This window comes from Streptomyces sp. NPDC046977 (assembly GCF_040644455.1).
In the GTDB taxonomy this organism is placed as follows: Bacteria; Actinomycetota; Actinomycetes; order Streptomycetales; family Streptomycetaceae; genus Actinacidiphila.
On the sequence record NZ_JBEYWO010000008.1, the window covers coordinates 57,672 to 115,342 of the forward strand.

The 57,671-nt window shown below is 72.6% G+C and carries 48 protein-coding genes and 1 pseudogene (2 of these 49 cut by a window edge); 22 read left to right on the forward strand and 27 right to left on the reverse strand.

The genetic code is table 11. From position 1 onward, the window contains the following. Together ABZ883_RS14215 and ABZ883_RS14220 are read left to right on the forward strand one after the other, a co-directional pair. Window positions 1-360: the final stretch of a SpoIIE family protein phosphatase gene (locus ABZ883_RS14215; protein WP_360905898.1), read on the forward strand. 2,076 nt of this gene lie to the left of the window's left edge; 360 of the gene's 2,436 nt are visible here — the last part of the coding sequence; the start codon falls outside the window, past its left edge; it ends in the stop codon at window positions 358-360. A 102-nt stretch (window positions 361-462) separates the two neighbouring features. Then, window positions 463-1,170, forward strand: a complete 708-nt coding sequence (locus tag ABZ883_RS14220; RefSeq protein WP_360905899.1) for a hypothetical protein — start codon at window positions 463-465, stop codon at window positions 1,168-1,170. Window positions 1,171-1,174: 4 nt separating this feature from the next. On the opposite strand, the gene ABZ883_RS14225 is transcribed toward ABZ883_RS14220, so the two are convergent. The 14 genes from ABZ883_RS14225 to ABZ883_RS14290 all read right to left on the reverse strand — a co-directional run bounded on the left by ABZ883_RS14225 (window position 1,175) and on the right by ABZ883_RS14290 (window position 19,062). Next, complete coding sequence (locus ABZ883_RS14225; RefSeq protein WP_360905900.1) at window positions 1,175-1,744, reverse strand: flavoprotein; 570 nt, start codon at window positions 1,742-1,744, stop codon at window positions 1,175-1,177. Window positions 1,745-1,753: 9 nt separating this feature from the next. After that, window positions 1,754-2,503, reverse strand: coding sequence for a phosphate ABC transporter ATP-binding protein (locus ABZ883_RS14230; RefSeq protein WP_360906154.1), 750 nt, complete (start codon window positions 2,501-2,503; stop codon window positions 1,754-1,756). A 94-nt stretch (window positions 2,504-2,597) separates the two neighbouring features. Then, complete coding sequence (locus tag ABZ883_RS14235) at window positions 2,598-3,590, reverse strand: class E sortase (protein WP_360905901.1); 993 nt, start codon at window positions 3,588-3,590, stop codon at window positions 2,598-2,600. Further along, window positions 3,587-4,885, reverse strand: a complete 1,299-nt coding sequence (locus ABZ883_RS14240) for an Ig-like domain-containing protein (RefSeq protein WP_360905902.1) — start codon at window positions 4,883-4,885, stop codon at window positions 3,587-3,589. Before ABZ883_RS14240 ends, ABZ883_RS14235 begins: the two co-directional genes overlap by 4 nt. A 15-nt stretch (window positions 4,886-4,900) precedes the next feature. After that, window positions 4,901-5,842 carry a hypothetical protein gene (locus tag ABZ883_RS14245; protein ID WP_360905903.1) on the reverse strand — a complete coding sequence of 314 codons (942 nt, stop codon included), beginning with the start codon at window positions 5,840-5,842 and terminating at the stop codon, window positions 4,901-4,903. 46 nt (window positions 5,843-5,888) lie between these two features. Continuing rightward, window positions 5,889-7,787, reverse strand: coding sequence for a hypothetical protein (locus ABZ883_RS14250; protein ID WP_360905904.1), 1,899 nt, complete (start codon window positions 7,785-7,787; stop codon window positions 5,889-5,891). Window positions 7,788-7,914: 127 nt separating this feature from the next. Then, window positions 7,915-9,489 (reverse strand): Ig-like domain-containing protein, encoded by a 1,575-nt coding sequence (locus tag ABZ883_RS14255; RefSeq protein ID WP_360905905.1) that lies wholly within the window; start codon window positions 9,487-9,489, stop codon window positions 7,915-7,917. Between the two features lie 86 nt (window positions 9,490-9,575). Then, window positions 9,576-10,574, reverse strand: coding sequence for a hypothetical protein (locus ABZ883_RS14260; RefSeq protein ID WP_360905906.1), 999 nt, complete (start codon window positions 10,572-10,574; stop codon window positions 9,576-9,578). A gap of 99 nt (window positions 10,575-10,673) precedes the next feature. Beyond that, window positions 10,674-13,241: a hypothetical protein gene (locus ABZ883_RS14265; RefSeq protein ID WP_360905907.1), complete on the reverse strand. Its 2,568-nt coding sequence runs from the start codon at window positions 13,239-13,241 to the stop codon at window positions 10,674-10,676. After that, the gene (locus tag ABZ883_RS14270; RefSeq protein ID WP_360905908.1) at window positions 13,238-14,959 is read right to left on the reverse strand and encodes a phosphate ABC transporter substrate-binding protein PstS; all 1,722 of its coding nucleotides are present in this window, start codon (window positions 14,957-14,959) and stop codon (window positions 13,238-13,240) included. The genes ABZ883_RS14265 and ABZ883_RS14270 overlap by 4 nt, the downstream gene beginning before the upstream one ends. Before the next feature lie 98 nt (window positions 14,960-15,057). After that, window positions 15,058-16,275, reverse strand: a complete 1,218-nt coding sequence (gene pstA, locus ABZ883_RS14275; protein WP_360905909.1) for a phosphate ABC transporter permease PstA — start codon at window positions 16,273-16,275, stop codon at window positions 15,058-15,060. A gap of 1 nt (window position 16,276) precedes the next feature. Continuing rightward, window positions 16,277-17,311 carry a phosphate ABC transporter permease subunit PstC gene (gene pstC, locus ABZ883_RS14280; protein ID WP_360905910.1) on the reverse strand — a complete coding sequence of 345 codons (1,035 nt, stop codon included), beginning with the start codon at window positions 17,309-17,311 and terminating at the stop codon, window positions 16,277-16,279. After that, the gene (locus tag ABZ883_RS14285; RefSeq protein WP_360905911.1) at window positions 17,308-17,673 is read right to left on the reverse strand and encodes a hypothetical protein; all 366 of its coding nucleotides are present in this window, start codon (window positions 17,671-17,673) and stop codon (window positions 17,308-17,310) included. Before ABZ883_RS14285 ends, pstC begins: the two co-directional genes overlap by 4 nt. A 981-nt stretch (window positions 17,674-18,654) precedes the next feature. Next, window positions 18,655-19,062, reverse strand: coding sequence for an FxLYD domain-containing protein (locus tag ABZ883_RS14290; RefSeq protein ID WP_360905912.1), 408 nt, complete (start codon window positions 19,060-19,062; stop codon window positions 18,655-18,657). A gap of 310 nt (window positions 19,063-19,372) precedes the next feature. On the opposite strand from ABZ883_RS14290, the gene ABZ883_RS14295 reads away from it, so the two are divergent. Beyond that, window positions 19,373-19,801, forward strand: coding sequence for a hypothetical protein (locus tag ABZ883_RS14295; protein ID WP_360905913.1), 429 nt, complete (start codon window positions 19,373-19,375; stop codon window positions 19,799-19,801). 15 nt (window positions 19,802-19,816) lie between these two features. Here ABZ883_RS14295 and ABZ883_RS14300 read toward each other — a convergent pair whose 3' ends face one another. Continuing rightward, window positions 19,817-20,911: a cation diffusion facilitator family transporter gene (locus ABZ883_RS14300; RefSeq protein WP_360905914.1), complete on the reverse strand. Its 1,095-nt coding sequence runs from the start codon at window positions 20,909-20,911 to the stop codon at window positions 19,817-19,819. Between the two features lie 18 nt (window positions 20,912-20,929). On the opposite strand from ABZ883_RS14300, the gene ABZ883_RS14305 reads away from it, so the two are divergent. Further along, a complete protein-coding gene (locus tag ABZ883_RS14305) occupies window positions 20,930-21,289 on the forward strand; it encodes a metalloregulator ArsR/SmtB family transcription factor (protein WP_360905915.1) in 360 nt (119 codons plus the stop codon). Between the two features lie 54 nt (window positions 21,290-21,343). Here the strand turns inward: ABZ883_RS14305 and ABZ883_RS14310 are convergent, their stop codons facing one another. After that, window positions 21,344-23,365, reverse strand: coding sequence for a M3 family metallopeptidase (locus tag ABZ883_RS14310; RefSeq protein ID WP_360905916.1), 2,022 nt, complete (start codon window positions 23,363-23,365; stop codon window positions 21,344-21,346). A gap of 59 nt (window positions 23,366-23,424) precedes the next feature. Here ABZ883_RS14310 and ABZ883_RS14315 point away from each other — a divergent pair, with 59 nt between their 5' ends. Continuing rightward, window positions 23,425-24,078, forward strand: a complete 654-nt coding sequence (locus ABZ883_RS14315) for a TetR/AcrR family transcriptional regulator (RefSeq protein WP_360905917.1) — start codon at window positions 23,425-23,427, stop codon at window positions 24,076-24,078. Between the two features lie 190 nt (window positions 24,079-24,268). Then, on the forward strand, window positions 24,269-24,472 hold the full coding sequence (locus tag ABZ883_RS14320) for a MarR family transcriptional regulator (RefSeq protein ID WP_319661490.1): 204 nt from the start codon (window positions 24,269-24,271) through the stop codon (window positions 24,470-24,472). A gap of 3 nt (window positions 24,473-24,475) precedes the next feature. On the opposite strand, the gene ABZ883_RS14325 is transcribed toward ABZ883_RS14320, so the two are convergent. After that, window positions 24,476-26,740, reverse strand: coding sequence for an MMPL family transporter (locus tag ABZ883_RS14325; RefSeq protein ID WP_360905918.1), 2,265 nt, complete (start codon window positions 26,738-26,740; stop codon window positions 24,476-24,478). A gap of 119 nt (window positions 26,741-26,859) precedes the next feature. On the opposite strand from ABZ883_RS14325, the gene ABZ883_RS14330 reads away from it, so the two are divergent. Further along, the gene (locus tag ABZ883_RS14330; RefSeq protein ID WP_360905919.1) at window positions 26,860-27,558 is read left to right on the forward strand and encodes a TetR/AcrR family transcriptional regulator; all 699 of its coding nucleotides are present in this window, start codon (window positions 26,860-26,862) and stop codon (window positions 27,556-27,558) included. A 69-nt stretch (window positions 27,559-27,627) separates the two neighbouring features. On the opposite strand, the gene ABZ883_RS14335 is transcribed toward ABZ883_RS14330, so the two are convergent. From ABZ883_RS14335 to ABZ883_RS14350, 4 genes are all read right to left on the reverse strand, one after another. Beyond that, window positions 27,628-28,389, reverse strand: a complete 762-nt coding sequence (locus ABZ883_RS14335; RefSeq protein WP_360905920.1) for a VTT domain-containing protein — start codon at window positions 28,387-28,389, stop codon at window positions 27,628-27,630. Window positions 28,390-28,594: 205 nt separating this feature from the next. Next, complete coding sequence (locus ABZ883_RS14340) at window positions 28,595-29,341, reverse strand: SDR family oxidoreductase (protein ID WP_360905921.1); 747 nt, start codon at window positions 29,339-29,341, stop codon at window positions 28,595-28,597. A 456-nt stretch (window positions 29,342-29,797) separates the two neighbouring features. Then, on the reverse strand, window positions 29,798-31,087 hold the full coding sequence (locus ABZ883_RS14345; RefSeq protein WP_360905922.1) for a citrate synthase: 1,290 nt from the start codon (window positions 31,085-31,087) through the stop codon (window positions 29,798-29,800). Between the two features lie 132 nt (window positions 31,088-31,219). Then, the gene (locus ABZ883_RS14350) at window positions 31,220-33,451 is read right to left on the reverse strand and encodes an ATP-dependent RecD-like DNA helicase (protein WP_360905923.1); all 2,232 of its coding nucleotides are present in this window, start codon (window positions 33,449-33,451) and stop codon (window positions 31,220-31,222) included. Window positions 33,452-33,750: 299 nt separating this feature from the next. Between ABZ883_RS14350 and ABZ883_RS14355 the strand changes: the two genes are divergently transcribed. From ABZ883_RS14355 to ABZ883_RS14380, 6 genes and pseudogenes are all read left to right on the forward strand, one after another. Continuing rightward, window positions 33,751-34,764 (forward strand): LacI family DNA-binding transcriptional regulator, encoded by a 1,014-nt coding sequence (locus ABZ883_RS14355; RefSeq protein ID WP_360905924.1) that lies wholly within the window; start codon window positions 33,751-33,753, stop codon window positions 34,762-34,764. A gap of 26 nt (window positions 34,765-34,790) precedes the next feature. Further along, window positions 34,791-36,329 (forward strand): sugar ABC transporter ATP-binding protein, encoded by a 1,539-nt coding sequence (locus ABZ883_RS14360; protein ID WP_360906155.1) that lies wholly within the window; start codon window positions 34,791-34,793, stop codon window positions 36,327-36,329. Next, window positions 36,319-38,281: pseudogene (locus tag ABZ883_RS14365) on the forward strand (substrate-binding domain-containing protein). The gene ABZ883_RS14360 and the pseudogene ABZ883_RS14365 overlap by 11 nt, the downstream one beginning before the upstream one ends. Window positions 38,282-38,324: 43 nt before the next feature. Next, window positions 38,325-39,227, forward strand: a complete 903-nt coding sequence (gene rbsK, locus ABZ883_RS14370; protein ID WP_360905925.1) for a ribokinase — start codon at window positions 38,325-38,327, stop codon at window positions 39,225-39,227. Next, entirely contained in the window at window positions 39,224-39,613 is a 390-nt protein-coding gene (gene rbsD, locus ABZ883_RS14375) for a D-ribose pyranase (RefSeq protein WP_360905926.1), read from the forward strand. Before rbsK ends, rbsD begins: the two co-directional genes overlap by 4 nt. A gap of 66 nt (window positions 39,614-39,679) precedes the next feature. Continuing rightward, a complete protein-coding gene (locus ABZ883_RS14380; protein WP_360905927.1) occupies window positions 39,680-40,123 on the forward strand; it encodes a DUF937 domain-containing protein in 444 nt (147 codons plus the stop codon). Between the two features lie 257 nt (window positions 40,124-40,380). Here ABZ883_RS14380 and ABZ883_RS14385 read toward each other — a convergent pair whose 3' ends face one another. Genes ABZ883_RS14385 through ABZ883_RS14395 form a run of 3 tightly spaced genes read right to left on the reverse strand, consistent with a single transcriptional unit; the run spans window position 40,381 to window position 43,045 of the window. Further along, window positions 40,381-41,232: a sugar phosphate isomerase/epimerase family protein gene (locus ABZ883_RS14385; protein WP_360905928.1), complete on the reverse strand. Its 852-nt coding sequence runs from the start codon at window positions 41,230-41,232 to the stop codon at window positions 40,381-40,383. A gap of 2 nt (window positions 41,233-41,234) precedes the next feature. Then, a complete protein-coding gene (locus ABZ883_RS14390; protein WP_360905929.1) occupies window positions 41,235-42,410 on the reverse strand; it encodes a dihydrodipicolinate synthase family protein in 1,176 nt (391 codons plus the stop codon). Then, a complete protein-coding gene (locus ABZ883_RS14395) occupies window positions 42,407-43,045 on the reverse strand; it encodes a hypothetical protein (protein WP_360905930.1) in 639 nt (212 codons plus the stop codon). Before ABZ883_RS14395 ends, ABZ883_RS14390 begins: the two co-directional genes overlap by 4 nt. 235 nt (window positions 43,046-43,280) lie before the next feature. On the opposite strand from ABZ883_RS14395, the gene ABZ883_RS14400 reads away from it, so the two are divergent. The 7 genes from ABZ883_RS14400 to ABZ883_RS14430 all read left to right on the forward strand — a co-directional run bounded on the left by ABZ883_RS14400 (window position 43,281) and on the right by ABZ883_RS14430 (window position 50,967). Beyond that, window positions 43,281-44,387, forward strand: coding sequence for a LacI family DNA-binding transcriptional regulator (locus ABZ883_RS14400; RefSeq protein WP_360905931.1), 1,107 nt, complete (start codon window positions 43,281-43,283; stop codon window positions 44,385-44,387). A 110-nt stretch (window positions 44,388-44,497) separates the two neighbouring features. Next, window positions 44,498-45,418 (forward strand): helix-turn-helix domain-containing GNAT family N-acetyltransferase, encoded by a 921-nt coding sequence (locus ABZ883_RS14405; protein ID WP_360905932.1) that lies wholly within the window; start codon window positions 44,498-44,500, stop codon window positions 45,416-45,418. Between the two features lie 10 nt (window positions 45,419-45,428). Further along, on the forward strand, window positions 45,429-46,229 hold the full coding sequence (locus ABZ883_RS14410; protein WP_360905933.1) for a sugar phosphate isomerase/epimerase: 801 nt from the start codon (window positions 45,429-45,431) through the stop codon (window positions 46,227-46,229). A gap of 157 nt (window positions 46,230-46,386) precedes the next feature. Continuing rightward, window positions 46,387-47,298: a LysR family transcriptional regulator gene (locus ABZ883_RS14415; RefSeq protein WP_360905934.1), complete on the forward strand. Its 912-nt coding sequence runs from the start codon at window positions 46,387-46,389 to the stop codon at window positions 47,296-47,298. Between the two features lie 4 nt (window positions 47,299-47,302). Next, entirely contained in the window at window positions 47,303-48,352 is a 1,050-nt protein-coding gene (locus ABZ883_RS14420; protein WP_360905935.1) for a hypothetical protein, read from the forward strand. Between the two features lie 92 nt (window positions 48,353-48,444). Continuing rightward, window positions 48,445-50,241 (forward strand): glycoside hydrolase family 3 protein, encoded by a 1,797-nt coding sequence (locus ABZ883_RS14425; RefSeq protein WP_360905936.1) that lies wholly within the window; start codon window positions 48,445-48,447, stop codon window positions 50,239-50,241. 99 nt (window positions 50,242-50,340) lie between these two features. Beyond that, a complete protein-coding gene (locus ABZ883_RS14430) occupies window positions 50,341-50,967 on the forward strand; it encodes a hypothetical protein (protein ID WP_360905937.1) in 627 nt (208 codons plus the stop codon). Window positions 50,968-51,030: 63 nt separating this feature from the next. Here ABZ883_RS14430 and ABZ883_RS14435 read toward each other — a convergent pair whose 3' ends face one another. Next, entirely contained in the window at window positions 51,031-54,876 is a 3,846-nt protein-coding gene (locus tag ABZ883_RS14435; protein WP_360906156.1) for an ABC transporter ATP-binding protein, read from the reverse strand. Between the two features lie 78 nt (window positions 54,877-54,954). Next, window positions 54,955-55,590, reverse strand: coding sequence for a TetR/AcrR family transcriptional regulator (locus tag ABZ883_RS14440; RefSeq protein WP_360905938.1), 636 nt, complete (start codon window positions 55,588-55,590; stop codon window positions 54,955-54,957). Between the two features lie 54 nt (window positions 55,591-55,644). On the opposite strand from ABZ883_RS14440, the gene ABZ883_RS14445 reads away from it, so the two are divergent. Further along, a complete protein-coding gene (locus tag ABZ883_RS14445) occupies window positions 55,645-56,211 on the forward strand; it encodes a GNAT family protein (RefSeq protein ID WP_360905939.1) in 567 nt (188 codons plus the stop codon). 16 nt (window positions 56,212-56,227) lie between these two features. On the opposite strand, the gene speB is transcribed toward ABZ883_RS14445, so the two are convergent. Next, the gene (gene speB, locus ABZ883_RS14450; RefSeq protein WP_360905940.1) at window positions 56,228-57,190 is read right to left on the reverse strand and encodes an agmatinase; all 963 of its coding nucleotides are present in this window, start codon (window positions 57,188-57,190) and stop codon (window positions 56,228-56,230) included. A gap of 186 nt (window positions 57,191-57,376) precedes the next feature. Here speB and ABZ883_RS14455 point away from each other — a divergent pair, with 186 nt between their 5' ends. Next, window positions 57,377-57,671, forward strand: the 5' portion of a protein-coding gene (locus ABZ883_RS14455; protein ID WP_360905941.1) for a PucR family transcriptional regulator ligand-binding domain-containing protein. Its footprint extends 1,211 nt past the window's final position; 295 of the gene's 1,506 nt are visible here — the first part of the coding sequence; its start codon is at window positions 57,377-57,379; the stop codon falls past the right edge of the window.

Consider the following 57,671-nt stretch of genomic DNA (forward strand, 5'->3'; position numbering starts at 1 on the left):
ACGCTGCCCAGCGACGACACGGCCGCGCACCGCGCCCGGCACCTGGCCACCTTCCAGCTGGACGAATGGGGCCTGGAGGGTCTCGAGGAGTCCACGAAACTGATCGTCAGCGAGCTGGTCACCAACGCCGTCCGCCACAGCACCGGCCCGATCGGCCTGCGCCTGATCCACCACCACGTGCTGACCTGCGAGGTCTTCGACACCGACGTGTGCTCGCCGCATCTGCGCCGCGCCCGCACCGTCGACGAGAACGGCCGCGGCCTGTTCCTGGTCGCGCAGATGTCCCGCCGGTGGGGTTCCCGCTCGGTGACGGGCGGGAAGGTCGTGTGGGCCGAGGCGGAACTGGCGTCCGCGTCCTGAACGCGTCGGACGCCGCGACCGGGCACTCCGCGCAGCCGGACGGCCATCGGGCCGTGACCCGCACGTATCCCGGAGTACGGCAGTGATCACTACGGTCCCGCCATGCAGAAGAACCACTCGGAACCGGTCTGGCCGCGCAATGCCGCACTGGCCGTGATCGCGGCGCTGGCCGCCTTCCTCGTGCTCCGGCAGCCGGCCGAGGCGCCCCGGGACACGGACACGGCGGTACCCGCGGCCTCCGCGCCGGCGGTGCCCGCCACCCCGGGGACCACCGCGGCGGAGCGGCCGATGGCCCCGCCGGCGGAGGTGTTCCCGGCGCGGATGGCGAACGGGACCGACGGCGTGTTCACCCTGATCGGGGCGACCGTGACGGAGTCGTGCACGGCGCGCGACTCGGTCGGGCCCTCGCTGGCGGGGCGCATCAGGGCGGGCAGGGGCTGCGTGGGCGAGGAGATCGCGCTCTACAAGGACGCGCACGGCGACCAGTTCAACCTGGCCCTGTTCACGATGAAGGATCCGCGGGACACGCTGCGGCTGGTGACCTGGCTGACGACGAACTTCGGCGACTACGAGGTGGCGGCCCAGACCCCGCCGCGCGGGTCCGGACTGAAGGTCCTGCCGGCGGACAGCGGAATGGTGCAGTCCTTCGCCGGTGTGGGACGCGTGATGATCGTCGGGCTGGCCCAGTGGTCGGACGGACGGGTCGGCGACTACCAGGACCTGACGGACCGTCTGCAGCCGCTTCTGCAGGGCGCCGCGAGGAACGTCGCCCGCTACGAGACCGCGGCGCCGGTGACCCCGCACGTGTGACGCCTCAGCCGCCCGACACGCGGTCCAGCGTGTCGAGCACGGCGCCCCAGGGAAGTTCGGGAGCGGCGAGCGACGTGCGGGGCTCGGGGAGCGGGTGGGCCGCGGGGTCGTCGACGAGGTGGACGCCGGCCTCGCGGAGCGTCGCGAGATGGCGGCCCCAGGCGGGATGCCGGGCGTGGGCGGCGTTGACCGCGGGCAGCACGACAACCGGGACACCGAGGGTGCCCAGCGCCTCGCAGGTCTGCGTGAGGGCCTGGTTGTCGCCGATGCCGAGGGCGAGTTTGGCCACCGTGTTGGCGCTCGCGGGCGCCACCACGTGGCAGTCGGCGGCCGGGTGCGGCCGGGGCTCGGCGGGCAGCCGCGGCTCGTCGCGCACCGGCAGGCCCGTGGCGCGCTCCAGGCGGTCGATCTCGCCGAGGGGGCGCAGCCAGCGGGCGGCGGTGGGCGTGAGCGTGACGGCCACCCGCCAGCCGCGGGCGAGGGCGGGCAGCACGAGGCCGCTGTGCAGGGACTCGACGCCGCCGGCGGCCGAGCCGACGACGGCGAGGACTCCACGGACCGGTTGAGGAGGCATGGCCTTCCCCTACCCGAAGCGACCCTCCACGTAGTCCGCGGTGCGCGGGTCGGCGGGCGTGGAGAACATGGTCGTGGTGAGGCCGTGCTCCACGATGCCGCCGGGCGTGCCCTGTTCGGCCAGGAAGAACGCGCACTGGTCGGAGACGCGGGCGGCCTGCTGCATGTTGTGGGTGACGATCACGATAGTGACCTCGTCGGCCAGTTCGCGGATCGTCTCCTCGATGCGCCGGGTGGAGGTCGGGTCCAGCGCCGAGCACGGCTCGTCCATCAGCAGGACCTTGGGGCGCACGGCGAGCGAGCGGGCGATGCACAGACGCTGCTGCTGACCGCCGGACAGGGCGCCGCCGGGCTGCCGGAGCCGGGACCGGACCTCCTTCCACAGGCCGGCCTTGGTCAGGCACTCCTCGACGAGGTCGTCCTTGGCGTCGCTGCGCACCCGCAGCCCGGTGAGCTTCAGGCCCGCGGTGACGTTGTCGTAGATGGACATCGCCGGGAACGGGTTGGGCTTCTGGAAGACCATCCCGATCCGGCGGCGGGCCTCGGTGAGCCGGCGGCCGGGCGCGTAGATGTCCTCGCCGTCCAGCAGGACCTCGCCGGCGAGCGACGCGGACGGGATGAGCTCGTGCATGCGGTTCAGGGTCCGCAGGAAGGTCGACTTGCCGCAGCCGGACGGGCCGATGAGGGCGGTCACCTGCCCGGCGGGCATGGTCAGGGAGACCTTTTCGAGGACCTTGTGGTCGCCGAACCAGCAGGAGATGCGGTTGGCTTCGAGGGTGGCTCCGGAACGGGCGTCCTCGGGGTCCCCGGGGATCGGCGGGAGCGGGATGGTGGTCTCGGTCACGGACGGGTCCTCACATCAGGTTGGGCAGGAGCAGCGCGGCGTTGTCCGCGACGAGGAGGCCGAGCACGCCGAGCACGGGGACACCCACGACCCAGGCGTGCCGCCGTCCCCAGCGGGCGTGCGCCCACGCGAGCAGGGCCGCCGCGGCCACGAGGGCCTGGCCCCACAGCACCAGGGGCAGCCAGGCGGACTTCTGGACGGCCATGGGCTTCTCGTCGTCCGGCAGGGCGGCTGCGGCGACGGCGGGCGCCGACGCGGGCTGGGCCGGCGAGATGAGGTCGGCGTCGACGCGCAGGATGCCCCACGGCATGAAGGGCGTGCCGTCGGCCGTGATCAGGGTGAGGCGGCCGCCTCCCTGGGCGACGGCCTGCGGCTGGGGGTCGCCGGCGCGGCGCACGCCGATCACCCGGTAGGTGTGGGTGCCCTGGCCGGTGGTGACCTTGATGGTCCAGCCCTCGTGCAGTCCGTCCAGGTTGCGGAAGGGCCCGCCGTACATGCCCTGGCGGCCCATGATGACGCTGACGCCGGCCTGGCCGGGCAGGGGCGTGTCGCGGCGGTGGCCGAGCCCGCGGGACAGGGTGCGGGCGGTGGTTCCCTCGTCGACGACCTCGCGCAGGTGCAGCCGCGGGATCTCCAGCACGGCGAAGGGCACGCCGGGGGTGAGCGGCTCGACGCCCTCCATGGGCGCCGCGCCCACGGGGGCGACGCCGTTGGCGAGTTCGCCGCGCAGGTCGGCGTAGTCGACCTGCCGGTCGCGGACGTGCCGGACGTGGCCGAGCAGGCCGACGTCGGCGACGAATCCGAGGAGCAGTGCCGCGAGGATGCTGAGCGCGGCGCCTGCCACGCGCAGCCCGGGGCCGGCCGGGCGCGTCACGCGCGCCCGGCCGGCCTCGGACTCAGCCTCCGGCACAGGGGGACGGCCCCACGGCCCGCCGGCCCCCGAGGGGGCGGCGGGCCGGTCGCCGAGTTCGACGACCGGGGCCGGGGTGCCGGGTGGGGTCATCCCACTCTCACCGCCTTGGAGACTGCAGTGCCGTTCGAGTAGCCGGTCCGCCGCGCGGTGACCACGACGGTCACCAGGTGCTTGCGGTCGGACGTGGTGAGGACGTACGTGGAGTGCGTGGCGCCCTTGATGTTGTGGCCGTCACGCCGCCACACGTAGCTGTAGGACGTGCCCGAGGGCTTCCAGGTGCCGACCTTGGCGGTGACGCGCTTGCCCACCTTGGCCGTGCCCGAGATCGCCGGCTTGGTGGCGTTCTGCAGGGCGGGGCCGACGGCCACGGTCACCGCGGGGCTGGTGACGGTGAGCTTGCCCGTGGTGTTGCCCGCGGTGGGACGGCAGGCGATCTTGTGCTTGTAGTCCGCGGCGGCCAGGCCCAGGGTCCTGGCGGTCTTCCCGGTGTACGTCTTGCCGTCGCGCAGCCAGGCGTAGGTCACCGTGCTGGCGCCGCGGAAGCTCACGGAGCAGGTCACGGTCGAGGCGACCCTGGCGGTGCCGGTCACCTTGGCGGCCGTCACGAGCGCCGGGGGCTTGATCTTGACGACGAAGGACTTGACCGCCGAGGTGGACGCCCCGTACGCGGCCGAGTTGGCCGGGGTGAAGGCGGCCTTCAGGGAGTGGGTGCCCACCTTGAGGGCGCTGGTGCTCAGGGACGCCGTGCCGGAGGACACGGTGACCGGGGAGCCGACCTGCGTCGTGCCGTCGAGGAAGCGCACGGTGCCCGCGGCCCCGGCCGGGGCGACGGTGGCGGTGAACTTGACGGCGGAGCCCTCGACGACCGGGCCCGCCGGGGAGGCGGCCAGGGTGGTCGTGGTGGCGACCTGCGGCAGGGTGTCCTGGTAGCGGGTGTTGGAGGTGAACCAGATCGACGTGGTGAACTCGCCGAAGGTGGCGTCGCCGAAGGCCTTGCGGCACGTCAGGGTGAAGTCGTAGCGGCCCTGGAGCGTGCTGAAACCCGCCTCACTGGCGTAGTCGCGCATCGTCTCGGTCAGAGGCACCTCGAAGCCGCCGTCGGGCGTCGGGTTGTAGATGCCGATCTCCGAGTTGCCGACGACGTTCTGGCCCTCGGCGGGGAAGCCGGAGCCCTTCACCGAGACGATGAGGTTGGTCGCGGGCTCCGGGCAGAGCGCCGAGGTGCTCAGGGACATGCCCTGGGTGTCGGTGCCGGTCGACGGGGTCACCTTCATCGTCCCGAGCACCTCGGCACGGGCACCCGAGGTGCCGAGCGCGAGCGCGCCGGCGGCGAGCAGCGAGGCGACGCCGGCCGACAGGCAGCGGCGTGCGGTGGTGGACATCATGGTCGTCTCCGGACCTCAGTCGTTCGGGGTGTCGTGGAAGGTGAGCAGCCCGCGGCGGCGCGCGACACGCACCGCGGCGAATCCGGCCGCGACCAGGGCGGCAGCGGTGCCGCCGAGAACGGCCGCGTTGGCGCCGGTGGCCGCGAGCGAACCGTTGCCCGAACCGCCGCCGTTCACGTCGGTGGAGATGCCCTCGGTGCCGCCGTCCGTCGAACCGCCGTCGGTGGTGCCGCCGTCGGTCGTGCCACCGTCGGTGGTGCCGCCGTCCACGGCGCCGTCGGTGGGCTCACCGGTGTCGGTGGGCTCGCCCGTGTCGGTCGGCTCACCGGTGTCGGTCGGCTCACCGGTGTCGGTGGGCTCCGGGGTGTCCGTGGGATCCGGGGTGTCGGTCGGCGTCGTGGTCGGCGTCGTGGTGGGGGTGGTGGTCGGCGTCGTGGTCGGCGTCGTGGTGGGCGTCGTGGTCGGCGTGTTCGTCGGCCCGGCCGGGTCGGTGTCCTGGTACGTGGTGTTGCTCGTGAACCAGATCGACGCGGTGAAGTCGCCGAAGGTGGCGTCGCCGAAGGCCTTGCGGCAGGTCAGGGTGAAGTCGTAACGGCCCTGGAGCGTGCTGAAACCCGCCTCGTTGGCGTAGTCGCGCATCGTCTCGGTCAGGGGCACCGACATGCCCACGGGCGCCGCGTAGATCTCCAGCGGCGAGTTGCTCACGACGTTCTGGCCCTCGGCGGGGAAGCCGGAGCCCTTCACCGAGACGATGAGGTTGGTCGCGGGCTCCGGGCAGACGGCCGTCGACTGCAGGGATATGCCCTGGGTGTCGGCACCCTTGCCCGGGTTCACGGTCATGGTCCCGATGACCTCGGCGTGAGCGGCGGAGGCACCGAGCAGGCCCACCGCACCCCACGTGAGCACCAGGGCTCCGAGGCCGGCCGCTGCCGGCCGGGACAGGCTTTTGATGGACATGATCTTCTCTCCTCTTGCGTAGGGCATCTGATGTGGTGACGGACGCTCAGTCGTCCGATTCGGCCTGGACGGCGCGGCCCTTGCGGCCGCGCGCCCACTGGGTCGCGCCGAAGGCGACCACCAGGAAGGCGACCACGAAGCCGGCGAGCGACCAGGCGACGAGCGCGGTGTGGGAGCCGGATGAGGCGGCCGTGGCGACCAGGGGATCGCCGGAGGTACCACCCTGGGCGTTCGGCACGGCGGAGCCGGCCGGCGCACCGCTCGGCACGCCCGTGCCGGAGCCCGTGCCGGAGCCCGTGCCCGTGCCCGAGCCCGGGCCGACGGGGGCGGACGGATCGGCCTGACCCGTGCCGCCCTGCATGCCCTGCACCTCCTGGCCGGTGCCGGGCGTGCCCGCGGCGGGGTTCTCGGGCTTGGCCTGGGTGCCGTCGCGGTAGGAGTCCTTGGAGACGAAGCGCACCGAACCGCTGAAGTCCCGCAGGCCCTTGTCGTCGAAGGGCGCCTTGAGGCACGTCGCCGTGAAGGTGTACGTGCCGTGCAGGTCGCGGAAACCGGCCGTGGCGGCGTAGTCCTGCATGGTGAAGGTGAGCGGGATCGCCAGGCCGCCGCCGACGCCCGGCGGGTAGGTGCCGATCGGCGCGTTGCCGACGACGTTCTGGCCGCCCTTGGGGAAGCCGGCTCCGTGCACCCGGACGATGACGTACGTGGTGGCCGGCGGGCAGGGGGCCGCGGCGGTGAGCGTGATCGGCTGCGTGGCGGAGCCCTGCGGCGGCGAGACCGAGAGGGCGCCGGGGGCGGCCGCGGCGGCGCTCGGCGCGCCCATCCAGCTCACCAGCGCGGCCAGCACCATGGCGACCGGCGCGGCCGCCTTCGCCTTGGGGGCCCGCTTGGACCCGGCGGGAGCGGGGCGGCCGGCCGGGGCGGCCGAACCCGGACGGCGGCGGCGCCCGCGGAGCCAGAAGTACAGTCCGGCGCCGACGGCCAGCAGCACGACGGCCACCCAGAACCACGGCACGGCCCAGAAGCCCAGCGTGCGGGTCACCCGCGGCAGGACGGGGTGCTTGATGTCACCGCGCACGGAGACCGGGTCGACCTGCACGGTCGCGGTGTCGCGCACCGTGGGCAGCACGCCGGTGGCCTTGGCGGTGAACGTGAGCTTGGTGCCGGGCAGCAGCTCGGCCATGTCCTCGACACCGGTGATCTTGGCGGTGCCGCCGAACAGATCGCGGACCTTCACGATCTGACGGGCACCCAGCCGGACGTTGCCGATGTTGCGGACGGTGTACGTGATGGTGGCGGAGCCGCTGCCGAAGGGGTTCGCCGTGCCGTGGTAACTGGCGTGCACGTCCTCCACGGTCAGCCGCGGCTTGAGCTCGCCGGCCACCCGGACGTAGACACGGGCGCCGACGCGCTGGTCGACCTTGACCCGGTCGCCCTTCTTGTCGGTGCGGACTCCCGCCAGCGACGCGACGATGCCGGCGACGTGGTCGCCCGGGGTCACGGCGGCGGGGACGGTCAGGGTGAAGGGCACGATGACCTTCGAGCGCCGCGGAATGGTCACGCGGTTCTTGCCGACCTTCACCCACGCACCGGCGTCCTTGGACTTGGCGCCGCCCGCGAGCAGGTCGAAGCCGCCCTCGGCGGTGTTGATCGCGTCGGCGGCGTACACGTTCAGGGTGAGCGGTTCGTTGCCGTAGTTCCAGACGGCGAGGTAGTCGCGCACCGCGGCGCCCGGGGTGACGCCGTACGAGAAGTTCGGCCGGGCGTCGGGCTTCTTCGCGGACGACGGCTGGACGCCGAAGGTGGTGCGCCCGTGGGGGTCCGCGGCCGGCCGTGCGGACGACGGCTGTGCGGGTGCGGCCGTAGCGGCTTCGGCCGCGGGGAGAACGGCGAGGAGGCAGGCGGCCAGGACGGCGGCCAGCCGGCGGGCGGAACGAGTGATCATGTCAGGTCGTCCGTTCGGGCGCGGGCAGTACGGGAGGGTGAATGCGGCCGGAGGCCGGGACGGGCATCGCTGCCCGTCCCGGCCCGGGGCGGCCTCGGCCGGCACCGCCCCATGACCTGCTACCGGCTCAGATGGCCGTCAGCGTGAGGGTCGCGGTGTAGGTACCGGCGACGGTCGAGGTCGGGGCGTTCAGGGCGAGGTCCGCCCCGAAGTGCGCCGTGCCGAGACCGGTGCCGATGGCCAGCGAGCGCGAGGACTTCAGACCGGCCGTGCCGGCGTCCGTGGCCTCGGCACCGTTCGCCGGGTCGACCTTGGTGCCGGCGGTGACGGTCTGCGCCGGGGAGTGGTCGATGACGTTCGGGGTCCAGCCGAGGTTCTGGCCGTTGATGGCGTGGGTGCCACCGTCGGAGAAGTCGGTCACCTGGCCGCTGGCGGACCAGCCCGGGTTACCGGCGCGGGTGTCCGTCAGGGTGACCGGGTTGATCTCGCCCGCGGTGGTGAGCAGGTCGCCATTGGCGTTGAGCACCGGCGAGGGCAGGGTCACGTGCGGGTTGTCCACGCTGATGGCCAGCGCGCCGGCCTCGACGGTGGTGGTGATGTCCTCGGAGGCGGAGACACCGCTGAAGGCACCGATCACGTACGGGATCGCGCCGGAGTCCGAACCGAGGTAGTCCGCCGTGTTGGCCGGGACGAAGGTCGCCGAGAAGGCGTGGTCGCCCTTGGCGAGGCTGCTGGTGGTGAAGGAGGCCTCACCGCCGTTGACCGCCACCGTGGCCAGGGTGGAGGTGTTGCCACCCACCGTGTCCTGGAACTTGATCGAGCCGGCCGCGGCGGCGGGCGCCACCGTGGCGCTCAGCTTGACCGGGCTGAACTGCGGCGCCGTGCCGGACGGGGAGACCGCCAGCGCGGTGGTGGTGGCGGTCGCCGGGGCGACGTTCACCTGGTAGTCGACCGCGGTGGACTTCGAGCCGGCGTAGGCCGGGTCCGACGGGGTGAACTCGGCCGTCAGCGAGTGGCTGCCCGAGGACAGGTTGCTCGTGGTGAGGGCCGCGGTGCCGCCGGTCACGGACTTCGGGGTGCCGAGGGCGGCGCCGTTGTCCTTGAACTGCACCTCGCCCGCGACGCCGGCGGGGCCGACGGTCGCGGTCAGGGTGACCGGGGTGCCGGCGGTGACCGGGCTGTTCGGGGACACCGCGAGGGCGGTGGAGGTGGCCGTCTTCACGTCCGGGTCCGTGCTCTGGTACGTCGTGTTGGACGTGAACCAGATCGAGGACTTGAACTCACCGTAGATGGTGTCGCCGAACGCCTTGCGGCAGGTGACGGTGAACGTGTACTTGCCCTGAAGCGTGCTGAAGCCCGCCTCGTTGGCGTAGTCACGCATCGTCTCCGTCAGCGGGATGATGAGCCCGCCGTTCTCCGTCGAGTTGTAGGTCTCGAACGGGGAGTTGCCGACGACGTTCTGGCCCTCGTCCGGGAAACCGGCGCCCTGGACGTAGACGAGGATGTTGGTCGAGGGGTCCGGGCAGGGACCGCTCGTCGTGAAGTCCATGCTCTGGGTGTCGGCGCCGCGCGCGGGGTTGGCCACGGCGGTACCGATCTCGTCGGCGTGCGCCGCGGGGGCTACCAGCAGCCCGGCCGTCAGGACGGCCACCGTACCCGCGAGGCCGCCCGCCAGGGCTCGCGAGAACTTGTTCTTCAACACAGTCGTGCTCTCCCTCTGGGAAGGATGAGAAAGTGGCGAAAGCGAAGGTTCAGACATCCATGGGGGGATGAAGTGAAGCGACCGCGTCAGGGGGTCTGCTTGCTGGTGTCACCGCAGTTCGGGTTGGCCGCGAAGCCGTAGGTGTTGATCACGCCGGTCTGCTGGCAGACGAGCGCGTTCGACCCGACGAAGACGGTGCTCCAGGGAGCCGTGCCGATCTTGCTGGTCGGGATGACGTTGTAGACGTCGCGCTTCACACCGAAGTTGGTGTTGAGAACGTTGGGCGCGAGGCCGTCGATGGTGCCCAGGATCGCCCGGCCGCGCAGGTCGGCGACGGTCTGCGACGACTGCGAGTTGTACTGGGCGATGGAGAACGGAACGATCGACTTGTCGTCGAGCACACGACCGTCGTGCTCCTGGACCGCGGAACCGTTCTTGGTGTCCTTGATGCAGGGGTAGACGTTGGCGACCACGTCGGCCTCGGTGATGCCGACCGTGGACTCCCAGAAGGAGCGGGTGCCCGAACCGGCCTGCGGCAGGAGCGCCGTCAGCTTGAAGTTCGGGGCGGTGCCCACGTAGGCCGGGTCGCAGTGGTAGATCGCCTTGAGGTCGGCCAGGCCGAGCTTGCGGGGCACGGTGCTGCTGGGCGTGATCGCGTAGCTGACACCGTCCACGGCGAACGGGACGTAGGTCAGACCCGGGGTCGCGGCGGTCAGGGTCAGGCTGGAGGAACGCGCGAAGTCCAGGCAGCCGTTGCCGGCCTGCAGGGAGTTCAGCAGCGCGGTGCGGCCGGCGCCGGAACCGTTCGGACGGGGAATGTTGCAGCCCGGCGTCGTGGCGGGGTCCTTGGTGGTCACGTTCGCGGTGCCGGTGGCGTTGTACGAACCGATGACCTTGACACCGTTGATGGTGACGGCGTTGGCGATGCCGTTCATCACGTCCTGGGTGGTGTCGGAGCCCACACCGGACAGCTGGCGGTAGGTCGGCGAGCCGGACGGGTCGGCGACGGCCACGCTGCCGCAGACGGTGCCGGTGAGAAGGCCGGCGGCACCGATGGCCGCGACGACGAGCTTGCGGATGTTCACGTGAAATTACCTCTCGGCTAGGCTTTTGCCGGGTGGTGCCCGGCGCGATGGTTCAGACAGTTCGTTGGCGCGGACCTGTCGATGGTTCGAGTGCGGGCATCACCCCTTTCCTTGCGGTGTGTTGAGGCCCCTCGTGCGCAGGGCCCGCAGACCGGTCGCGACCCGCGGCGCCACTCTCGGCAGCAGGGGGCCGCAGACGGCCGCGACAAGGCCGGCCACGAGGGCGATCAGGAGGGCGAAGCGCGTGGCGCCGAGTGCCCAGTCGGGTGTGGGCGGCAGCGGACTGCCGGCGGCCACCGGAGTGGCCGAGGGAGCGCCCGAGGACGTGCCCGAGGGCACGCCGGCCGGCGCCGAGGGCGCCTGCGACGCGGGCGGGGTGGAGCCGTCGGCCGGCGGACCCGGAACACCGGCGCCGCCGTCACCGGCACCGCCGCCGCCCGAGCTCCCGCCGTCGCCGCCGCCCGAGCTCCCGCCGTGGCCGCCCGTGTTCCCGCCGCTCGAGTGGCTGGGATCGGGGTCGGGGTCGGGGGTCGTGACGCCGGACCGGGACACGATGGCGGAGGCGGCCTGCAGGGTCTGCGAGCGCAGGGCCTGCGGCAGCGGGACATAGCCGTCGGGCAGGGTGCCGGCGGAGACACCGGGGCGCTGGCCGGGACCGACCGCGTACCGCAGCAGGTCGGCGTACTCCTGGCCTTCCTTCTTCCCGAGGTTCTCGGGCACCGTGGCCGCGTAGCTGAGCAGCGGGATCGGATAGGCCGCCGCGTCCTTGGCGACGGGGTCGTTCCCCAGCACCCCGGCGACACCGCTGGGCTTCATGGCCTTCTGCGCCGCCAGGAGGGAGGCGTCGGTGGGTGCCACGAAACGGCCCGCGGCATTCTGCAGGGCGGCGGTGACCAGCCCGTAGCGGTGCGCGGTGGCGGTGTCGGTCACCGCGAGGACGGCCCGCTGGCCGGCCGGCTGCGGGTTGTCCTTCTTGTACGCGGGCGGGAGGGTCGTGTTGTCCCAGAGCGTGCGGGACAGCGTCTCACCGCGCGCGACCGCGCGGGCGCCGGCGTGCATGTCGGAGGCGTAGGGGTGCTTGTCCTGGATGCACAGCGGATTGTCCGGGTGGTCCGGGAACTCCTGGCAGAACGGATCGTTCTTGGGGTAGGAGTTGACGGGCAGTCCCGCGTCCTTGTAGTGCGGGTTGACCGTCATGCCGGAGAACTTGGCGTCGCCGTGGGCACCGGTGTTGTCAGGAGTGCCGTCCAGGAACTCCCGGGCGGCCGGATCCTGCACCACCCAGTTCCACAACTCCCACGCGGTGTCGGAGAGCGGTTCGGGCACCAGGGCGTCACCGAGGGAGCCGCCGAAGTCGAGGTCGGCGTAGTCCGGGTTGTACTTCTGGAACTCCGGGTCGCGGGCCAGGTTGAAGGGGTTGTTCTTCGTACTGTCCGCGAAGCGGGAGTTGCCGTCCTGGTAGGACTCGGTGAGGAGCTTGGCGACCAGTCGCGCGGTCAGGTTGAGCGAGGACAGCCGGGTGCCGTTGCGGGCCTTGACCGAGTCCGGGGCACTGAAGCCCGCCCGGCTCTCGATGAAGTAGCCGAAGGTGAGTCCGGACAGCGCGACCGGCGCGTACACCGGCCGCTGGCCCTGGGGGACCTGGTCTGCGGTCGCCGGGCGGCTGACGAAGACCATGCCCGGCTTGTCCGAGACCAGCTTGACGCGGGCGGTGTCGTCGGTCGCCTGCAGGTACCCGTAGATGGTCTTGGCACCGGTCTGGCACAGGGCCGGCTGCCAGCGCAGGACCGCCTCGGCGACCGCCTCGGTCCCGAGCGTGCCGACCTCGTCGGCGCCGATGGGGCAGAAGTTGCCGATCGACTCGAACTGCAGCGGCACGACGATGCGCTGCTTCCAGTTGGTCGCGCTGAGCGGGGAGGACTGCAGCAGGCCGCTCGACTGCGAGCCGTACGGGCTGCCGTCCACCTCGGTCTCCCCGCGCGGCACGACGACCAGCCAGCAACTGCGGCCCGTGGCGGAGACGTGCCCGGCGGGGACCTCGCCACAGCCGAGGCCGGGGGCCTCCAAGGAGGTCTGGACCTCGAAGTAGACCTCACCCGTCCCGTTGGTGCCGCTCCGGGCGTAGGGGACCTCGTTGGAGGTGCTGACGTCGTAGAACTCGTTCCAGTTGCCCTTCTTGATCACATCGCCGGTGACCGAGTGGAAGGGGACGGAGGAGATTCCCGTGTCCGAGGACGGCGGCAGGGTCTGAGCGGGGTCGTGGAGTCCGCCGTAGTTGAGCTGGCGGGTGTTGGTGTACGCGCCGGCGCCCTGGCTGCCCGCGCCCGCACCGAGCGCGGAGGAGGCGCCGAACTGGCACTGATCCGGCTTCGGCCCGGTGGAGGCGTCGCCCCAGCACTGCATGATCTGCAGGTAGTCGGCCGCGTAGTTGCTGTCCGAGATCGTCGGCGTGGCGCCCTTCCAGGAGATCTTGACCACCTGGTTGACGAGGTTCTTGGTCTGGCTGACCGTCAGCTTCAGGTCGGCGAACTCGTCATGGCCGGAGACCGTCACCTGCGACCCGGTCCCGGCGGCTGCCTTCTGGACGGAGGCCGGGGCCGCGGCACCGGTGAGCGCCAGGGCGAGGACGGCCAGCAGGCCGGCCAGCGGTCGGCGGAGTGATCTCATGACCGGTCCTTCCGGCCGAGGCGCGAGTTGAGCAGCGGCGGCACGATGGTGAGGGCCACCAGCAGCACCGCGGCCAGGACCATCAGCGTCGTCTGGGTGCCGCCGCCGATGTTGCTGGCGGTCGTCACGGGCAGCGGGTAGGCGCCGTTGCCGCCGCCGTCGGCCGCGGCCGCGCCGTTGTCGACGACCTGACCGGTGTCCGGGTCGATCGAGGGGGAGGCGCTGCCGCCGCCGGTGGTGCCGGCGCCGCCGGTGTCACCGCCGCCGGCAGTGGAGGTGTCCCCGCCGCTGCCGCCGGAGCCGCTGCCGCCCGTACCGCCGGTACCTCCTGTACCGCCGGTGCCACCCGTGCCGCCCGTGCCGCCGCTGCCACCGGAGCCGTTTCCGCCACCGGTGCCGCCCGAACCGCCACTGCCGCCCGAACCGCCGCTGCCCCCGCCGACGTGGGTCGGAGTCTTCGCGCCACCGGTACCGGTGTCGCACTGCGTCCCGCCCTGCTTGTCACAGGCGGGCGGGTAAGGGGCGGTCTTCGCCAGGGTGTTGGTGCCGTTGGCGGAGAAGGTGGGGTTGCGGCAGGTCTTGATGTCGATCGATTCGACATCGACACCGGGGATCTTGCGGACCTGCTCGAGTCCGGCCTTGACGAGGTTCACCGGTAGCGGCGAATACCCGAGGTCGTCCACGTGCTGCTGCCCCTGGCACAGGAAGTAGTACGCGAACGCCCCGAGCGTCTTGCCCTTCTGCTCGTTGAAGTTGTACTCCAACTTGGTCGGAATGATCATGTAGCTGTAGCTCGACAGCGGATACGTGCGCGGGTCGCGGTCCGTGTAGACCGCGTCGAGCTTCTGCGTGAGGTCCTTCTTGTTGATCTGCGCCTGGAGCAGCGCCACCGCGACGTTGGTGGCCTTCGGCTCGACGTAGTAGCCCGCCTGGTTGAGCACCTTCACCACCGGGAAGCCGGTGGTGGAGGTCGCGTACGAGTACTCGACATAGGTGATCGTGCCGACGCCGTTCTTGCCCGCGACGTAGCCGGAGACACCGTTGGAGCCCGCCTGCGCGACGAAGCCGTTGCCGGAGACGATGGGGTAGTTGGACGTCTGCCCGCAGGGCGTGCTGCGGCCGGCCTTGCTGCAGTAGTCGTCCCACAGCGAGCCGTACCGCTTGGCCATCCAGGTCGTGAACTGCGCGGTGGTGCCCGAGCCGTCGGAGCGGACCACCGGGACCACCCTGCGGGCCGGGAGGGAGGCCGCGAGAGCGGGGTTGTCCGCCTTGATCGCCGGGTCGTTCCACGTCTTGATGACGCCGGTGAACATCTTGGTGAGGACCTCGCCGGACAGCCGCAGGTTGGTGACCCGCTTGCCGGCGATCGTCAGGTTGTACATGAAGGAGGTACCGCCCGCCACGATGGGCATGTAGGCGTAGTTCCGGGAGGGCGGCGGGTCGACGACACCGGAGTCCTTGACGCCGTACGGGATCTCGGAGACGCCGAAGTCGTAGGTGCCGTTGCGGAACTGGTTGCGGCCGTCGGAAGAGCCGGTGGCGGCGTAACTGACCGTCATTCCGTACTTCTTGACGTTGGCCCGCCACTGCTCGATCGCGTTCGCGCTCCAGGTCGAACCGACGCCGGAGATGGGGACGTACGTCACGGCGGCGGCGGTGTCGGCCGCCGGCAGCACACCCGTGAACAACAGGGCGGCCAGCAACGCGAGAAGTCTCACGGCTTGGGAACGGAAACGTGCGGGCGGTGCCGGACGGGCTCCGGGCATGACGGGGGGCTCCTGATCAGTACGGGTGGTGCGGTCGGGACGGCGGGGGGTCACGAGTCGTCCGTGCCGGGGGCGGCCGGTGCGGCAGGCTGCGGGGCCGACGGCCGGCGGGCGCCCATGCGCTGCACGTCCCGCTGGGAGGCCAGCACCCGCCGGTGTTGCTGACCACGGCTCAGCTCTCCCGGGCCGCGGCCGCCGATGGCACGGGCCAGGAGGAACAGCAGGAGGACCAGCGCCATCAGCAGCGCCGCGGCACCGAACCCCCGGGAGATCAGATTCGGCTGCGGCGACCCGACGAGCGAGAAGGTCGCCAGCGGCAGCGAGATCTGCGGGCCGCTCAGCGGGTCGGCGTTGAGACCCGCCGTGAACCCCGCGGTCAGCAGCACCGGCGAGGTCTCGCCGATACCGCGGGCGGTGCCGAGGATGACCGCGGTGGTGAGACCCGACCGCGCGGTCGGCAGCACCACGGTCCACACCGTGCGCCACTGGCCGGCCCCCAGCGCGTACGACGCCTCGCGCAGCGAGCTCGGCACCAGGCGGATGACCACGTCGGCGGCGCGGATGATGATCGGGAGCATCATCACGCTCAGCGCGAGCGCGGCGGCGAAGCCGGACTTCTCCAGGCCGATGATGAGGATGACGGTGGCGTAGATGAACAGACCCGCCACGATCGAGGGCAGGGCCGTCATGGCCTCCACGATGGTCCGCACGAAGCGCGCGTATCCGCCGGGCACTTCATTGAGGAACACCGCACAGGCGAGGCCGAGCGGCACCGTGATGGCCAGTGCGATCCCGATCTGCTCCAGCGTGCCGACGATGGCGTGCAGCACACCACCTTGCGTGAGCGGCTGGAGCGGGCCGGTCTCCGACAGGTCCTGGGTGAAGAAGTTCAGGTGCACCAGCGCCTGATGGCCCCGCCACAGGGTGTAGAAGACCACGAAGACCAGTGCGACCAGGAGCAGCAGGGCCAGGCTCTGCCACACCAACGCCGCCACCCGGTCCCGTACCGCCGCGGCATTCTGGTCCAGGGAGACCAGCACGGCGTACAGGCCGAGGAAGCACACGTACGCGACGACGACGAAGCCCAGGAGGGAGTCGAACGGCGCGACCCAGAAGAACAGCAGCGAGGTCAGCGCGACCGCGCCGACGAGGGCTCCGGCCATCGCCAGCAGGTCGTTCAGGTGCACACCGGAGGTGTTGCGCCGGATCTCGGGTCCGTCGGGGCGGGCGGCCGGGGCCGTCCGCTCCTTGGTGAGGAGGTCACTCATCTCAGGCCTCCACCCCCGCGCCGGAGCGACTGCGCGCAACGATCGAGGAGGCGATGAAGTTGACGACCAGCGTCATGAGGAACAGTGCGAGGCCGGCGGCCATCAGGGCCGACATGCCGAAGGTGCTCGCCGAGCCGTAGCGCAGGGCGATCAGCGCCGAGACGGAGTTGGCGCCGTTCTGCAGGATGTGCGGCTGGATGGCGAAGACCGGCGAGATGATCATGTAGACCGCGATCGTCTCGCCCAGCGCCCGGCCGAGGCCGAGCATCGTGCCGCCGATGATGCCGCCGAGCCCGAAGGGCAGGACGACGGTGCGCACCATGCCCCACTTGGTCGCGCCGAGCGCGTACGCGCCCTCGCGCTCGCCCACGGGCGCCTGGGAGAAGGCCTCCCGCATGACGGAGCAGGCAATCGGGGTCACCATCAGCGCCACCACCATCCCCGCGATGAACGTGGAGGACGTGAAGACGGTGGAGGTCGCCAGCGGGTCGTCGAGGTCGGTCCCCGTGACCTTGAAGATCGGGATCCAGCCGAAGTACGTGGCCAGCCAGCGGGACAGCCCGACCACATGGCTCTGGAGGAAGAACGCGCCCCAGAGTCCGTAGACCACACTCGGCACCGCCGCCATGAGGTCCACGAGGCTGACGAGCGTGCGCCGCAGACGGCGCGGCGCGTACTCCGAGATGTACAGAGCCGTGCCCAGCGCCAGCGGCACCGCGAAGGCGATCGCCGTCAGACCGATCAGCACCGTGCCGGTGAGCACGGCCGCGATGCCGAAGTGGTGGGAATCGGGTTCCCAGGCCGCCGTGGTGAGGAACGAGAAGCCGGCGACACTGAGCGCCTGCCACGCGCGGTAGGTCAGGAAGACGCCGACCAGCAGCATGATGACGAGCACCGTGGCGCCGCTCCCCCGCGCCGCGAGGCGGAAGGCGAGGTCGGCGCGCTCGGCGCTGCCGCGGATGGTGCGGGGGACGTCGTCCACGGGATCGGGACCGGGCTCGGAGGAGCGTCCGAAACCGGGAAGTGCGACGGTCATCGGACCCCCGCCCCGGCCCGCAGCCCGGTGGGCGGCGTGGTGTCCCGGGAACCCCCGGTGTCCTGGGCGTCGCGTGCGTCGCGGCCCTCTTCGGACTCTTCTCGCGTAGACCGCGGCTGAGCTGCGGCCCGCAGGCCGCGCAACCGCGGCCGGTGGGCGGTTCCTTCGGTCATCTCCGCGACGGTGACAGCGGCCAGGAACAGCCCCAGGTTCTGCTGGCACTCGCGCTGGCGCTGGTAGGTGCGGCCGGACACCGCGACGTCCTTTCCACCGAGCGCGACCCGCCAGGTCCAGGTGCTGCCGGCATCCGCCATGGCCAGCTGCGCGCGGACCTGCCCGACGTTCTCGCGGAGCAGGAGCACGGCCGCCTGGCACTCGGCCAGGGACGCGTACGCGCGGGCGCTGCGGCCCAGTTCACGGTTGTTGGCACCGACCAGCCGCCAGCCGACCGCGGCGGGGCGGCCCTCGCCGCGCTCCTGCCGGTCGGTCCGGTCGTGACGGTCCTGTCTGTCGGGTCTGCCCGGTCTTTCGGGTCTTTCGGGTCTTTCAGGTCTCTCGGGTCTCGCAGTGCGCGACAAACCCTCCGGGGAGAGGTCCGGGTCCCCCGGATTCCCCGAACGCACATGCTGCGCCCCTGGCAGGTACCTGCCATCCCCCTGGGCCAGCATGTACAGAACGCGCGGCCGGACCATAAGGCCGACCTCCCTCCCCATTGTGTTTTTCGCGCAACAGGCCGAAATACATCCCCAAGCGGGACTGACAGTCGCGGCACATGAGGGGGTTGCGTTCAAGGAGGGGAGAACGCCGAACGGATGGAAGATGAACGAGACGTGCAGATCCACGCAAGGTAACGATGATCAAGGTTACGGTGACGCTCCGCTTTTTCAGCCACGGTCCGACGCAGGCAATGTCACGCAGAAGCGGTACGCATCGACCGGCAGTTGCGTGAGCACGGTCGTCAACAGTCTTGAAGGGACACGTAGTTGAAACTGGAGGCACAGATTCTCGCCAATCGCGGCCGGCCGCGGAGCGCGTCTGCGCAACCTGTTCAGAGGACGTTTCTCGCCAGTTCGCCGGCCACCGGAAGACGTTCACACGGCCGACGGCCGGCCGTCCCCGCACGGGCGGTCAACCGTCCCGTCCGGCGCCCCTGGCGGTCAACCGTCCCGTCCGGCGCCCCTGATTGCCCCTGATTCCCTACCCGTGGGTACGGGAACCGCCGGCGCATCCCGCGCGCGGAGAACCCGCGGCTCCCGGCCGCGGGCCCGCACGGCGACCGGAGTCGCCGGGGAGGGAAAGGCCCGTCCGCAACGGCGACGCCGGGCCGTTCCTGCCGCACCGCGTCAATTCACGCCGGTGCGGCCCACTTCGGTCACCTTGCAGGTGATGTCGTCCCCCGCCGGACCGGTTCCCTGGGCACTCTCCTTCACGGAGGCCCCGCCGGCCAGTCCCGTGGTCGTCGCGACGCCCTGGGAGATCAGGTGTCCCGTCGCATCACTGAACTCCACGCGCACCTGGTAGTCGGCGCTCTTCTGGCCGTGGTTGGTGATGACCACCTCGGCACTGGGCGACTTGGTGAAGTCCGTGAGCCCGCACGAGTCGATCTTCACATCGTCCTTGAACTGGCCCTGCCCGGCGGCGTCCTGCGCCGGCCCGGTGCTCACCGCCGGCGCTGTGCCGCCGGAGTCCCCGTCGTCGCCGGTGTGGAGGGCGAACGCGACACTGCCGCCGACCACGACAAGGATGGCCACGATGCCGAAGCCGAGTATTTTCCCCGCCCCCGACTTCTTCGGCGGCTGGACCCAACCGGGTCCTTGGGACGGGTGCGAACCCGGTGGTTGCGTGTGCGACGACTGTGTCACAGGAGCCCCCTGAGGCTTGGGTGTGGGGGACACCGTGACATCACCCTCACAGTCCGCGCAGACATGCGAGCGGTCTGTGATGTTGCCGTGACCGATCCGGTACTGATCATTCCTCCCGGTCACCACCGATCCCCCGCGACCGTCCCCCGGGCGCACACTGGGGAGGTCCGTGGCCACGCGACGCCCGACCGGAGGAGCCATGTCCCCGTACGAGCAACTCGCAGCGCTGGCCGCGCTCCTGGACCAGGCGGTGGCCGCCCAGCCGGCGGCCGACCGCGTGGTCGCGGCCTGCGGCGAGCCGGGCCCGGTCCCCACGGAAACGGCCCGGACCGGCAGCCGGCAGGCGGCGGTTCTGCAGGGCATCGCCCAGCGGCTGCGGGACCTGCCCGTCGACGGGGAGCGGGCGAACGCCCGCGACGAGGCCGTCCGGCTGCTCACCTACGACCACTGGATGGTGCGTCAGGCACTCAATCTGGCCTTCACCGCCAACGCCGACCCCTTGACCGAGGCCGCCCGCCTGCGACTCAACGGACTGGGCGCCCCCGCCGACCGGCTGCGCGAGCTGGGCACGCGGATCAGGGACGCGGCCGCACAGGCGGCGGCCGACCGCGGCACCGGGCCGCGCTGAACCGCGCCCCGTACCTCACGTCCCGTGATGGGCCAGGCCGGCGTGCGGATCGGGGAGGCCGGCCGCCGGCGCCGGGTCGGGATGGACCAGGGCGGCGCTCAGCCGGGGAACGGCGTGCAGCAGTGCGTGTTCGGCGTCCACGGCCACCTGGTGCGCCGCGCGCAGGTCGAGCGAACCGTCCACGACGACCGCGACCTCCGCCCGCACCCGGTGGCCGATCCAGCGCAGCCGCAGTTCGGCGACGTCCAGGACACCGGGCCGGTCGCGCAGCGCCCGCTCGGCGGCGTCCACGAGCGCGGGGTCGACGGCGTCCATGAGACGGCCGAACACCTCGCGCGCCGCGTCGCGGAGCACCAGCAGGATGGCGGCGCCGATGAGCAGCCCGACGACCGGGTCGGCCGCGCGCCAGCCGAGTGCCGCACCGCCCGCGCCGAGCAGCACGGCCAGCGACGCGAAGCCGTCGGTACGGGCGTGCAGCCCGTCCGCGACGAGCGCGGCCGAACCGATCCTGCGCCCGATGCGGATGCGGTAGCGGGCCACCCATTCGTTGCCCGCGAATCCGGCGAGCCCGGCTGCGGCCACCGCCGGCAGATGGGAGACGTCCCGCGGATCCATCAGGCGGTCCACCGCCTGGTACCCGGTGACGACCGCGGACGCCGCGATCGTGGCGACGACGACGATCCCGGCCAGGTCCTCGGCCCTGCCGTAGCCGTAGGTGAAGCGGCGGGTGGCGGCGCGCCGTCCGAGCAGGAACGCCAGGCCCAGGGGGAGGGCGGTCAGCGCGTCGGCGGCGTTGTGCACGGTGTCGCCGAGCAGCGCGACCGACCCGGACACCACGACGACGGCCGCCTGCACGGCGGCGGTGGCGCCGAGGACCGCCAGCGAAATCCACAGGGCGCGGATGCCCTCGGCGGAGCCTTCCAGTGCGCGGTCCAGCTTGTCCGTGGCCGCGTGGGAGTGGGGGCGGGCCCTGCCGTGGTCGTGGCGGTGCCCCTGGTCGTGGCCGGGCTTGTCGTCGTGGCCGGGCTTGTCGTCGTGGCCGGGCTTGTGGTCGTGGCCGTGCGGCTGTCCGTGACCGTCGTGCGGGTGGGGGTGCCGGTGCTCGTCCATGACTGTCATTATGTGCGTATGAGCGCACGCATGCACCTGTCACCTGCACAGGATGCGCACCCGCGAGACCCTGGCGCCGAGCAGTACGCCGTCGCCGCCGACCTGCTCGGGCTGCTCGCCGACCGCACCCGGCTGCGGATCCTGCACGCCCTGGGCCGGCGGGAGGCCGATGTCGGCACGCTGACCGAGATGTGCGGCGCCGCCCGCCCGGCCGTCAGCCAGCACCTGGCGAAGCTGCGGCTGGCCGGGCTGGTGACCGGGCGGAAAGAGGGGCGCCGCATGGTCTACGTCCTGGCCGACGGGCATCTGCGCCGGGTGGTCGACGAGGCGCTGAACCTCGCCGACCACCGCATCAGCGGCGCACGGCCGCACGACTGACCCGGCCGCGGCGGCGCCGCTGCTGAAGGCGCCTGCTCAGCCTGCTCAGCCTGCTCAGCCGGCCAGGCCGCGGCGGGTCAGCAGCGGGCCGATCTCCGGGGCCCGGCCCCGGAAGCCCTCGTAGGCCGCGAGCGAGTCGACACTGCCGCCGCGCGAGAGCAGTTCGCGCCGGAAGGTGTCGCCGTTCTCCCGCCGCATGCCGCCGTTCTCCCGGAACCACTCGACGGTGTCGGCGTCCAGGACCTCGCTCCAGAGGTAGGAGTAGTAACCGGCGCTGTAGCCGTGGGCGAAGATGTGCGCGAAGTAGGTGCTGCGGTAGCGCGGCGGGACGGCCGGCAGCGCGAGCCCCGCCTCCTTCAGCGCGGCCGCCTCGAACTCCTCGGCGTCGCCCGGGTCGTGACCGGCCGGGATGGAGTGCCAGGCCCAGTCGAGCACGGCCGCCGCCAGGGCCTCGACCGTGCGGAAGCCCTGCCCGAAGCGCTCGGCGGCCTCCATGCGCGCCACCAGGTCGGCCGGCATCGGCTCACCGGTCTCGTGGTGCCGGGCGTAGTGGGCCAGCACCTGCGGCCACGTCGCCCACATCTCGTTGACCTGGGACGGGTATTCGACGAAGTCGCGCGGGACCGAGGTGCCGGAGAAGAAGGGGTACCGGACGTCGGAGAGCAGCCCGTGCAGGGCGTGGCCGAACTCGTGGAAGAGGGTGTGGACCTCGTCGAAGGTGAGCAGGGCCGGCTCGCCCGGCGCGGGCTTGGCGACGTTGAGGTTGTTGACGACCACGGGCTTGCGGCCGAACAGGTGCGACTGGTCGACCAGGCTGTTCATCCAGGCGCCGCCGCGCTTGGAGGCGCGGGCGAAGAAGTCGCCGAGGTAGAGGCCCAGCGGTGCGCCGTCGGCGTCGAAGACCTCGAAGACCCGTACGTCGGGGTGGTAGCCGTCCAGGTCGGGGCGCTCGGTGAAGCTCAGCCCGTACACCTGGCCCGCGGCGTGGAAGACACCGTCCCGAAGGACCCGGTCGAGCTCGAAGTACGGGCGCATCGCGGCGGCGTCGATGTCGTACTCGGCCTTGCGGACCTTCTCCGACCAGTACGTCCAGTCCCACGCGGCGAAGTCCGACAGGCCCGATGCCTCCGCCAGCGCGGCCGCCTCGCGCTCGGCGTTGGCGACGGCGGCCGGGACCAGCCGCGCCAGCAGGTCGGTGACCGCCTCAGTGGTGCCCGCGGTCTGGTCGGCGACGACGTAGGCGGCGTGCGAGGGGTAGCCGAGCAGCGCGGCGCGGTCGGCACGCAGCCGGGCGAGCCTCACCACGACGGCGCGGTTGCTCGTGAGCCCGCGGCCCAGGGACGCCTCCAGCAGCCTGCGGCGCAGGGCGCGGTCGTCCAGGGAGGCGAGTTCGGTCTGGTGGGAGAAGTTCTTCAGGCTCAGCACGTAGCGGCCGTCGTGACCGAGGGCGGTGGCGTTGGCGGCGGCCGAGGCGATGGCGTCCGGGGACAGGCCGGCGAGTTCGTCCGCGCTGTCCAGGACGATCGCGGCGCCCTTGGTGTCGGCGAAGAGGTTCTGCTCGAAGGTGGTCGAGGCCTCGGCGATCTCACCGTTCAGCTCGCGCAGCCGCTCGCGGCCCTCGGGGTTGAGTTCGGCACCGGCGCGGACGAAACGGGTGTGGTAGCGCTCCAGCAGCCGTAGGGACTCCGCGTCCAGGCCGAGTTCGTGCCGCGCGTCGTGGAGCGTCCTGATGCGGGCGAAGAGGTCCGGGTCGAGGTGGATGGCGTCGGCGTGCGCGGCGAGTGCCGTGTTGACGCGGGCCTCGATCTCCTGCACGGCGGGGCCGGTGTCGGCGGCCGCACGGTTGAAAAAGACGTTCGAGACGCGGCCCAGCAGGTCGCCGGAGCGCTCCAGGGCGACGATCGTGTTCTCGAAGCCCGGCGGCTCGGGGTCCGTCGCGACGGCCCGCACCTCGGCGAGCTGCTCGGCCATGCCGCGCTCGAAGGCCGGCAGGTAGTGCTCGTCCTGGATGTCGGCGAACGGCGGCAGCTCGTAGGGGAGGGGGCTCGGACTGAGGAAGGGATGCGTCGAGGTCACGCGACCGACCCTACGCCCGCCGCATTCCGGGCGGACGCGGCCTTTCGTAGGATGGCCGGGTGACAGCCCCCCGTACCGACAACCGGCTCCGGCGCGGCAACGAGACGCGCCGCCTGGTCCTGAGCCGCGCCACGGCCCTCGCCTCGGTCGAGGGTCTCGAAGGGCTGTCCCTGGGCAGGCTGGCGGCCGAACTGGGACTGAGCAAGAGCGGGGTGTTCGCCCTCTTCGGTTCCAAGGAGGAGCTGCAGCTGGCCGCCGTCCGCGCGGCCCGCGAGGTGTACTTCGACCATGTGGTGCGGCCCCCGCGCGAACTGCCCCCGGGTATCGCCCGGGTGTGGCGGCTGTGCGAGGGATGGCTGGAGTACTCCCGCAGCCGGGTGTTCCCCGGCGGGTGCTTCTTCCTCGCCGTCGCGGCCGAGTTCGACGCGCGGACCGGTCCGGTGCACGACCTGGTCGCCGAAGCGCGGCTGGAGTGGATCACCTATGTCGAGATCACCGTCGAGAAGGCCCGCGGGGCCGGGCAGTTGCGGGCCGACCTCGATGTGCCCCTGCTGGCCTTCGAGCTGATCGCGCTGATGGAGTCGGGCAATCTCCACTCGGTGCTCTTCGACGACGCCTCCGCCTACACCAAGGCGGGCACCGCCGTCCTCGCGCGGCTGCGTGCCGTCGCCTCGGCGGAAGCACCGCCCCTGCCCGCCCGGTTCGGGGACTGAGGGTTCGACCGGACGGAGTTCCGTTGCCGTCCGCCGGACGGGTGTCCGATCATCACCACCTCTGCCAGGTTTGTCACTGTTACGCGGGCTTCGCGTAACAGCTGATCAACAGGCCCTTTCACCCGTCATCCCATGTCGTTGACCCGGCGAGGCTGACCGCTCGAAGCCATCGCGAGGAGGTGCGTGTGAGATGACGGATCGGACCCTCTGGTCGTACGCCGAGATCGCCGCTCACATCGGGGTCCAGGTCGACACGGTGCGCTCGTACCGGAAACACGGGCACCTGCCGCCGCCAGACGTCGTGGAGGCCGGCAAACCCTTCTGGTACGCGGACACCATCCGTCTGTGGAGCTCCCGGCGGCCGGGCAACAGAGGCCGCCGGGAGCTCGGCTGACGCTCAGCCGGTCGCGGCGGGCTCCGGGTCCCGCGCGGGCTCCTCCCGCGCCGGGGCCCCGCCCGGCCCCTCCCCCTCGCTCAGCCCGACGCGTTCGTGCAGCCGCTTGAGCGGTCCCGGGGCCCACCAGGTGGCCCGTCCGGTCAGCCGCATCACGGCCGGCACGAGCAGCGTGCGGACCACCATCGCGTCCATCAGCACGGCCAGCGCGATCCCGAGGCCCAGCATCTTGGTGTTGGCGACCCGGGAGGTGCCGATGGCCACCATCACCACCGCCAGGATCACCGCGGCCGCGGTGATGAGGCCGCCGGTCCGGCGCACCCCGAAGACCACGGACGAGCGGTGGTCACCGGTGCGGTCGTACTCCTCCTTGATGCGCGACAGCAGGAAGACGCCGTAGTCCATCGACAGCCCGAAGGCCACGCAGAACATCAGCACGGGCAGGGTGGTCTCGATGCTGCCGGTCGCGGTGAAGTCCAGCAGCCCCGACAGATGGCCGTCCTGGAAGACCCACACCACGGCGCCGAACATCGCGGTCAGGCTCAGGGCGTTGAGCAGCACCGCCTGCACGGGGATGACAACGGAGCCGGTGAGCAGGAAGACCAGCAGCAAGGTGACCGCGGCGATCATCCCGGCCGCCCACGGCAGCCGGTCGGCTATGACGTCCTTGGTGTCCACGAGTTGGGCCGCCGTGCCGGTCGCCGAGGTCGTGAAGGGTGCGTCGACCGCCCGGATCCTGTCCACCAGGTCCTGGCTGGCCGGGTCCACCGCCGCCGTCTTCGGCAGCACCGTCAGATAGGCCGCCCCGTCGGTGGCCCGGGCCGCCTCGGCGGGGCCGGGCGCGGCGCTGCGCTCTCCGGAGGCGTACTGCCCGGCGGGGCCGTCGACGACGACCACCCCGGGCAGTTGGGACAGCCTGCTGCTGTAGGCCCCGAGCTGTGCGGCCGTCGGGCTGCCCTCGGCGAGCACGGTGATCTCGTCGCCCGGGTTGCCGGGGAAGTCGTCACGTATGTGCTGCTGCACGACATGGGCCTCGGCCGTCGCCGGCAGCTGGCGGTCGTCGGCCGTGCCGAATTGCACCTGGAGGAAGGGGACTCCGAGCAGCACCAGCCCGGCGATCGTGCCGGCCGCGAAGAGTGGCGCCCGGCGCATCACCAGGGTGGCGAGCCGGGCGTACCCCGCGCCGGGTTCCCGTGCGCTCCGCCGGCGCGGCAGGATCCTGCGCAGGTCCAGGGCGTTGACCCGGTGGCCCAGCAGCACCAGCGCCGCCGGCAGGATCACCAGGGCGGCACCCGCCGCCAGCAGCACCACCGCGATGCCCGCGTAGGCGAACGAGCGCAGGAAGTACTGCGGGAACAGGAACATCGCGGACAGCGCCGCAGCCACGGTGAGCGCCGAGAAGAGCACTGTGCGGCCTGCCGTGCGGAGCGTCGCCCCCACCGCGGCCCGCGGATCGGCCCCCGCGTCCAGTTCCTCCCGGAAGCGGCGCACGATGAACAGCGCGTAGTCGATGGCGAGTCCGAGCCCCAGGGCGGTGGTGAGGTTCTGGGCGAAGATCGAGACGTCCGTGAACGCCGTGATGCCGCGCAGTACGGCGTTGGTGCCGAGGATCGCGACGATGCCGATCACGAGCGGCAGCATCGCGGCCACGGCGCTGCCGAAAACCATCACGAGCAGCAGCAGCGTCACCGGCAGCGCGATGACCTCGGCGCGGGCCAGGTCGTCCTGGATGGTGGTCTGCAGTTCCTGCCGGAAGGCGGCGAGGCCGCCGACCCTGACCTCCACCGGGCCGTGCTCCCCGCGGTACGCGGGGGCGAGGCGCTCGACGGTCTTGACGACCGTGTCGTCGTCGCCTGCGATGCGGGCGGCGATCATGGCCTCGCCGCCCTCCTTGGCGCGCAGGGCCGGCGCCGAGGTGGTCCAGTAGGAGGTGACACCGCTGACGTCCTTGTCCGCGGCGAGCCTGCGGCCGAGTTCGCGGCCCTCGGCGGCCACGGCCGGGGAGTCCACCCCGGCCCCCCGGCTGTCGACGAGGAGGATCAGATTGGGCTGGGAGTCCGGGAAGTACTTCTGCAGGGCCGCGTTGGCGTACGACGACTCGGAGCCGGGCGCCTCCCAGCCGCCGCTGTGCAGCCGCTCCGCGACCCCGCTGCCCGCGACCACGGCGAGAGCGGTGAACAGCAGCGCGAGGAGCAGGGTGAGCCCCGGCCGGGCGGTGGTCACCCGGGTCCAGACCCCTGGCGGGCGCCCGCGGTTGACATCGGACATGACAGAGGTGTCCCCTCCCATGAAGAACAGCCGTAAACTGGCCAACACGAGCGATCACTCGCGTTTCTTCAGAATGCGAGCGGCCACTCGCGTTTGTCAACAGTGATTGGGGAGTACACGTGCCCGAGGAGCAGAGACCGCGCCGTCGTCAGGCACGCGGAGAACGGCGCGTGGCACAACTGCTGGACGCCGCGGCGGACGTCTTCCGCAAGGTGGGCTACACCGCGGCGAGCACGAACGCCATCGCACGCGAGGCCGGTGTGTCGCCCGGCACGCTCTACCAGTTCTTCCCCAACAAGGAAGCCATCGCCATCGAGCTGGGCAGCACCCTCAACCTGCGGATGCGCGAGGCCCACGGCGAGCTGTTCACGCCGGAGAACGCCTCGCTGCCCCTGCGCGAGATGCTCGACGTGATCGTCGATCCGATGATCGACTTCAACTGCGAGAACCCGGCCTTCCTGGCCCTGGTCCACGACAGCGACGTCCCGGGCTCGGTCACATCGGAGCACGACGCCCTGCACAGCTCCCTCCTGGAGCGGGTCGAGACGCTGCTCGGCCTGCGCGCCCCCGACCTGTCCAAGGCGGAGCGGACGCAAGTGGCGGCCATGGCCTTCGGGCTGTTCAAGGCCGGTCTCGCCCTGGTCGTCGGCCACGAGGGCGCGGAGCGCGCCGCCTACACCGGCGAGCTCAAGAACGCCCTGTTCGGCTACCTCGCGCCGCGCCTCGGGACCGGACCGGTCGACGTCACGACGGCAGCTGCGGCTGCCGGGGTCGCCGGCGTGCCCGCTCCGGACACCAGCCCGGCCCCGGCCGGCTGAAGCCCTCCCGGCACGAAAGGCCGGGAGGCCGGGAGGCCGTACAAGCCCGGGCCCCGAGCCGGGCGAAACTCACCGCGTCCCGCCGCCCCGCACCCGGCCCGGTCCGGCCGCCGCACCCCCGTCGTCCGCGCCGAGTCCCTGCTCGTCGCTGACGCGCGGCCCCGGAGGAACCGTCCCTCCCGACGCCACCACCCGCCCGGCGGCCGCGCTCTCGGCGGCCGCGCGGCGCCCGGACACCACCTGCGCCAGACTGCCGAGCCCCGCCACGAACAACGAGACGCCCAGGCCGAGTCCCACCGCGTACAAAGAGTTGGACATGGCCAGGCCGCCGAAGTAGCCGAGCCCCACGGAGTAGGTCGCCCACACCCCTTCGGCCACGCCCGCCCCGATCAGATAGCGCCGCGCCGGGTAGCGGACGATCCCCGCGGCCAGCCCGCCGATCACCCGGCCGCTGGGCAGGAAGCGCACGCCGATCACGAAGGGCACACCGTGGCGCTCTATGCGGGTGCTCGCCCACTCCAGCAGCGCCCGGCGCCGGGGCTTGCGGTACAGGCGCGCCAGGACGCTGCCGCTCACCGCCCGGCCGATCCGGTGGATCACCATGTCGCCGAGGACCGCGCTGCCCGCGACCGCCAGCAGCACCAGCCCGATGTCCAGCCGTCCCTGGGCCGCCAGCACCCCGCCGGTCACCAGCAGGGCGGAGTTGGGTACCAGCGGCGGCGCGGTCGTGGCCGCGAGCACCCCATAGGCCCACAGCGCATGACCGTCGCGCAGGTACCCCTCGAGACCTGCGGTGAAGTCGAGGGCCGACACAAATCGTCCAACGTCCATACGGCCGCCCCTCTTCCCGCCCGGACCCGGTTGCCGACCCGCCCGCTCCCGGCTCCACGCTGGCAGCCGCGCTCGTGCGGGGGCAACCCGGTTTCACCGGGATCGGGGGCGTTCCCGGGGTTTTCCGGGGACCGCGTCATCCTCAGGGAGGGGCATCGCCGGCCGGCTCCCCCCAGGGGAGTACACCGGCGCGCGGCACCCGGGCTCAGCGGCCGAGCAGTTCCCCGCCGTTGCACTGGAGGATCTCGCCGGTGATGAAGCCGGCGTCCTGGGAGGCCAGGAAGACCACCGCCGCGGCGACATCGTCGGGACGCCCCACACGGCCGACCAGGGTGCGCCCGGCCCGCCGGGTCAGCTCGGCGGCGTCCAGGCGCGCGCCGAAGAACTCGGTGCCCGCGACCGTGCCCGGGGCGACGATGTTGCAGGTCACCCCGCGCGGGCCGAGCTGGGCGGCCAGGGAGTGGTTCCAGGCGTGCAGGGCCGCCTTGGACGCGCCGTAGGAGCCGCCTCCGCGCAGCGCGGCCACCGACGTCACGGTGATGACCCGGCCCCCCTCGGGCAGCCGGTCCCGCAGGGATTCGGTCACCAGCACCGTGGTCAGCACATTGCGCTCGAAATCGCCGCGCCAGCGGGCCAGGACACCGTGCGGACCCGCACCGATCGCCAGCTCCCGGCTGCCCGCGTTGTTGACCAGCACGTCCACGCGGCGGGGCAGCCGCGCGAGGGCCGCCTCGACGTCGTCGGGGTCGGCGAGGTCGCAGGCGACCGGGGTGACGTCGAGGCCGTGCTCGGAGCGCAGTTCCTCGGCGGTGGCCCGCAGCACCTCGCGGCGGCGGCCCACGATGGTCACATGGTCGCCGGCCTCGGCGAACCTCGTGGTCACCGACCGGCCGATGCCCGTTCCCCCGCCGGTCACCACGACGTTCCGGCCCACACTTGCGTTCTGCGACATCACGCTCCGCCCCTCAAGGTGGGACAGCACGTTACGGGACGGGGTCTCCGCGACCGACACGGGGGTCATTCCTGATGCGGATGACGTAGAAAGACGTAGGCGAGACCTAGATCACACTGGCTGAAACGTAACCTTTTGGTTTACAGGGGGGTCTAACCCCGAGAAGACACCGGGCTCCCGGCGGACTCGGTGAGATGATGAGCGGGTTGTCTTTGGGGGACAGCCCGGTCGTCACGCCTGGACGCACTGCCCGGAGAGCTTTGAGCGGCCCTCCCGGGCGGCGCGCTCCGGTGGGGCGAGCGCACCCAAAGAACGCCCGGTACGGACCCGTGGGGGGATCCGCTCCGGGAAACGGGAGCGCCCCGTGTCGAACCCGTGGGGGGATTCGGCGCGGGGCGTTTCTCTTTGCTCCGGCGTGCCCCGGCGCCCGCCGGAGCGGGACGCCGGAGCGCGGGATCAGCGGCTCTCGACCGGCACGTAGTCGCGCTCGACGACGCCCGTGTAGACCTGGCGCGGGCGGCCGATGCGGGAACCGGGCTCGGTGATCATCTCGTGCCACTGGGCGATCCAGCCGGGGAGCCGGCCGAGCGCGAAGAGCACGGTGAACATCGTGGACGGGAAGCCCATGGCCCGGTAGATCAGGCCGGTGTAGAAGTCCACGTTCGGGTAGAGGTTGCGCGAGACGAAGTAGTCGTCGCTGAGCGCGTGCTCCTCGAGCTTCAGGGCGATGTCCAACAGCTCGTCGGACTTGCCCAGGGCGGACAGGACGTCGTGCGCCGCGGCCTTGATGATCTTCGCCCGGGGGTCGAAGCTCTTGTAGACGCGGTGGCCGAAGCCCATGAGGCGGACGCCGTCCTCCTTGTTCTTCACCTTGCGGATGAAGGCGTCCACGTCGCCGCCGTCGGCCTGGATGGCCTCCAGCATCTCCAGCACGCTCTGGTTGGCGCCGCCGTGCAGCGGGCCCCACAGGGCGTTGATGCCCGCGGAGATCGACGCGAAGAGGTTGGCCTGCGAGGAGCCGACCAGGCGGACGGTGGAGGTGGAGCAGTTCTGCTCGTGGTCCGCGTGCAGGATCAGCAGCTTGTCCAGGGCGTCGACGACGACCGGGTTGAGCTCGTACTCCTCGGCGGGGACCGCGAACGTCATGCGCAGGAAGTTCTCGACGTAGCCGAGGTCGTTGCGCGGGTAGACGAAGGGGTGGCCGATCGACTTCTTGTACGCGTACGCGGCGATCGTCGGCAGCTTCGCGATGAGCCGGATCGTCGAGAGGTAGCGCTGCTTCTCGTCGAACGGGTTGTGGCTGTCCTGGTAGAAGGTGGACAGCGCGCTGACCACGGAGGACAGCATGGCCATCGGGTGGGCGTCACGCGGGAAGCCCTGGAAGAACCGCTTCACGTCCTCGTGCAGCAGCGTGTGCTGCGTGATGTCGCCCCGGAAGCCCGCGAGCTCGTCAACGGTCGGGAGCTCACCGTTGATCAGCAGGTACGCGGTCTCCAGGAAGCTGCCACGCTCGGCGACCTGCTCGATGGGGTAACCGCGGTAGCGGAGGATCCCCTGCTCGCCGTCGAGGTAGGTGATCGCGGACTTGTAGGCCGCGGTGTTGCCGTAGCCGCTGTCCAGGGTGACCAGGCCGGTATTGGCGCGGAGCTTGCCGATGTCGAAGCCGTTGTCCCCAACGGTGCCCTCGATCACCGGGTAGCTGTACTCGTTGTCCCCGTACCGCAGTACTACTGAGTTGTCGCTCACGTCATTCCCTCACCGACGTCGTGCCTCTTCTTCGAGGTTTCGAGGTGCCCTGACCTACCCCTACTGTCCCCCATTTGGCGTGGCCACGTGCACTCGGGGTCGGCCATAGGACCGAAAGGTGGCACCGAGTGCCTATCTTGCCGCTCGTGACAGCCGGTGGTCGAGCGCCGTGAAGCGTCTGCCTGCGGAGACGGTGCGGACCGCCTGCCCAATGGCCTTGCGCGAGCCCACGAGCACGACCAGGCGTTTCGCCCGGGTAACGGCTGTGTAGAGCAGGTTGCGCTGCAACATCATCCACGCTCCGGTGGTGACCGGGATCACTACGGCGGGATACTCGCTCCCCTGCGAACGGTGGATGGTCACCGCGTACGCGTGGGCGAGCTCGTCGAGTTCGTCGAAGTCGTAGGGGATCTCCTCGTCCTCGTCGGTCAGGACGGTGAGCCGCTGCTCCACGGTGTCCAGGGAGGTGACCACGCCCACGGTGCCGTTGAAGACGCCGTTCGCGCCCTTCTCGTAGTTGTTCCTGATCTGGGTGACTTTGTCGCCGACGCGGAAGGTGCGGCCGCCGAAGCGGCGCTCGGGGAGGTCGGGGCGGGCCGGGGTCACCGCCTGCTGGAGCAGTCCGTTGAGCACGCCCGCGCCGGCCGGTCCTCGGTGCATGGGCGCCAGCACCTGGACGTCGCGGCGCGGGTCCAGGCCGAACCGGCGGGGGATCCGGTGGGCCACCACGTCCACGGTGAGCCGGGCCGTCTCCTCGCCGTCGTCCTCCACGAAGTGGAAGAAGTCGCCGAGCCCCTGGGTGAGCGGCGGGACGCCGGAGTTGATGCGGTGCGCGTTGGTCACCACCCCCGACTCCTGCGCCTGGCGGAAGATCCTGGTCAGCCGCACCGAGGGGACCGGGCTCCGCTCGTCCAGCAGGTCGCGCAGCACCTCTCCCGCGCCGACGCTGGGCAACTGGTCGACATCGCCGACGAACAGCAGATGGGCGCCCGGCGGCACGGCCTTGACCAGCTTGTTGGCCAGCAGCAGGTCCAGCATGGACGCCTCGTCGACGACCACGAGATCGGCCTCTAGCGGCCGGTCCCGGTCGTACGCGGCGTCCCCGCCGGGCTTGAGCTCCAGCAGCCGGTGCACGGTGGACGCCTCGGCCCCGGTCAGCTCGGCCAGCCGCTTGGCGGCCCGCCCGGTCGGCGCGGCCAGGACGACCTTGGCCTTCTTGGCCTGCGCAAGGGCCACCACGGAGCGGACGGTGAACGACTTGCCGCAGCCGGGGCCGCCGGTCAGCACCGCCACCTTCTCGGTCAGCGCCAGCCGCACCGCCTGCTGCTGCTCGGGAGCCAGGTTCGCCCCCGTGCGCTCGGCCAGCCAGGCCAGCGCCTTGTCCCAGTCCACGTCGTGGAAGGCGGGCATCCGGTCCTCGGGGCCGCGCAGCAGCCGCAGCAGCGCGCCCGCCAGCGAGATCTCGGCCCGGTGGAAGGGCACCAGGTAGACCGCGCGCACGGGCTCCTCGCTGTCCGGGCCGGGCACGGGCTCGATCACCACGCCCTCCTCCGCGGCCAGCTCGGCCAGGCAGTCGATGACCAGCCCGGTGTCGACCTGGAGCAGCTTCACGGCGTCGGAGAGCAACTGCTCCTCCGGCAGGAAGCAGTTGCCGTTGTCGGTGGCCTGGGACAGGGCGTACTGAAGACCGGCCTTGACCCGCTCCGGGCTGTCGTGCGGGATGCCGACCGCGCGGGCGATGCGGTCCGCGGTGAGGAAGCCGATGCCCCACACGTCGGCGGCCAGGCGGTAGGGCTGGTTCTTCACCACGGAGATCGAGGCGTCCCCGTACTCCTTGTAGATGCGCACCGCGATGGAGGTGGACACCTCGACGCTCTGGAGGAAGACCATGACCTCCTTGATGGCCTTCTGCTCCTCCCAGGCGGCGCCGATCAGGCGGGTGCGCTTGGGGCCGAGGCCGGGGACCTCGACCAGGCGGGCCGGCTCGCGCTCGATGACGTCCAGGGTGTCGGTGCCGAAGTGCTCCACGATCCGCTCGGCGATCCGCGGGCCGATGCCCTTGATGAGCCCGGAGCCGAGGTAGCGGCGGATGCCCTGGATCGTGGCGGGCAGCACCGTGGAGTAGTTCTCCACCGTGAACTGGCGGCCGTACTGCGGGTGGGAGCCCCAGCGGCCCTGCATGCGCAGCGACTCGCCCGGCTGGGCGCCGAGCAGGGCGCCGACCACGGTGAGCAGGTCGCCGCCGCGGCCGGTGTCGACCCGGGCGACCGTGTAGCCGTTCTCCTCGTTGGCGTACGTGATGCGTTCCAGGACACCGGTCACCTCGGCCAGTGCCGGGCGTTGTGACTCTTGCGACTGCGTCACCTCACCACCCCCCGCAAAACCCGCGCCGGCGTCCCGCGCGGAGCGCGCCGCGGACGGGGCCGCGGCCCGATGCGGCATGCCCCCGATTCCCCCATGACACGGGCCTCCTCCCCCGTCCGCCGACGTGATCCGACGTCGTGTTCCGAAGGTACCTTCCCGCGCCGACAGCCCCTCCGGGCCTGTGGACAACTCCGCCCGCACGAGGGTCTGGAATGTAACGATCCGGTTGCGTGCTCTTGTCGCCGCGCATGTAATCGTTTCCAATCCTCCTTGTAATCGATTCCACGAGGAGGTGGACGGTGGCGAGCATCAAGGACGTGGCATCCCGCGCCGGCGTATCCGTCGCGACGGTGTCCCGCGTGCTCAACGACCACCCCGCGGTCCGCCCGGACACCCGCACCCGGGTGCTCGAGGCCGTGGCCGAACTCGGCTACCGCCCCAACGGGGTGGCCCGGTCGCTGCGCACCGACCAGACGCGAACGCTCGGCCTGGTCATCAGCGACGTGCTGAACCCGTTCTTCACCGAGCTCGCCCGCTCGGTCGAGGACGAGGCCAGGGCGCTCGGCTACAGCGTGATCATCGGCAACGCCGACGAGCGGCCGGAGCAGCAGGACCACCACATCCGCACCCTCCTGGACCGACGCATCGACGGCCTGCTGGTCAGCCCCACGGACGGCGGCTCGCCGCTGATCATGGACGCGGTGCTCGCCGGCACCCCCATGGTCTTCGTGGACCGGTGGATCCCCGGCATCGGCAACGACGTGCCCGTGGTCCGCACCGACGGCTGCGAGGCGGTCCGCGACCTGGTCGCCCACCTGCACGCCCTCGGGCACCGCCGGCTGGCGATCATCTCGGGCCCGGCCGCGACCACCACCGGCCGCGAGCGCGTGAAGGCCTTTCGCGACGCGCTCGAGGCATTCGGCCTCGCCCTGCCCGACGACTACATCGGGCAGGGCGACTTCCAAGCGGACAGCGGCCGCCGGGCCACCGCCCGCTTCCTCGACCTCCCGGTCCCGCCGGACGCGGTCTTCGCCGCGGACAACCTGATGGCGCTCGGCGCCATGGACGAGATCCGCGCCCGCGGCCTGCGGGTCCCGCAGGACATCGCCCTCGCCGCGTTCGACGACATCCCGTGGTTCCTCCACACCGATCCGCCGATCACGGCGATTTCCCAGCCCACGGGCGAGCTCGGCCGGGCGGCCGTGCGCTCGCTGATCGACCGGGTGGAGGGCCGGCCCGCACCGTCGGTCACCGTCTCCGCCCGCCTCGTAGTGCGCCGCTCCAGCGGCGCGTCCGAAGGGAGCCCCCGTTGAGCACGACCAGCCCCGAGATCCTCCGCATGGAGGGAGTCCGCAAGGTCTTCCCCGGCGTGGTCGCCCTCGACGGCGTCGACTTCGACCTGCACGGCGGCGAAGTGCACGTCCTGCTCGGCGAGAACGGCGCGGGCAAGAGCACCCTCATCAAGATGCTGTCCGGCGCCAACCGCCCGGACGGCGGGCGCCTGCTCGTGGACGGCCAGGAGGTGCGCATCCACGGCGCGCAGGACGCCGAACGGCTCGGCATCGCCACCATCTACCAGGAGTTCAACCTCGTCCCCACGTTCAGCGTGGCCGAGAACATCTTCCTGGGCCGCCAGCCGCGCCGCTTCGGCCTGCTGGACCGCAAGAAGATGAACGCCGATGCCGCTGCGCTGCTCGAGCGCGTCGGGGTGGACGTCGACCCCCGCACCCCGGTGGGGGAACTGGGCATCGCCCGCCTGCAGATGGTGGAGATCGCCAAGGCGCTCAGCCTGGACGCCCGGGTGCTGATCATGGACGAGCCGACCGCGGTCCTCACCAGTGAGGAGGTCGAGAAGCTCTTCGCGATCGTGCGCCAGCTGCGCGCCGACGGCGTCGGCATCGTCTTCATCACCCACCACCTGGAGGAGATCGCCGCGCTCGGCGACCGTGTGACGGTCCTGCGCGACGGGCGCAGCGTTGCCCAGGTGCCCGCGAGCACGCCCGAGGACGAACTGGTCCGGCTCATGGTCGGACGCAGCATCGACCAGCAGTACCCGCGTGAGCGCTCCGACGCCGGTGCGCCGCTGCTGCGGGTCGAGGGCCTCACCCGCGGCGGCGTCTTCCAGGACGTGAGCTTCGAGGTGCGGGCCGGCGAGGTGGTGGGCCTGGCCGGACTCGTCGGCGCCGGGCGCACCGAGGTCGTGCGCGCGGTCTTCGGCGCCGACCCCTACGACTCCGGGACCGTCGAGGTGCTCGGGAAGCGGCTGCGCCGGCACGACGTCAACGCCGCCATGGACGCGGGCATCGGCCTGGTGCCCGAGGACCGCAAGGGCCAGGGCCTGGTCCTGGACGCCAGCGTCCAGGAGAACCTGGGCCTGGTCACCCTCGGTCGCGCCACCCGGGCCGGTTTCGTCGACCGGACGGGCCAGCGCAAGGACGCCGACCGCATCTCGGGGCAGCTCAAGGTGCGCATGGCCGGTCTCCAGCAGCACGTGCGCACCCTGTCCGGCGGAAACCAGCAGAAGGTCGTCATCGGCAAGTGGCTGCTGGCCGACACCAAGGTGCTGATCCTCGACGAGCCCACCCGTGGCATCGACGTCGGCGCCAAGGTGGAGATCTACCAGCTCGTCAACCAGCTCACGGCCTCCGGCCACGCCGTGTTGATGATCTCCAGCGACCTCCCCGAGGTGCTGGGCATGAGCGACCGCGTCCTGGTGATGTCCCAGGGCCGGATCGCCGGCGAACTCTCCGCGGACCAGGCCACTCAGGACTCGGTCATGGCCCTCGCCGTCGGCGCGGGCACCCCTGGCACCGCGGACAACGGCAACAGCAACACCACTGCGACGAAGAAGGATGTGGAGGGCTCCCGTGGCCACTGACACGCTCAAGAAGACGACGGACACGGGTGGCGTCGCCGCGGCTCGCCGCGTGCTCCTCAACAACGGCGCCCTCAGCGCCCTGGTCGTTCTGCTCGTGGCACTGTCGTTCCTGTCGGGCGACTTCCTGAGCACGCAGAACCTGCTCAATGTCGGCGTCCAGGCGGCCGTCGTGGCGATCCTGGCCTTCGGCTCCACCTTTGTGATCGTCGCGGCCGGCATCGACCTGTCGGTCGGCTCCGTCGCGGCACTCTCGGCGACGGTGCTGGCCTGGAGCGCGAGCTCCGCGGGCCTGCCGGTGTGGCTGGCGGTCGTGCTCTCCGTGGCCACCGGTGTGGCCAGCGGTCTGCTCAGCGGCCTGCTGGTCTCCTTCGGCAAGCTGCCGCCCTTCATCGCCACCCTGGCGATGCTCTCCATCGGCCGCGGTCTGACCCTGGTCATCTCCCAGGGCAGCCCGATCGCGTTCCCCGACTCCGTCTCCCACCTCGGCGACACCATCGGCGGCTGGCTGCCCGTGCCCGTCCTGGTGATGATCGTCGCGGGCGTCGCCACGGCCGTGATCCTGGGCCGCACCTACATGGGCCGCGCCATGTACGCGATCGGCGGCAACGAGGAGGCGGCCCGCCTCTCCGGCATCCGCGTCAAGCGCCAGAAGCTCGTCATCTACGGCCTGTCCGGCCTCTTCGCGGCGGTCGCCGGCATCGTCCTGGCCTCCCGGCTCGCCTCGGCGCAGCCGCAGGCGGCGTACGGCTACGAACTCGACGCCATCGCCGCGGTGGTCATCGGCGGCGCCAGCCTGTCCGGCGGCGTCGGCAAGGCCTCCGGAACCCTGATCGGCGCGCTGATCCTGGCCGTGCTGCGCAACGGCCTCAACCTGCTCTCGGTCTCCGCCTTCTGGCAGCAGGTCGTGATCGGCGTCGTCATTGCCCTGGCGGTCCTCCTGGACACCCTGCGCCGTCGTGGCTGACGCCACGCGCCGCCCTTCCGCACACCACCCTCATCACACCCGCAAGGAACCACCCATGCGTATCAAGAAGATCACGGTCACCGCAGTCGCCGTCAGCGCCCTCGCCCTCACCGCCGCCGCCTGCAACTCCGGCTCCGGCTCGTCCTCCGGCACGAAGGTCGGCCTGTCGGTCTCGACCCTCAACAACCCCTTCTTCGTCCAGCTCAAGGAAGGCGCCCAGGCCGAGGCGAAGAAGGAGGGCGTGAACCTGACCGTGACCGACGCGCAGAACGACGCGTCCCAGCAGGCCAACCAGCTGCAGAACTTCACCAGCCAGAACGTCAAGGCGATCATCGTCAACCCGGTGGACTCCGACGCGGCCGGCCCGTCGGTGAAGGCCGCCAACAAGGCGAACATCCCCGTCGTCGCCGCCGACCGCGGCGTCAACAAGGCCGACCTCGCGACCACCGTCGCCTCCGACAACGTCGAGGGCGGCCGGCTGGCCGCCAAGACGCTGGCCGAGTCCCTCGGCGGCAAGGGCACCGTGGTCGTGCTCCAGGGCACCGCGGGCACCTCCGCCGCCAACGAGCGCGGCCAGGGCTTCGACGAGGGCATCAAGGCCTACCCCGGCATCAAGGTGGTCGCCGAGCAGGCCGCGGACTTCGACCGCACCAAGGGCCTGGACGTCATGACCAACCTGCTGCAGGCGCACTCCGACGTCACCGGCGTCTTCGCGCAGAACGACGAGATGGCCCTCGGCGCCATCAAGGCGCTCGGCTCCAAGGCCGGCAAGACCGTCAAGGTCGTCGGCTTCGACGGCACCCCCGACGGCCTGACCGCGGTCAAGGCGGGCACGCTCACCGCGTCCGTGGCCCAGCAGCCCAGCGAACTGGGCAAGCTGGCCGTGCAGAACGCCGTGAAGGCCGCCAAGGGCGACAAGCTCCCGACCCTGGTCAAGGTGCCGGTCAAGGTCGTCACGGCGCAGAACGTCGCGGGCTTCACGTCCTGACGCGACGCACCGTTACGGCCGATTCCGCGAAGGGAACACAAAGATGCACGGCTACGACCTGCTGGTCGTGGGGTCGGCCAACGCCGACCTGGTGATCCACGTCGAACGCCGCCCGGTGGCGGGCGAGACCGTCCTCGGCTCCGACCTGGCCACCCACCCCGGTGGCAAGGGCGCCAACCAGGCCGTCGCCGCCGCCCGCCTGGGCGCCCGCACGGCGCTGCTGGCGCGGGTCGGCGACGACGCGCACGGGCGGCTGCTGACGGGGTCGCTCAGATCGGCCGGCGTCGACACCTCCGGCATCCTGATCGGCGACACCCCCACCGGGGTCGCGCTGATCACGGTGGACCCTTCCGGCGACAACAGCATCGTCGTCTCGCCGGGCGCCAACGGGCGCCTGGGGACGGCCGATGTGGCCGGGGCGCACGAGCTGCTGGCCGCCGCCCCCGTGGTGTCACTGCAACTGGAGATCCCTCCCGCGACCGTGGCCGCCGTCGTGGCGGCGGCAACGGAGGCCGGGACGCGCGTGGTGCTCAACCCGTCGCCCCCGGCGCCGCTGCCGCCGAAGGTCCTGGAGGGCTGCGATCCGCTCGTGGTCAACGAGCACGAGGCGCGCTTCCTGCTGGGCGAGGACGCGGGAGCCACTCCGGAGGACTGGGCGCGGGGACTGCTCGCCCTCGGGCCGCGCTCGGTGGTCGTCACCCTGGGTGCCGGGGGCGCCCTCGCGGCGACCGCCGACGGCGCGGTGCACGTGCCCAGCCTGCGCGTGGAGGCCGTCGACACCACCGGGGCCGGTGACGCGTTCACCGGGGCGCTGGCCTGGCGACTGGGCGCCGGCGACGACCTGGAGACCGCCGTGCGGTTCGCGGTGCGCGTCGGCGCCGCGGCCGTGACCAAGGCGGGTGCGCAGGAGTCCTTCCCCACCCTCGACGAGACGGAACAGCTGTGAAGAAGTCCGGAATCCTCAACCGCCACCTGGCGGGCGCGCTCGCCGCGCTCGGCCACACCGACCTGGTCGTCGTCTGCGACGCGGGCCTGCCGATCCCGCCCGGCCCCGTCGTCGTCGATCTCGCCTTCCGCGCGGGGACGCCCTCGTTCGCCGAGGTGCTCAAGGGCCTCCAGGAAGAGCTGGTGATCGAGGGCGCCGTCGCCGCCAAGGAGGTGCGCGAGCACAACCCCGAGGTCACCGCGCAGCTCGAGGAGGCGTTCCCGGACCTGGAGCTGGTCCCCCACGAGGACTTCAAGGCGCTGACCCACCGGGCCAGGCTGGTCGTCCGCACCGGGGAGGCGCGGCCCTACGCGAACGTCGTCCTGCGCTGCGGTGTCCCCTTCTGAGCGGGGTACATCCGTCCGGCTGCGGTCGGCGGGCCGAGCGGGCGATTGGCAACTAACGTCCGGAGCATGAGCGATCGACCGCTGAAGGACGAGGTACTGGAGGAGCTGGGCGAGGACCGGCTCCGGGAGATCGCCGCGCTGCTCGGTACCGGCGCCGACGAGACGCGGCAGGTCGTGGGCGGTTCCGTGGCCTCGCTCACCGGGGTGCTCACCGACGACGCGGTGACCCCCGGCGGAACGGCCGAACTGTGCCAGGCCATGGAGCAGGCGGCGAACGCGACCGAACCACTGCCCGCCGCGGCCGCCGGCTTCGCCGGGGTGCAGGGCGGCGCACAGGGCGGAAGCAACAACGGCGCCCTCGTGGCGGTCCTGGCGAAGGTCGCCGTTCCTGCGGCGCGGGCGGTGGCCAAGCGGACCGGCCTGCCGGAGAAGGCGGTCGCCGGGGCACTGGAGTCGATCATCCCGGTGGTCGCGGCGGTACTGGCCCGGCGGGCGCGCGAGAAGCGCTGACCGCCCGCGGGGCGCGGGGCCCGCAGTCCGCCCCGAGTACGGCGAAAGGGGTCCGGCTCGGCCGGACCCCTTAAGCGTTCCCCTCCCTCTGCGGGGTGTCCCGAGCCCCCTCCGGACACCGCGCCTCCCCCTCACTCAAGACCCGTACGAGGCCCCCCTCAGGGTCTTGACGCTACATAGACCCACGGGCCCGGGGGATGGTTGTACGCCCTCCGGAAGAAATTTCAAAGTTTTCCGATCACCCCTCGGAGAGCGGTTCACCGCACGTGGGCGCGGTACCTTGCGATGGTTTCGTCCAGAACGTCCCCGCCGTCACGGGCCCACAGCGCCGGGTTGAAGATCTCGACCTCGACGGGCCCGGCGAATCCGGTCGCGTCCACCTGCTCGCGGAACCCCCGCAGATCGACGCACCCGTCGCCGAGCTGCCCGCGCCCCAGCAGGACGCCCGCGGGCAGCGGGGTGATCCAGTCCGCCACCTGGAAGCAGGCGATGCGGCCGCCCTCCCCCGCCCGCGCGATACCCCGGCCGGCGAGGTCGTCCCACCACAGGTGGTAGGTGTCCACCACCACGCCGACCCGCTCGGCGGGGAAGCGCTCGGCGATGTCCAGGGCCTGGGCGAGGGTCGACACGACACAGCGGTCCGAGGCGAACATCGGGTGCAGCGGCTCGATCGCGAGCCGGACGCCCCGCTCGCCGGCGTACGGGGCGAGTTCGGCCACGGCGTCGGCGACCCGTTCGCGCGCGGCGGCGAGATCGCGTTCCCCGGCCGGGAGGCCGCCGGAGACCAGCACGAGCGTGCCGGTGCCCAGCGCCGCGGCCTCGTCCACCGCCGCGCGGTTGTCGGCGAGCGCGGCGGCCCGCTCACCGGGGTCGGAGGCGGTGAAGAAGCCGCCGCGGCACAGCGAGGTGACCGTGAGCCCCGCGTCGCGGACGAGCTTCGCGGCGGCCTCCACACCGAAGTCGCGGACCGGCCCGCGCCACAGGCCGACGCCCGGCACGCCGCGGGCGGCGAGGCCGTCGACCAGTTCGGGAAGGGCGAGTTGGCGCACAGTCTCCTGGTTGACGCTGAGCCGCGCGAGATCGTCCGGGACGCGATTGTCAGTACCCACTGTCACACTTCGTACACAGAGAGCAAGTTCCGCATGCGGGACGCGGCGAGCGCCGGGTCGAGGAACAGGCCGAGGCGGTCGGCCAGTTCGTACGCGCGGGCCAGATGGGGAAGGGGGCGGGCCGAGTGCAGACCGTCGAGCATCGTGAAGTGCGACTGGTGGCCGGCGAGCCAGGCGAGCAGGACGACACCGGTCTTGTAGTGGCGGGTGGGCGGCCCGAACAGGTGCCGGGCCAGCTCGACCGTCGGGTCGAGCAGCGAGCGGAAGGCGGCGGTGTCACCGGAGTCCAGCGCGCGGAGGGCGCCGGCGGCCAGGGGCGCGAGCGGGTCGAGGACACCGAGCAGGGCGTGGCTGTGGCCCTGCTCGTCCCCGGCGATCAGCTCGGGGTAGTGGAAGTCGTCGCCGGTGTAGCACCGCACGCCGTCCGGGAGAAGGCGGCGCAGCCCGATCTCGCGCTCCGCGTCCAGCAGGGAGATCTTGACCCCGTCGACCGTGCCGGGGTGCGCCGCGACCAGCTCCAGGAAGGTGTGGGTGGCGGCGTCCAGGGCGGTGCTTCCCCAGTAGCCCTCCAGCGCGGGGTCGAACATCGGCCCGAGCCAGTGCAGGACGACGGGTCGCGCGGACTGCCGCAGGAGATGGCCGTACACCTCCAGATAGTCCTCGGGCCCCTTGGCGACCGCGGCAAGGGCGCGGGAGGCCATCAGCACGGGCTGCCCGCCGGCGTCCTCGACGAGCGCGAGCTGCTCCTCGTACGCCCTGCGGACGTCGTCCAGGCTGTAGGGATAGCCGATCTCGGTCACGGGCAGCTGGTCGGTGCCCACGCCGCACACGATGCGGCCGCCCATGGCCCGGGCCTCCGCGCAGGAACGGCGCGTCAACTCGGCCGCGGCCGGCCAGTCCAGGCCCGATCCGCGCTGCGCGGTGTCCATCGCCTCCGCCACCCCCAGTCCGTGGGACCACAGGTGGCGGCGGAAGGCGAGGGTCGCATCCCAGTCGACGGCCGCCGGCAGACCGGGGGCGGTGCGGAACGGGTCCGCGACGACGTGCGCCGCCGCGTACACGACGCGGCTGCGCGGCGCGGCGCCGTCGGCAGGTGCGGAGAAGTGGACCGCCGGCTCGGTGCGCGGCCGGTACGGCCGCAACTCCCCCGAGGCGTCGGGGAGACGGATGGTCGTCACAGGGTCAGCTCCGGTACGTCGGGACGGCGGGCCGTGGTCGGGGATCCGAGGGCGGGCTCTGTCGGTACGGCACGTTCGGCGCGTTGCGCCCCGTGGGCGCCGGCGGCCGGATCACGGGGCGAGGGCTCGTCGGGGAGGACGTGGCGCGGGAAGAATTCCCACTGCGGCCGGAAACCACGCACACCGGGCTTCCGGATCGGTTCCGGGGCGCGGCGGCGGTGCCGCGTGGGCCGGTTGCGCGGGCCGTCCTGGACGACGTGGTGCGGGCCGCCGGCGGCCGTGACCGGGCGGGCCGGTCGCGGTGAGCCCGTCGGCCCGGTGGCGGCCGGATGCCTCCTGCGGACATGCCGGCCCGCCGCGACGCCCACGGGAACCACCGCCCGGCGAACGGCGGTTGCCCGCACGGCGGAGCAGCGGCCGGCGGCCGGGCCGGCGGGCACCGCGTCGGGACCGGTGGGGACCGGAGCGGGGTCCGGGCCGGGCCGTCCGGCGAAGGCGCGCTCCGGCCGTGGAGTGCCGCTGCCGCCGGAACGGCCCCGCCCGCGCGCGGCGAGGACCGTGCGGACGCGACGCCGGCGGCAGCCCGCGCGGCCGGTGACGCCGTTCATGGTGATCCGAACTGCCTTGCGTGACACGGCAGTTCCTCTCTTCGGCGGCGGCGCGCCGAGGGGTGGCAATGACAGCAAGCGCTTTCCCGGGCCTCACGCTAGCCATCGCCACGACAATCGACAAGAAGCACCACCTTCTGACAGACAGCGCTTTCTGCCCTCCGGGCCGGGACGGACCCCCTCCCCGAGGGCCCCCGGGATGAGAACATGTGCGGCCACGGGCCGAGGGCCCGAAACGGACCGAACCGGAGGAAGCAGAAGCATGGCAGTGACCCTGGCCGACGTCGCGGCGCACGCCGGAGTGTCCGCCGCAACCGTGTCGCGCGTGCTGAACGGCAACTACCCGGTCGCCGGGAACACCCGCGAGCGCGTCCTTCGGGCCGTGGACGACCTGGACTACGTCGTCAACGGCCATGCCCGCGCGCTCGCCGCCGCCACCTCCGACCTCGTCGGCGTGCTCGTCAACGACGTCGCCGACCCCTTCTTCGGTCTGATCGCCAGTGCCGTGCAGAGCGAGATCAGCGGCGGCCCGGAGACCCCGGCCGGGATGCCGGCGGGCGCCGGGAAGCTCGCCGTCGTCTGCAACACCGGCGGCTCGCCCGAGGCGGAGCTCAACTACCTCACCCTGCTGGCACGGCAGCGCGCGGCCGGGGTGGTGCTCACCGGCGGCGCCGTGGAGGGCACCGAGCACTCCGCGGCCGTCGCCGGCCGGCTCGCCCGGCTCGCCGCATCGGGCACACGGATCGTGCTGTGCGGCCGGCCCCCGCTGCCCGGACTCGCCGCGCTCCCCGGCTCCGCGGGAGACGCCGTCGTGACCGTGGCCTTCGACAACCGCGGCGGCGCCCAGCGCCTCACCGAGCACCTGCTCGCCCTCGGCCACCGCACCATCGGCTATGTCGCGGGCCCCGCCGAACGGACCACCACGCGGCACCGGATCGAGGGCCACCGCGCCGCCCTCGCGGACGCGGGCCTCGCCGGCTCCGCCGCGGAGCTCGACCGCCTCACGGTGCACGGCTACTACGACCGCTCCTCCGGCTACGACGCCGCCCACGAACTGCTGCGCCGCGAGCCCCGTCTCACCGCGGTCCTCGCCGCCAACGACAGTGTCGCCCTGGGCGTCTGCGCCGCCCTGCGCGAACGCGGACTGCGCATCCCGGAGGACGTCTCGGTGGCCGGTTACGACGACCTGCCGTTCAGCGCCGACGCCTCACCCGCGCTCACCACCGTGCGGATCCCGCTCCAGGAGGCCGGGGTCCGTGCCGGACGTCTGGTGATGGGACGTCAGGTGCCGCCGCCCGGGGGGCTCGCGACCGTTCGCACGGAACTCATGGTGCGGGCCTCCACCGCGCCGCCGCGGCAGGACGCGTAGCGGGCCCGGAACGGAGACGCGGCGGCACACCGCGCGGCCCTGGCGGAGTGCCCCACGGCGGAATATTTTTGACTGAGTCAAAGGATTTCCCCGGGAGAGGCACAAGGACCGTGACCGTTCAGGAGATCAGGGCGTTCAACCGCTTCTACACCAACCTCGTCGGGGCGCTGGACTACAGCCGCCATCTGCACACCCCCTACACGCTCACCGAGGCCCGCGTCCTGTACGAACTCGCCCACGCCGACGGGCTCGACGCCGCCGATCTGCGGGCGGCGCTGTCCGTCGACGCCGGGCAGCTCAGCCGGATGCTCGCGGCCTTCGAGCAGCGCGGGCTGGTGACCCGGACCGCCTCGGAACGGGACGCCCGGCGGCAGCGGGTGGACCTGACACCGGACGGCCGGGCGGCCGCCGGGCTGCTGGAGGAACGGTCCCGGGACGCCGTCGCGTCCATGGTCGGCGGCCTGGCCCCGCGCGACCGCGAACGGCTGACCGGCGCCATGCGCACGGTCCGCGAGGTCCTGGGCGGAGCCGCCGCCCCCGAGTCCGCCACCGGGCCCGTCCAGGCCGCCGGACGGGTCCGGCTGCGCGGGCTGCGCCCCGGCGACCTGGGCTGGGTGGTGCAGCGCAACGCGGAGGTCTACGCCGAGGAGTTCGGCTGGAACGCCGAGTACGAGACGCTCGTCGCCCGGATCGTCGCCGACGGCCACGAGCGCGCCTGGATCGCCGAACTGGACGGCGAACGCGCCGGCTGCGTCTTCTGCGTGCCGGGCGAGCAACCCGGCACGGCCCGGCTGCGCCTGCTGCTGGTGGACCCCTCCGCCCGCGGCCACGGCATCGGCCGGGACCTGGTCGACGCCTGCGTCCGGTACGCCCGCGAGACCGGCAGGAGCGAGCTGGTGCTGTGGACGAACGACGTCCTGACCTCGGCCCGCCGGATCTACCAGGCGGCCGGATTCGAGCTGACCGGGCAGAAGCCGCACCACAGCTTCGGCAAGGATCTCGTCGGGCAGGACTGGCGACTGGTGCTGTAACGTCCGGAAAGTGAAGCTCGCGTTCTCGACCCTGGGCGTGCCCGGGCTGCCCATGGCGGACGTGGCCCGGCTGGCGGCCGGGCACGGCTGGCACGGTGTGGAGCTGCGGGCCGGTCACGACGAGCCGGTGCACGCCGGCCTGACGGAGCGCGAGCGGGCCGCGGTGCGCGGGGAGTTCCGGTCCGCCGGGGTCGACGTCGTCGCGGTCGCCTCTTATGTCCAGGTGGCCGCTCCGGGCGAGGACGAGCCCGTACTGCGCGGGCTGCGCGACCACATGCGGCTCGCCGCCGGCCTCGGGGCCCCGCACCTGCGGGTGTTCCCGGGCGCGGGGAACGGGTCGCAGCCGGACGACGCGGACACCCGCGCGGCCCGCCGCCTGGCCGCCGTGGCGTCGGAGGCGTCGGACCTGGGCGTTCGGCTGCTGCTGGAGACCCACGACTCGCACCGCACCGGCGCGGACGTGGCCCGGGTCCTGGGACTGGTGGGCCATCACAGCGCGGGCGCCCTCTGGGACGTGCTGCACCCGTGGCTCGGTGGGGAGCAGCCGGAGCACACCTACCCGGTGCTCGCGCCGTATCTGGGCTATGTGCAGGTCAAGGACGTCTCCTCGGCGCAGGACACCACCCCGGTGCCGCTCGGCCGCGGGGCCGTGCCGCTCGCCGGGACGGTGGAGGTGCTCAGCCGGGCGGGCTGGGACGGCTGGCTGTGCTGGGAGTACGAGCGCCGCTGGTTCCCGCAGGTGCGGGCGCTGCCGGAGCTGCTGTCGCGGGGCCGTTCCCATCTGCTGAGGTTGCTCGGCGAGTCGGCCTGATCCGCCCGCCGCTCGCACGGGGGGCGGCACGAGCACGAGGCGCGCGTCACATCGTCCCGGCGGCGGGCGCCGTATCCTGCGGTTCCGGCGACTCTTCAGCAACCGCACCTGTCGCCGGGCGATCGGATTCACGATCTCTGAACGATGGGGTGAACGGATGCTGGACCTGGCCCGGCTGCGCGCACTGCACGCGGTGCATGTGCACGGCTCCGTCGGCGCGGCGGCGACCGCCCTCGGCTACACCGCCTCCGCGGTCTCGCAGCAGATCACGAAGCTGGAGCGGGAGACCCGCACCACCCTGCTGGAACGGCAGGGCCGCGGGGTGGCGCTGACCGAGGCGGCACAACTGCTGGCCGAGACCGCGCAGGAGCTGATGGCCATCGTCGAGCGGGCCGAGGTCGCCCTGGAGGAGCGGCGCGGCAGGCCCACCGGCCGGCTGACCACGGTCGCCTTCCCCACCGCCGCGCGCGGGCTGCTGCCGGGCGTGCTCGCCGAACTGGCGGCGGCCCACCCGTCGCTGGAGCTGCGGCTGCTGGAGGAGGGCGCGCACCTGGCCGTCGACCTGGTCGCGCGCGGCGTGGTCGACCTGGCCGTGGTGCACGACTGGGACATCGCGCCGCTGCCCTCCCCCGAGGGGCTGGAGCGGGTGGAGGTCGGCGAGGACCACTGCGACATCCTGGTGCCCGCCGCGCATCCCCTGGCGGCCCGCGGCCCCCTGGCCCGCGAGGACCTCGTCGACCGGCGGTGGATCTGCCAGCCGCCGGGGCACGTCTGCCACGAGTGGCTGGTGCGGACCTTGCGGGAACTGGGCAGCGAGCCCGACCTCGCGTTCCAGGTCGCCGAGTACCAGACGCAGCTGGAGCTGGTGGCCGCCGGACTCGGGATCGCGCTGGTGCCGCGGCTGGGGCGTGGGCCGGTGCCGGCGGGCGTGGCCGTGGTGCCACTGGAGCCGGCGCCGGTGCGGCGGCTGTACGCCTTGTGGCGCACGGGGGCGTCACGGCGTCCCGCCATCAGTGAGACGGTCCGCGTGTTGCGGGAGCACTACCCGCGGGTCGTTGCCCGACCATAGGCGGATGTCCTCCACACGCAGGGAACCGTTCCGGGCCGCGTCCCGTCCAACCCACGTGCTGCTGGTGAGTCTCCGCAAAGCGGTGTCGGTCACGCTGCTGGCTGCGTCGCTGACAACCCTCTCCGCCGCCTGCGGCCGGCAGCAGTCCGCCACCGGTGCGCCCCCCTCCGAGAGCGCCGGTGGCGGCCCCGCGTCGTCCGCCATCGTCACGCCGACGTCGGATCCCAAGCCCCCCGCCTCCACCTCCACTTCCGCCCCCCCTTCGGTTCCGGTCGCCCCCTCGGCGCCCCGCCAGGGCGGGATCGCCTCGCACCGGGTGTACTTCTCGTCGTCCGTCCGGGCCCCGTCGCTGCACACGGTGCTGAACGACGAACGCGACGCGGGCCGGTTCCCGGGGTGGTTCGCCGCGTCGGACCCCGCGGTGGGCGCGGAGATCGGCAAGCGGGCCGCCGCCACGGACTTCTCGCGCTATGTGCTGGTCGCCTGGAACCGTACGACCGGGTGCAGCGCCGCCACGGACGCACAGCTGTTCCGCAGCGGCGACCGGCTGGTGCTCGGGCTCGTCCAGCCGCCTCCGCCGCCGGAGTGCTTCGCGGCCCACCAGGTCGTCACCGTCTTCGAGGTGCCCCGCGACCGGATGCCCGCGCATCCGCGGTTCGCCCAGGAGCCCAGCCCGCAGCCCGACCCGGCCGGACCGGGCCGGACGGTGGCCTTCGGCCGGCTGGACGGCGGGGAACGCGCGCCCGGCGCCCGGAACGCCGAGGTGACGTCGGGCCGGCAGCTCGACGCCTTCCTCGCCACGCTCTCCCCCAAGGACGCCAGGACCGTGCGCAAGCAGCTGGCGGGCCACCCGTCGCGGCCGGGCGAGCGGCGCTTCGCGTTCGTGATGACGGGCTGCCGGCCGACCGGGGCCTGGCTGATGATCGACCGTCAGGAGCTCTCGGCCGTCACGACCGGGGACGAGACGATCCGCTGCATCCAGGCGCAGCGCTGGGTTGCGGTCCTGGCGGTGCCGTCCTCGTTGGTGCCGGTACGAGCACGCCTCATTGACTGACAATAACTTTCCGGCTAAGCGTGTCTGCTTGAAGGTTTCTTTCAGTGGCACCTTCGGTGTGTCCAGCCTCCTCCTGCCGGAAGGAGTCCGTCATGCACAGCCCTCCCCGTCCGTCCCGCCGTGCCCTCCTCGGCACCGCCGCGGCCGCCTCCACCGCCCTCGCCCTCGGCGTCCCGGGCACCGCGAGCGCGGCCGCGGCGAACGACCGCAGACGCGTCCGCGCGCTCATCGACCGGATGAGCATCGAGGAGAAGATCGGCCAGCTCTTCGTGATGCGGGTGTACGGCCACTCGGCCACCGCGCCCGACCCCGCCGACGCGGCCGCCAACCAGGCCGAGATCGGCGTCTCCAGTGCCGCCGAACTCATCGCCAAGTACCACGTCGGCGGCATCATCTACTTCGCGTGGGCCCACAACACCCGTGACCCGCACCAGATCGCCGACCTGTCCAACGGCATCCAGCGCGCCTCGCGTATCCCGGTGCTGATCTCCACCGACCAGGAGCACGGCGCGGTCACCCGCGTCGGCTCGCCCGCCACGCTCTTCCCCGGCGGGATGGCGCTCGGCGCCGCCGGGAGCGTCCGCGACGCGCGCACCGCCGCCGCCGTCGCGGGCGCCGAACTGGCGGCCATGGGCATCAACCAGGACTACGCGCCGGTCGCCGACGTCAACGTCAACCCCGCCAACCCGGTCATCGGCGTACGGTCCTTCGGTGCCGACCCCAAGGCCGTCGCCGCGCTCGTGGCCGCCCAGGTGGCGGGCTATCAGGGCGCCGGGGTCGTCGCCACCGCCAAGCACTTCCCCGGACACGGCGACACCGGCACCGACAGCCACTTCGAACTGCCGGTCATCACGCACTCCCTGGAGGAGTGGCGGCGCCTGGACGCACCGCCGTTCCGCGCGGCCGTCGCCGCCGGCATCGACTCGATCATGACCGCGCACATCCTGGTGCCCGCCCTCGACGACTCCGGCGACCCCGCCACCTTGTCCCGGGCGATCCTGACCGGCATCCTCCGCGAGGAGATGGGCTACGACGGCGTGGTCGTCACCGACGCCCTCGGCATGGAAGGAGTGCGCCAGAAGTACGGGGACGACCGCGTCCCCGTCCTCGCCCTCAAGGCGGGCGTCGACCAACTGCTCAACCCGCCGCTGCTGGAGACCGCCTGGCAGGGCGTGCTGTCCGCGGTGCGCTCCGGAGAGCTGACCGAGGAGCGCATCGAACGCTCGGTGGAGCGCATCCTGACCCTCAAGGCCCGCCGGGGCCTGCTGGACGACCCGTACGTCACCCACCGCGGCGTGGACAGGGCCGTCGGCACCCGCGCCCACCTCGCCGCCGCCGACCGGATCACCGACGGCACCGTCACGCTGCTGGCCAACAACGGCGTGCTGCCGCTGGCCGCCCGGCGCCGGCTGCTGGTGGCCGGAGCCGATCCGGCGGCGCCCTCGGGCACCGGCGGGCCGCCGACCACCGTGCTGGCGGCCGCGCTCACCGCGCTCGGGCACCACGCCGAGGCGTTGTCCACCGGGGCCGCGCCCGACCAGGCGGCGATCGACCGGGCGGTGGCCGCCGCGCGCGGCACCGACGCGGTGGTCGTGGCCACGTACAACGTCGGCTCCGCCGCGGACCGCCAGATCGCGCTGGTGCGGGCGCTGGCCGCCACCGGTGTGCCGGTGGTGCAGGTCGCGATCCGCAACCCGTACGACGTCGCGCGGCTGGACGGGACGGCGGCGGCACTGGCCACCTACGGGTGGACCGACGTGTCCCTGCGCGCGGCGGCCCGGGTGCTGGCGGGCCGGGTGCGGCCGCGCGGGAAGCTGCCGGTGGCGGTGGTCCGGGCGGACGACCCGGCGCGGGACCTCTATCCCGTCGGGTGGGGTCTGGGGTACTGACAGGGAGCGCGCACGGCGGCCCCTCCCGGAACCGGGCCCGACCCCTTATCCTCCCCAAAGGGGGGCACCGTCGCCCGGGGGAAGTGGTGGGGGGCCGCCGTGCGTATTCAGACGATCTCGGGTCAACTGCTCGGCGCGGCCTGGCTGCTCGCCGTTCTGCTGGCGTCCTGCACGCCGGGCCCGGGCGGGACCGGCAGCAGCGCCGCCGGACCGAGCCTGACACCGACCACGCAGGACGGGGTCTTCCTCGCCCAGGACGAGTGCGCGACCAGCGACCCGGTCGGTTCCTACCGCGAGATCGCCTGCGACGACCCGGCCGCCCTGGCCCGGGTGGTCACCCGGCTGTACGGGCTGCTGCCCGCCTCGCCGTCGCCCTCGTCGAAGAACGCCGCACGGCCGGGCGACCGCTGCCCGGCGACCACCGACTTCCTGCTGACCGTCAGCGCCGCCCGGCCGCAGGGCTATGCCTGCATGCGCAATCTCATGGCCCCTCACCCGGGCGACCCGGGCGAGGGCGGGGGACCGCAGACCGTCGCGGGCGACTGCGTGTACACCTCGCGGCGGGGCGAGGTGAAGGAGACCCCCTGCGACGGTTCCACCACCCACAAGCCGCAGTACCAGGTCACCCGCCTCGCCGCCAGCCGCGCCGCCTGCCCGAAGGACACGGTGCTGTTCGTCCGGGTGGGCGGCGGGCCCGACGGCGTGGGGTGCGCCCGCCGGCTCTGACGCGCGCCCCGGCCGGGCCCGCGGGCAGCCCGCACCGGTCGGCACGGACCGCCCGCGCCGGCGTCAGGCCGCGGCCTCGCTGTTCTCGTCCTCGCCGACGAAGGTGCGCCACAGCGCGGCGTACCGGCCGTCGGCGGCGAGCAGTTGCTCGTGCGTACCGTCCTCGACGACGCGGCCGTGGTCCATGACGACGACCCGCTCGGCGCGGGCCGCGGTGGTCAGCCGGTGGGCCACCACCAAGGTGGTGCGGCGCACCGCGAGCCGGTCGGCGGCCTGGTTGACCAGGGCCTCGGTGGCCAGGTCCAGGGCGGCGGTCGCCTCGTCGAGCAGCAGGACGTCCGGGTCGACCAGTTCGGCTCGGGCCAGGGCTATGAGCTGACGCTGTCCGGCCGAGAGGTTGCGCCCGCGCTCGGAGACGGTGTGCAGATAGCCGCCGTCGAGCGTGGCGATCATCTCGTGGGCGCCGACGGCACGCGCGGCGGCCTCCACCTCGGCGTCGCTGGCGTCCATGCGCCCGTAGGCGATGGCGTCGCGGACGGTGCCCTCGAAGAGGTACGCCTCCTGCGGGACGACGCCGAGCCGCTGCCGGTAGCCGGTCAGGTCGAGTTCGCGGAGGTCCTGGCCGTCGACGAGGACCGCGCCGGAGGTGGGGTCGTAGAACCGGGCGACCATCTTGACCAGGGTGGACTTGCCCGCACCGGTCTCGCCGACGAAGGCGACGGTCTGCCCGGCGGGTATCCGCAGTTCGATGCCGGCCAGCGCCTCGGCGGCGTCCTTCGCGTAGCGGAAGTGCACGTCGCGGAAGGTGATCTCCCCGCTCAGCCGGCCCACCTCGCGCGGGGTCTCGGCGGCCGGGGTCGTCGTCGGGGTGCGCAGCAGTTCGCGGATGCGGCCGAGGGACACCGAGGCCTGCTGGTAGCCGTCGAAGACCTGGGAGAGCTGCTGCACGGGGGAGAAGAACAGATCGATGTAGAGCAGGTACGCCACCAGCGCGCCGGCGGTGAGGGTGCCCGCGCCGATCCGGTGCGCGCCCACGATCAGCACCAGGGCCGCGGCCACGCTGGACAGCAGTTGCACGAAGGGGAAGTAGACGGAGATCAGCCACTGCCCGCGCACCCGCGCCTGGCGGTAGGCGTCGCTGCGGCCGGCGAACCGCTTCGCTCCGCCGCGCTCGCCGCGGAAGGCCTGGACGACGCGAAGCCCGGCGACGTGCTCCTGGAGGTCGGCGTTGACGACGCTGACGCGCTCGCGGGCCAGTTCGTACGCCTTGACCGACCTGCGGCGGAACACCCATGTGGCCACCAGCAGCACGGGCAGCGTGGCGAAGACGATCAGGGCCAGCTCCACGTCGATCACGAGGAGCGCCACCAGGATGCCGAGGAAGGTGAGCAGGCTGACCAGGGCGGTGACCAGGCCGGTCTGCAGGAACGTCGACAGGGCGTCGACGTCGGTGGTCATCCGCGTCATGATCCGGCCGCTCAGCTCGCGCTCGTAGTAGTCGAGCCCGAGCCGGTGCAGGTGCGCGAAGATCTTCACGCGGAGCGTGTAGAGCACGCGCTCGCCGGTCCGGCCGGTGAGGCGGGTGGATCCCCACTGGGCGGCCCACTGCGCGGCGACGACGGCGAGGCCGAGCAGCGAGGCGGCCCAGACCGCGCCGAGCGCGGCCAGCCGGACGCCGGAGTCGATGCCGTGCCGGATCAGGACCGGCAGCAGCAGTCCGGCGAGCGCGTCCACGGCGACCAGCAGCAGGCTGAGGATCAGTGGCCCGCGGAAGCCGCGCAGCATGCTGCGCAGGCCGAAGTCCTTGTCGACGTCCGCGGCGGCCTTCTCGTCGACGTCCGGGACGTCGTCGGCCGGCGGCAGCGCCGCGACCTGGGCGAGGAGTTCGGGTGTGGCGGGCATGCCGGCCATGGCCGAGGCCATGCTGCCGGGGCCGCCCCGGGCGGCCGCCGCCGCCGCGGGAGCCGCGCCCCCGCGGTCGGGTGTCTCGTCGCGGTGGCGGCGGTCCTCGGGCCACAGCTCCGGGGTGACGCCGCCGGCCGGGGGCGCGGCCGGGGCGGCGGGGCGGTCGAGCAGACCGGTGATCGCGCCCTCGCCCGGCCACGGGGGCGCGGCGGCGATCTCGCCGGCCGGGTCGTGGGTCACGACGTCGGCGCCGAGTTCGTCGGGGTCGGTCAGCAGCCGCCGGTACAGCGCGCAGCGGTCCTGCAGTTCGTCGTGGGTGCCGATGTCGACCAGCCGGCCGGCCTCCAGGACGGCGATGCGGTCGGCGAGCGCGAGGGTGGAGCGGCGGTGCGCGATCAGCAGGGTGGTGCGGCCCGCCATGACCTGGCGCAGGGCGTCGTGGATCTCGGCCTCGACGCGGGCGTCGACGGCGGAGGTCGCGTCGTCCAGCACGAGCAGCCGGGGGTCGGTGAGGATCGCGCGGGCGAGCGCCACGCGCTGGCGCTGGCCGCCGGAGAGGGTCAGGCCCTGTTCGCCGACCACGGTGTCGTAGCCCTGCGGCAGGGCCGAGATGAACTCGTGGGCCTGTGCGTGCCGGGTCGCGGCGAGGATCTGCTCGTCGGTGGCGTCGGGGTGGCCGTAGGCGATGTTGGCGCGCACGGTGTCGGAGAACAGGAAGCTGTCCTCGGGCACGAGGCCTATCGCGTCGCGCAGCGAGTCGAAGGTCAGCTCGCGCACGTCCTCGCCGCCGACGCGCACCGCGCCGCCCGTGACGTCGTAGAAGCGCGGCAGCAGCAGCGAGACGGTGGACTTGCCGCTGCCGGAGGCGCCGACGACCGCCACGGTCTCGCCGGGCGCGACGCTGAGGGAGAAGTCGTCCAGCACCGGGCGTGCCGGGTCGTAGCCGAAGCTCACATGGTCGAACTCGACGGTGGCCGCGGCCTCGCGGGGCAGTTCGCGCGACCCTTCGCGCAGGCTGGGCCGGGTGTCGATGAGTTCGGTGACGCGCTCGACGCCGGCCCGGGCCTGCTGGCCGACGGTCAGCATCACGGTGAGCATCCGCACCGGGCCGGTGAGCTGCGCGAGGTAGGTGGAGAAGGCGACGAAGGTGCCGAGCGTGATCTGGCCGCGCACCGCCATCCAGCCGCCGAGCGCGAGCATGCCGACCTGGCCGAGGGAGGGAACGGCCTGGAGCGCCGGGCTGTAGCGCGCGGTGAGGCGGATCGTGCGCAGCCGGCCGGCGAACAGCCGCTCGCTGACCGCGCGCATCTTGGACATCTCCTGCTGCTCCTGGCCGAAGCCCTTGACCACGCGGACGCCCGTGACCGAGCCGTCGACGATGCCGGCGACGGCCGCCGCCTGCCCCTGGGCGTACCAGGTGGCGGGGAACAGGGTGCGCCGGCTGCGGTCGGCCAGGAACCACAGGGCGGGCGCGACGGCCAGCGCGATCACCGTCAGCAGGGGCGAGAGCACCAGCATGACGACGAGCGAGAGCAGGAACAGCAGGACGTTGCCGATCATCATCGGGGCCATGAAGAGCAGGCCCTGGATGAGCTGGAGGTCACTGGTGGCCCGGCCGACGACCTGGCCGGTGTTGAGCTCGTCCTGGCGCACGCCGTCGAGCCGGGTGAGCGAGTGGAACATCTCCGTGCGCATGTCGTGCTGCACGTCGAGGGCGAGCCGGCCGCCGTAGAAGCGCCGCACGAAGGTCAGCACGTACACCACGACGGCGGCGGCTATGAGCACGGCCGCCCAGGGCGCGAGCGGCTTGTCGTGCTTGACGATCACGTCATCGATGATGATCTTGGGCACGAGCGGCACCAGGGCCATCACCGCCATGCCGCCGAGCGACGAGCCGAGCGCGAGCAGGACGTTCCGCCGGTACCGCCAGGTGTAACCCGTCAGCCGGCGCAACCATCCCGGCCCGGCCGCACCGCTCTTCTGCCCGCCGTCCCTTGCCGCCACCACGGTCCTCTCGTCGGTTCTTCTCCGCCGGAGGATCACAACGCCCCGATGTGCGGATTTCATCCTCCCGAAACAACGCTACGACGCGGGTCGGACAGCGGCCGGGCCCGCGGGCCCCGTCCGGGGGGCGCGCAGCCCCGCGAGGAAGTCGTCGACGAGGGCGGTCTGCCGGGCGGGCGGAAGGGCCGCCGGGTCGAACAGCGCCTGCACGACCAGGCCGTGCACGAAGGCCACGGCGGTCGCCGCCAGGCCGCCGGGATCGGCGTGCGGGGGCAGTTCCCCGAGAGCGACGGCCTCGTCGAGGTGAGTGCGCAGCCCGTCCCTCATGCGCGTGTAGCGCTCGGCCTGGTCGCGGCCGAGGCCGTCGTCGGACAGGGCGACGTCCCAGGAGGCGACCCAGATGCGGTTGCGGTCGGCGGCATCGGGGGCGAGCGGGAGGATGTCGAGCAGGACGGCGCGCAGGGAGGCCAGACCCGGGGAGGGGCGCTCGCGCCGGGGGCGTTCGGCGGTGCGCTGCTCCAGGATGCCGAGGGCGTGCGCCACCAGGGCCCGTTTGGTCGGGAAGTAGTGCATCAGCAGGCCGGTGGACGCGCCCATCTCGGCGGCGACGGCACGGAGCGTGAGCCCGGCGAAGCCCTTGGCGGCGAGCACCTGCCACACCGCCTCCGAGACGTCCTGGCGACGGGCTTCATGGTCTCCACGGGCTGGCGGCACGGGTGTAGCTTACCTACCGAACGCTCGTTACGTACGCTGGAAAGGCCACCGCCCATGTTCGCGATCCCGCTCACCGACGACGCCGTGCTCCGGCCCCTGGAGCCGTGGCGCACCGAGGAGTTCCTCGCCCACATCGACCGGGCCCGGGAGAACGTCGACCCCTGGATCCCCTGGGCGACGCGCAGCGCCGACGCGGACTCCGCACGGGCGGTCCTCCAGCGCTACGCCGACGGCCAGGCCCAGGACGGCAACCGCATCTACGGCATCTGGCTGGACGGCACCCTGGTGGGCGGCGTGATGTTCGTGTCCTTCGACGCCGCCGCGGGCCGGTGCGAGGTCGGCTGCTGGCTGGAGGCGGCCGGCCAGGGCCGGGGCCTGGTCACCCGGGCCGTGCGGGTGCTCCTGGACTGGGCGTTCGGCGAGCGCGGCCTGCACCGCGCCGAATGGTGGGCCGCCGCGGGCAACGAGCGCAGCATCGCCACCGCCCGGCGGCTCGGCATGACGCGGGAGGGAGTGCTGCGGCAGCACTCGCCCTACCGCGGCGTGCGCCACGACTACGAGGTGTGGGCCGTGCTCGCCGACGAGTGGCCGCCGGCCGGGGACGGGGCGGCGGCGGGGTGAGACGGTCCTGTCCGGGTCAGGCGCGGCTCGCCGCGATCTGCCGGGTCATGATCGTGGTGAGCTCGTACGCGGTGTGGGAGGCCGCGACGCTGGTGATCTCGGCGTGGTCGTACGCGGGGGCGACCTCCACGACGTCGGCGGAGACCAGGTTGCAGGACGCCAGGCCGCGCAGGATCTCCAGCAGCTCGCGGGAGGTGATGCCGCCGGCCTCGGGCGTGCCGGTGCCGGGGGCGTGGGCGGGGTCGAGGACGTCGATGTCGACGGAGATGTACAGCGGGCGCCCGCCGATGCGCTCGCGCAGCTGCTGGGCGACCTCGTCGGCGCCGCGCCGGTAGACGTCGGCGGAGGTGACGATGCCGAAGCCCATCTTCTCGTCGTCGGTGAGGTCCTTCCTGCCGTAGAGCGGACCGCGTGTGCCGACGTGGGACAGCGCCGAGGTGTCGAGGATGCCCTCCTCCACGGCCCGGCGGAACGGCGTGCCGTGGGTGTACTCGGCGCCGAAGTAGGTGTCCCAGGTGTCGAGGTGGGCGTCGAAGTGGAGCAGCGCGACCGGCCCGTGCCGGCGCGCCATGGCGCGCAGCAGCGGCAGGGAGATGGTGTGGTCGCCGCCGAGGGTCATCAGGCGGGCTCCGGTGCCGAGCAGGTCGTCGGCGGCCGCCTGGATCGTCTCGACGGCCTCGTTGATGTCGAACGGGTTGGCCGCGATGTCACCGGCGTCCGCGACCTGGGCGAGCGCGAAGGGCGAGGCGTCCTGCGCCGGGTTGTAGGGCCGCAGGAGGCGCGAGGCCTCGCGGATCGCGTTGCCGCCGAAGCGGGCGCCCGGCCGGTAGGACACACCCGCGTCGAAGGGCACGCCGACCACGGCGACGTCGGTGGCGCCGACCTCGTCCAGGCGCGGCAGCCGCGCGAAGGTGGCGGGTCCGGCGTAGCGCGGGACACGGGAGGAGTCGACGGGGCCGCGGGGTGCGCTGCTGCTCATGGGTGCCTGCCTGCTTTCGTGCACGTGGTGACGCCTTCGTGGTCGGTCCGCCCATGGCCTTGGACGGGAGCCCGCCGCATGCCGCCGGTACGACCGCGGTCCACTCCGGCGACATTAAGTGGCTACCAAGCTGTCCTGAAGTGTACGTTTCCTCCATTCAGCCTGGCCCGAATGGAGGGAACGCACATGCCGTCCCCGCGCCGGCACCTCGCGCCGCCCACCCCGCAGATCCCGCTGTCGGCGCTGCTGGCCCTGCCCGACCTCGGGCTGCGGCAGGTGGCCGGACCGCGGGCGGCGGAGGCGGACGTACGGGTCCAGTGGGTGCACGCCAGCGAGATGGAGGACCCCGTCCCCTATCTCCTCGGCGGCGAGCTGGTGCTCACCGCCGGTGTCCACCTCACCGCGGCGGTGGACCCCGGGCCCTACCTGGACCGGTACGTGGCGCGCACGGTGGAGGCCGGCGCCGCGGCGCTGGGCTTCG

Excerpts from the sequence above, each read along its gene's own strand:
- ABZ883_RS14265 (WP_360905907.1), bottom strand. The coding sequence starts at position 13,241 with ATGAGATCACTCCGCCGACCGCTGGCCGGCCTGCTGGCCGTCCTCGCC.
- ABZ883_RS14325 (WP_360905918.1), bottom strand. The coding sequence starts at position 26,740 with ATGTCCGATGTCAACCGCGGGCGCCCGCCAGGGGTCTGGACCCGGGTG.
- ABZ883_RS14420 (WP_360905935.1), top strand. The coding sequence starts at position 47,303 with ATGTCCTCCACACGCAGGGAACCGTTCCGGGCCGCGTCCCGTCCAACC.
- ABZ883_RS14380 (WP_360905927.1), top strand. The coding sequence starts at position 39,680 with ATGAGCGATCGACCGCTGAAGGACGAGGTACTGGAGGAGCTGGGCGAG.
- ABZ883_RS14225 (WP_360905900.1), bottom strand. The coding sequence starts at position 1,744 with ATGCCTCCTCAACCGGTCCGTGGAGTCCTCGCCGTCGTCGGCTCGGCC.
- ABZ883_RS14300 (WP_360905914.1), bottom strand. The coding sequence starts at position 20,911 with ATGGACGAGCACCGGCACCCCCACCCGCACGACGGTCACGGACAGCCG.
- ABZ883_RS14235 (WP_360905901.1), bottom strand. The coding sequence starts at position 3,590 with ATGACCCCACCCGGCACCCCGGCCCCGGTCGTCGAACTCGGCGACCGG.
- pstC (WP_360905910.1), bottom strand. The coding sequence starts at position 17,311 with ATGACCGTCGCACTTCCCGGTTTCGGACGCTCCTCCGAGCCCGGTCCC.
- ABZ883_RS14320 (WP_319661490.1), top strand. The coding sequence starts at position 24,269 with ATGACGGATCGGACCCTCTGGTCGTACGCCGAGATCGCCGCTCACATC.
- ABZ883_RS14245 (WP_360905903.1), bottom strand. The coding sequence starts at position 5,842 with ATGTCCATCAAAAGCCTGTCCCGGCCGGCAGCGGCCGGCCTCGGAGCC.
- ABZ883_RS14240 (WP_360905902.1), bottom strand. The coding sequence starts at position 4,885 with ATGATGTCCACCACCGCACGCCGCTGCCTGTCGGCCGGCGTCGCCTCG.
- ABZ883_RS14340 (WP_360905921.1), bottom strand. The coding sequence starts at position 29,341 with ATGTCGCAGAACGCAAGTGTGGGCCGGAACGTCGTGGTGACCGGCGGG.
- ABZ883_RS14305 (WP_360905915.1), top strand. The coding sequence starts at position 20,930 with ATGAGCGCACGCATGCACCTGTCACCTGCACAGGATGCGCACCCGCGA.
- ABZ883_RS14445 (WP_360905939.1), top strand. The coding sequence starts at position 55,645 with ATGTTCGCGATCCCGCTCACCGACGACGCCGTGCTCCGGCCCCTGGAG.
- ABZ883_RS14425 (WP_360905936.1), top strand. The coding sequence starts at position 48,445 with ATGCACAGCCCTCCCCGTCCGTCCCGCCGTGCCCTCCTCGGCACCGCC.
- pstA (WP_360905909.1), bottom strand. The coding sequence starts at position 16,275 with ATGAGTGACCTCCTCACCAAGGAGCGGACGGCCCCGGCCGCCCGCCCC.
- ABZ883_RS14400 (WP_360905931.1), top strand. The coding sequence starts at position 43,281 with ATGGCAGTGACCCTGGCCGACGTCGCGGCGCACGCCGGAGTGTCCGCC.
- speB (WP_360905940.1), bottom strand. The coding sequence starts at position 57,190 with ATGAGCAGCAGCGCACCCCGCGGCCCCGTCGACTCCTCCCGTGTCCCG.
- ABZ883_RS14415 (WP_360905934.1), top strand. The coding sequence starts at position 46,387 with ATGCTGGACCTGGCCCGGCTGCGCGCACTGCACGCGGTGCATGTGCAC.
- ABZ883_RS14360 (WP_360906155.1), top strand. The coding sequence starts at position 34,791 with ATGGAGGGAGTCCGCAAGGTCTTCCCCGGCGTGGTCGCCCTCGACGGC.
- rbsK (WP_360905925.1), top strand. The coding sequence starts at position 38,325 with ATGCACGGCTACGACCTGCTGGTCGTGGGGTCGGCCAACGCCGACCTG.
- ABZ883_RS14250 (WP_360905904.1), bottom strand. The coding sequence starts at position 7,787 with ATGATCACTCGTTCCGCCCGCCGGCTGGCCGCCGTCCTGGCCGCCTGC.
- ABZ883_RS14335 (WP_360905920.1), bottom strand. The coding sequence starts at position 28,389 with ATGGACGTTGGACGATTTGTGTCGGCCCTCGACTTCACCGCAGGTCTC.
- ABZ883_RS14220 (WP_360905899.1), top strand. The coding sequence starts at position 463 with ATGCAGAAGAACCACTCGGAACCGGTCTGGCCGCGCAATGCCGCACTG.
- ABZ883_RS14295 (WP_360905913.1), top strand. The coding sequence starts at position 19,373 with ATGTCCCCGTACGAGCAACTCGCAGCGCTGGCCGCGCTCCTGGACCAG.